The 56892-nt window shown below is 44.6% G+C and carries 67 protein-coding genes (2 of these 67 only partly in view); 3 read left to right on the top strand and 64 right to left on the bottom strand.

Going from position 1 to position 56892, the window contains the following annotated elements; genetic code table 11:
- The 13 genes from serC to H171_RS15835 all read right to left on the bottom strand — a co-directional run.
- Positions 1-120 carry the 5' portion of a 3-phosphoserine/phosphohydroxythreonine transaminase gene (gene serC, locus H171_RS15775; RefSeq protein WP_100306005.1) on the bottom strand. The gene continues 966 nt to the left of window position 1, outside the view, so only the first 120 of its 1086 coding nucleotides appear in the window; it begins with the start codon at positions 118-120; its stop codon lies off the left edge, out of view.
- 24 nt (positions 121-144) lie between these two features.
- The gene (ilvB, locus tag H171_RS15780) at positions 145-1824 is read right to left on the bottom strand and encodes a biosynthetic-type acetolactate synthase large subunit (protein WP_100306006.1); all 1680 of its coding nucleotides are present in this window, start codon (positions 1822-1824) and stop codon (positions 145-147) included.
- Positions 1825-1840: 16 nt separating this feature from the next.
- Positions 1841-3502 (bottom strand): dihydroxy-acid dehydratase, encoded by a 1662-nt coding sequence (gene ilvD, locus H171_RS15785; RefSeq protein ID WP_100306007.1) that lies wholly within the window; start codon positions 3500-3502, stop codon positions 1841-1843.
- Positions 3492-4607 carry a 3-isopropylmalate dehydrogenase gene (gene leuB / locus H171_RS15790; RefSeq protein ID WP_100306008.1) on the bottom strand — a complete coding sequence of 372 codons (1116 nt, stop codon included), beginning with the start codon at positions 4605-4607 and terminating at the stop codon, positions 3492-3494. Before leuB ends, ilvD begins: the two co-directional genes overlap by 11 nt.
- A gap of 167 nt (positions 4608-4774) precedes the next feature.
- Positions 4775-5674: a hypothetical protein gene (locus H171_RS15795; RefSeq protein ID WP_100306009.1), complete on the bottom strand. Its 900-nt coding sequence runs from the start codon at positions 5672-5674 to the stop codon at positions 4775-4777.
- Positions 5671-7155: a class I adenylate-forming enzyme family protein gene (locus H171_RS15800; RefSeq protein WP_100306010.1), complete on the bottom strand. Its 1485-nt coding sequence runs from the start codon at positions 7153-7155 to the stop codon at positions 5671-5673. Before H171_RS15800 ends, H171_RS15795 begins: the two co-directional genes overlap by 4 nt.
- Positions 7152-7391, bottom strand: coding sequence for an acyl carrier protein (locus tag H171_RS15805; protein WP_100306011.1), 240 nt, complete (start codon positions 7389-7391; stop codon positions 7152-7154). The genes H171_RS15800 and H171_RS15805 overlap by 4 nt, the downstream gene beginning before the upstream one ends.
- A 97-nt stretch (positions 7392-7488) precedes the next feature.
- Positions 7489-8796 carry a collagen-like domain-containing protein gene (locus H171_RS24815; protein WP_100306012.1) on the bottom strand — a complete coding sequence of 436 codons (1308 nt, stop codon included), beginning with the start codon at positions 8794-8796 and terminating at the stop codon, positions 7489-7491.
- Positions 8797-9068: 272 nt separating this feature from the next.
- On the bottom strand, positions 9069-9950 hold the full coding sequence (gene lsrF / locus H171_RS15815; protein WP_100306013.1) for a 3-hydroxy-5-phosphonooxypentane-2,4-dione thiolase: 882 nt from the start codon (positions 9948-9950) through the stop codon (positions 9069-9071).
- Between the two features lie 60 nt (positions 9951-10010).
- Positions 10011-11162: a substrate-binding domain-containing protein gene (locus H171_RS15820; RefSeq protein ID WP_100306014.1), complete on the bottom strand. Its 1152-nt coding sequence runs from the start codon at positions 11160-11162 to the stop codon at positions 10011-10013.
- Positions 11163-11227: 65 nt separating this feature from the next.
- On the bottom strand, positions 11228-12223 hold the full coding sequence (locus H171_RS15825; RefSeq protein WP_100306015.1) for an ABC transporter permease: 996 nt from the start codon (positions 12221-12223) through the stop codon (positions 11228-11230).
- Entirely contained in the window at positions 12220-13218 is a 999-nt protein-coding gene (locus H171_RS15830) for an ABC transporter permease (protein WP_100306016.1), read from the bottom strand. Before H171_RS15830 ends, H171_RS15825 begins: the two co-directional genes overlap by 4 nt.
- On the bottom strand, positions 13215-14750 hold the full coding sequence (locus H171_RS15835; protein ID WP_100306017.1) for a sugar ABC transporter ATP-binding protein: 1536 nt from the start codon (positions 14748-14750) through the stop codon (positions 13215-13217). Before H171_RS15835 ends, H171_RS15830 begins: the two co-directional genes overlap by 4 nt.
- Before the next feature lie 304 nt (positions 14751-15054).
- Here H171_RS15835 and H171_RS15840 point away from each other — a divergent pair, with 304 nt between their 5' ends.
- The 3 genes from H171_RS15840 to H171_RS15850 are packed head-to-tail and all read left to right on the top strand — an operon-like array spanning position 15055 to position 17944.
- Positions 15055-15984 carry a sugar-binding transcriptional regulator gene (locus H171_RS15840; RefSeq protein WP_100306018.1) on the top strand — a complete coding sequence of 310 codons (930 nt, stop codon included), beginning with the start codon at positions 15055-15057 and terminating at the stop codon, positions 15982-15984.
- A gap of 21 nt (positions 15985-16005) precedes the next feature.
- Positions 16006-17571, top strand: a complete 1566-nt coding sequence (gene lsrK, locus H171_RS15845) for an autoinducer-2 kinase (RefSeq protein ID WP_100306019.1) — start codon at positions 16006-16008, stop codon at positions 17569-17571.
- Positions 17572-17593: 22 nt separating this feature from the next.
- Positions 17594-17944 (top strand): cupin domain-containing protein, encoded by a 351-nt coding sequence (locus H171_RS15850; RefSeq protein ID WP_100306020.1) that lies wholly within the window; start codon positions 17594-17596, stop codon positions 17942-17944.
- Between the two features lie 92 nt (positions 17945-18036).
- Here the strand turns inward: H171_RS15850 and H171_RS15855 are convergent, their stop codons facing one another.
- From H171_RS15855 to rplV, 51 genes are all read right to left on the bottom strand, one after another.
- Entirely contained in the window at positions 18037-19017 is a 981-nt protein-coding gene (locus H171_RS15855; protein ID WP_100306021.1) for a DUF4340 domain-containing protein, read from the bottom strand.
- Between the two features lie 14 nt (positions 19018-19031).
- Positions 19032-20402, bottom strand: a complete 1371-nt coding sequence (locus H171_RS15860; RefSeq protein WP_100306022.1) for a GldG family protein — start codon at positions 20400-20402, stop codon at positions 19032-19034.
- Positions 20403-20412: 10 nt separating this feature from the next.
- The gene (locus H171_RS15865) at positions 20413-21279 is read right to left on the bottom strand and encodes an ABC transporter permease subunit (RefSeq protein ID WP_100306023.1); all 867 of its coding nucleotides are present in this window, start codon (positions 21277-21279) and stop codon (positions 20413-20415) included.
- Entirely contained in the window at positions 21279-22346 is a 1068-nt protein-coding gene (locus H171_RS15870; protein ID WP_100306024.1) for an ABC transporter ATP-binding protein, read from the bottom strand. The genes H171_RS15865 and H171_RS15870 overlap by 1 nt, the downstream gene beginning before the upstream one ends.
- Before the next feature lie 182 nt (positions 22347-22528).
- The gene (locus tag H171_RS15875) at positions 22529-23410 is read right to left on the bottom strand and encodes a DNA glycosylase (RefSeq protein WP_100306025.1); all 882 of its coding nucleotides are present in this window, start codon (positions 23408-23410) and stop codon (positions 22529-22531) included.
- A gap of 58 nt (positions 23411-23468) precedes the next feature.
- The gene (locus H171_RS15880; RefSeq protein ID WP_100306026.1) at positions 23469-24083 is read right to left on the bottom strand and encodes an HAD family hydrolase; all 615 of its coding nucleotides are present in this window, start codon (positions 24081-24083) and stop codon (positions 23469-23471) included.
- The gene (locus H171_RS15885; protein ID WP_100306027.1) at positions 24076-25425 is read right to left on the bottom strand and encodes an MATE family efflux transporter; all 1350 of its coding nucleotides are present in this window, start codon (positions 25423-25425) and stop codon (positions 24076-24078) included. Before H171_RS15885 ends, H171_RS15880 begins: the two co-directional genes overlap by 8 nt.
- A gap of 22 nt (positions 25426-25447) precedes the next feature.
- Complete coding sequence (gene greA / locus H171_RS15890) at positions 25448-25951, bottom strand: transcription elongation factor GreA (RefSeq protein WP_100307553.1); 504 nt, start codon at positions 25949-25951, stop codon at positions 25448-25450.
- Positions 25952-25991: 40 nt separating this feature from the next.
- Positions 25992-26975 carry a hypothetical protein gene (locus tag H171_RS15895; protein WP_100306028.1) on the bottom strand — a complete coding sequence of 328 codons (984 nt, stop codon included), beginning with the start codon at positions 26973-26975 and terminating at the stop codon, positions 25992-25994.
- A gap of 220 nt (positions 26976-27195) precedes the next feature.
- The gene (locus tag H171_RS15900) at positions 27196-28440 is read right to left on the bottom strand and encodes a [Fe-Fe] hydrogenase large subunit C-terminal domain-containing protein (RefSeq protein ID WP_100306029.1); all 1245 of its coding nucleotides are present in this window, start codon (positions 28438-28440) and stop codon (positions 27196-27198) included.
- 186 nt (positions 28441-28626) lie between these two features.
- Entirely contained in the window at positions 28627-29205 is a 579-nt protein-coding gene (locus H171_RS15910) for a histidine phosphatase family protein (RefSeq protein WP_100306031.1), read from the bottom strand.
- Positions 29206-29262: 57 nt separating this feature from the next.
- Positions 29263-30588 carry an aspartate--tRNA(Asn) ligase gene (aspS, locus tag H171_RS15915; protein ID WP_100306032.1) on the bottom strand — a complete coding sequence of 442 codons (1326 nt, stop codon included), beginning with the start codon at positions 30586-30588 and terminating at the stop codon, positions 29263-29265.
- Between the two features lie 331 nt (positions 30589-30919).
- Entirely contained in the window at positions 30920-31540 is a 621-nt protein-coding gene (locus H171_RS15920; RefSeq protein WP_100306033.1) for a peptidase C39, read from the bottom strand.
- Positions 31541-32098: 558 nt separating this feature from the next.
- Entirely contained in the window at positions 32099-32677 is a 579-nt protein-coding gene (locus H171_RS15925; RefSeq protein WP_100306034.1) for a cyclase family protein, read from the bottom strand.
- A complete protein-coding gene (locus tag H171_RS15930; RefSeq protein WP_100306035.1) occupies positions 32674-33126 on the bottom strand; it encodes a MarR family winged helix-turn-helix transcriptional regulator in 453 nt (150 codons plus the stop codon). Before H171_RS15930 ends, H171_RS15925 begins: the two co-directional genes overlap by 4 nt.
- 192 nt (positions 33127-33318) lie before the next feature.
- On the bottom strand, positions 33319-34500 hold the full coding sequence (locus H171_RS15935) for a glycine C-acetyltransferase (RefSeq protein ID WP_100306036.1): 1182 nt from the start codon (positions 34498-34500) through the stop codon (positions 33319-33321).
- Between the two features lie 81 nt (positions 34501-34581).
- On the bottom strand, positions 34582-35628 hold the full coding sequence (gene tdh / locus H171_RS15940; protein WP_207655199.1) for an L-threonine 3-dehydrogenase: 1047 nt from the start codon (positions 35626-35628) through the stop codon (positions 34582-34584).
- Positions 35629-36252: 624 nt separating this feature from the next.
- On the bottom strand, positions 36253-36645 hold the full coding sequence (rpsI, locus tag H171_RS15950) for a 30S ribosomal protein S9 (protein WP_054792117.1): 393 nt from the start codon (positions 36643-36645) through the stop codon (positions 36253-36255).
- Positions 36646-36673: 28 nt separating this feature from the next.
- Positions 36674-37108: a 50S ribosomal protein L13 gene (gene rplM / locus H171_RS15955; RefSeq protein ID WP_100043638.1), complete on the bottom strand. Its 435-nt coding sequence runs from the start codon at positions 37106-37108 to the stop codon at positions 36674-36676.
- 165 nt (positions 37109-37273) lie between these two features.
- Entirely contained in the window at positions 37274-38299 is a 1026-nt protein-coding gene (truA, locus tag H171_RS15960) for a tRNA pseudouridine(38-40) synthase TruA (RefSeq protein ID WP_100306038.1), read from the bottom strand.
- 24 nt (positions 38300-38323) lie between these two features.
- A complete protein-coding gene (locus tag H171_RS15965; RefSeq protein ID WP_100306039.1) occupies positions 38324-39124 on the bottom strand; it encodes an energy-coupling factor transporter transmembrane component T family protein in 801 nt (266 codons plus the stop codon).
- A gap of 13 nt (positions 39125-39137) precedes the next feature.
- Positions 39138-39986, bottom strand: a complete 849-nt coding sequence (locus tag H171_RS15970) for an energy-coupling factor transporter ATPase (RefSeq protein WP_100306040.1) — start codon at positions 39984-39986, stop codon at positions 39138-39140.
- The gene (locus tag H171_RS15975; protein WP_100307555.1) at positions 39976-40881 is read right to left on the bottom strand and encodes an energy-coupling factor transporter ATPase; all 906 of its coding nucleotides are present in this window, start codon (positions 40879-40881) and stop codon (positions 39976-39978) included. The genes H171_RS15970 and H171_RS15975 overlap by 11 nt, the downstream gene beginning before the upstream one ends.
- A 195-nt stretch (positions 40882-41076) precedes the next feature.
- Positions 41077-42102 carry an N-acetylmuramoyl-L-alanine amidase family protein gene (locus H171_RS15980; protein WP_100306041.1) on the bottom strand — a complete coding sequence of 342 codons (1026 nt, stop codon included), beginning with the start codon at positions 42100-42102 and terminating at the stop codon, positions 41077-41079.
- Positions 42103-42125: 23 nt separating this feature from the next.
- Positions 42126-43352, bottom strand: coding sequence for an N-acetylmuramoyl-L-alanine amidase family protein (locus H171_RS15985; RefSeq protein ID WP_100306042.1), 1227 nt, complete (start codon positions 43350-43352; stop codon positions 42126-42128).
- A gap of 366 nt (positions 43353-43718) precedes the next feature.
- Positions 43719-44255 (bottom strand): bL17 family ribosomal protein, encoded by a 537-nt coding sequence (locus H171_RS15990; RefSeq protein ID WP_025231348.1) that lies wholly within the window; start codon positions 44253-44255, stop codon positions 43719-43721.
- A 98-nt stretch (positions 44256-44353) separates the two neighbouring features.
- Positions 44354-45322 carry a DNA-directed RNA polymerase subunit alpha gene (locus H171_RS15995; protein WP_038281325.1) on the bottom strand — a complete coding sequence of 323 codons (969 nt, stop codon included), beginning with the start codon at positions 45320-45322 and terminating at the stop codon, positions 44354-44356.
- A gap of 105 nt (positions 45323-45427) precedes the next feature.
- Positions 45428-46021, bottom strand: a complete 594-nt coding sequence (rpsD, locus tag H171_RS16000; protein ID WP_025231346.1) for a 30S ribosomal protein S4 — start codon at positions 46019-46021, stop codon at positions 45428-45430.
- 16 nt (positions 46022-46037) lie between these two features.
- Positions 46038-46439 carry a 30S ribosomal protein S11 gene (rpsK, locus tag H171_RS16005; RefSeq protein ID WP_024834894.1) on the bottom strand — a complete coding sequence of 134 codons (402 nt, stop codon included), beginning with the start codon at positions 46437-46439 and terminating at the stop codon, positions 46038-46040.
- Between the two features lie 165 nt (positions 46440-46604).
- Positions 46605-46973 (bottom strand): 30S ribosomal protein S13, encoded by a 369-nt coding sequence (rpsM, locus tag H171_RS16010; protein ID WP_025231345.1) that lies wholly within the window; start codon positions 46971-46973, stop codon positions 46605-46607.
- A gap of 27 nt (positions 46974-47000) precedes the next feature.
- A complete protein-coding gene (rpmJ, locus tag H171_RS16015) occupies positions 47001-47114 on the bottom strand; it encodes a 50S ribosomal protein L36 (RefSeq protein WP_003497809.1) in 114 nt (37 codons plus the stop codon).
- A gap of 345 nt (positions 47115-47459) precedes the next feature.
- On the bottom strand, positions 47460-47678 hold the full coding sequence (infA, locus tag H171_RS16020; RefSeq protein ID WP_013274317.1) for a translation initiation factor IF-1: 219 nt from the start codon (positions 47676-47678) through the stop codon (positions 47460-47462).
- A gap of 5 nt (positions 47679-47683) precedes the next feature.
- Positions 47684-47965, bottom strand: a complete 282-nt coding sequence (locus tag H171_RS16025; protein WP_242976973.1) for a KOW domain-containing RNA-binding protein — start codon at positions 47963-47965, stop codon at positions 47684-47686.
- Between the two features lie 10 nt (positions 47966-47975).
- Positions 47976-48740, bottom strand: a complete 765-nt coding sequence (gene map, locus H171_RS16030) for a type I methionyl aminopeptidase (protein WP_100306044.1) — start codon at positions 48738-48740, stop codon at positions 47976-47978.
- 3 nt (positions 48741-48743) lie between these two features.
- Positions 48744-49388, bottom strand: a complete 645-nt coding sequence (locus tag H171_RS16035; protein WP_100306045.1) for an adenylate kinase — start codon at positions 49386-49388, stop codon at positions 48744-48746.
- An 85-nt stretch (positions 49389-49473) separates the two neighbouring features.
- A complete protein-coding gene (secY, locus tag H171_RS16040) occupies positions 49474-50796 on the bottom strand; it encodes a preprotein translocase subunit SecY (RefSeq protein WP_100306046.1) in 1323 nt (440 codons plus the stop codon).
- A gap of 1 nt (position 50797) precedes the next feature.
- Entirely contained in the window at positions 50798-51238 is a 441-nt protein-coding gene (gene rplO, locus H171_RS16045; RefSeq protein ID WP_025231340.1) for a 50S ribosomal protein L15, read from the bottom strand.
- A gap of 26 nt (positions 51239-51264) precedes the next feature.
- The gene (rpmD, locus tag H171_RS16050; RefSeq protein ID WP_100306047.1) at positions 51265-51447 is read right to left on the bottom strand and encodes a 50S ribosomal protein L30; all 183 of its coding nucleotides are present in this window, start codon (positions 51445-51447) and stop codon (positions 51265-51267) included.
- 13 nt (positions 51448-51460) lie between these two features.
- Positions 51461-51970 (bottom strand): 30S ribosomal protein S5, encoded by a 510-nt coding sequence (gene rpsE, locus H171_RS16055; protein ID WP_035286429.1) that lies wholly within the window; start codon positions 51968-51970, stop codon positions 51461-51463.
- A gap of 20 nt (positions 51971-51990) precedes the next feature.
- Entirely contained in the window at positions 51991-52359 is a 369-nt protein-coding gene (gene rplR, locus H171_RS16060) for a 50S ribosomal protein L18 (protein WP_025231338.1), read from the bottom strand.
- A 17-nt stretch (positions 52360-52376) separates the two neighbouring features.
- Positions 52377-52919 (bottom strand): 50S ribosomal protein L6, encoded by a 543-nt coding sequence (gene rplF / locus H171_RS16065; protein ID WP_100306048.1) that lies wholly within the window; start codon positions 52917-52919, stop codon positions 52377-52379.
- 67 nt (positions 52920-52986) lie between these two features.
- The gene (rpsH, locus tag H171_RS16070; protein ID WP_100306049.1) at positions 52987-53388 is read right to left on the bottom strand and encodes a 30S ribosomal protein S8; all 402 of its coding nucleotides are present in this window, start codon (positions 53386-53388) and stop codon (positions 52987-52989) included.
- A 24-nt stretch (positions 53389-53412) separates the two neighbouring features.
- Positions 53413-53598 (bottom strand): type Z 30S ribosomal protein S14, encoded by a 186-nt coding sequence (locus tag H171_RS16075; RefSeq protein ID WP_002604691.1) that lies wholly within the window; start codon positions 53596-53598, stop codon positions 53413-53415.
- Positions 53599-53613: 15 nt separating this feature from the next.
- A complete protein-coding gene (gene rplE / locus H171_RS16080; RefSeq protein WP_100306050.1) occupies positions 53614-54153 on the bottom strand; it encodes a 50S ribosomal protein L5 in 540 nt (179 codons plus the stop codon).
- A gap of 21 nt (positions 54154-54174) precedes the next feature.
- The gene (gene rplX, locus H171_RS16085; RefSeq protein WP_100306051.1) at positions 54175-54480 is read right to left on the bottom strand and encodes a 50S ribosomal protein L24; all 306 of its coding nucleotides are present in this window, start codon (positions 54478-54480) and stop codon (positions 54175-54177) included.
- Between the two features lie 14 nt (positions 54481-54494).
- Positions 54495-54863: a 50S ribosomal protein L14 gene (gene rplN / locus H171_RS16090; protein WP_013274330.1), complete on the bottom strand. Its 369-nt coding sequence runs from the start codon at positions 54861-54863 to the stop codon at positions 54495-54497.
- Between the two features lie 24 nt (positions 54864-54887).
- Entirely contained in the window at positions 54888-55142 is a 255-nt protein-coding gene (gene rpsQ, locus H171_RS16095; RefSeq protein ID WP_100306052.1) for a 30S ribosomal protein S17, read from the bottom strand.
- A gap of 93 nt (positions 55143-55235) precedes the next feature.
- Complete coding sequence (rpmC, locus tag H171_RS16100; protein WP_041709469.1) at positions 55236-55442, bottom strand: 50S ribosomal protein L29; 207 nt, start codon at positions 55440-55442, stop codon at positions 55236-55238.
- Between the two features lie 2 nt (positions 55443-55444).
- Positions 55445-55870: a 50S ribosomal protein L16 gene (gene rplP, locus H171_RS16105; protein ID WP_100043630.1), complete on the bottom strand. Its 426-nt coding sequence runs from the start codon at positions 55868-55870 to the stop codon at positions 55445-55447.
- Entirely contained in the window at positions 55870-56526 is a 657-nt protein-coding gene (gene rpsC / locus H171_RS16110) for a 30S ribosomal protein S3 (RefSeq protein WP_025231330.1), read from the bottom strand. The genes rplP and rpsC overlap by 1 nt, the downstream gene beginning before the upstream one ends.
- An 11-nt stretch (positions 56527-56537) precedes the next feature.
- Positions 56538-56892, bottom strand: partial view of a 50S ribosomal protein L22 gene (gene rplV / locus H171_RS16115; protein WP_029701447.1) — the 3' portion only. It continues 32 nt past the right edge of the window; the window shows 355 of its 387 coding nt (coding positions 33-387); its start codon lies beyond the right edge, outside the window; the stop codon is at positions 56538-56540.

Consider the following 56892-nt stretch of genomic DNA (forward strand, 5'->3'; position numbering starts at 1 on the left):
GCTCATCTCCATGACTGACATTCCACAACCTCTGTAATCCATCATCTCTTCTGCGGCTTCTCTCAGGACTTCTTCCGGCAGCACAGCAGGCCCTGCGGAAAAATTGTACACTCTGCTCATAATCTTCCTCCTCATACTTTTGTCTTAAATCTTTAAGTCTTCTGCGTCAAACGCATCCTGGATGGGCGCTCCCGGTGATACCATTGGGAATACCTTGTCATCACAATGAATCTGACAATCTATAACAACAGGAACGTTTAACTCTATAGCTTCTCTGAGGACAGGCTCAAAATCGTCCTTACTGGTCACACGGTAAGCCTTAGCTCCCAGCCCTTCCGCCACCTTTACAAAATCCACCTGATCATTAAGAACTGTATGTGAATACCTCTTACCATAGAACAGGGTCTGCCACTGACGGACCATGCCTAATACGTGGTTGTTTAAAACCACCTGAATGATGGGAATATTGTAGCGGGTAGCCGTGGCGATCTCATTCATATTCATACGGAAACATCCATCTCCTGCCACGTTAATGACTACCTTATCCTTGCAGCCCAGCTTTGCACCCAGGGAGGCCCCCAGGCCATAGCCCATGGTTCCAAGACCACCGGAGGAGAGGAAGCTTCTGGGATATTTATACTGGTAGAACTGGGCAGCCCACATCTGATGCTGGCCCACCTCTGTTGTAATGATGGCGTCTCCCTGTGTGATCTCATAAATCTTTTCAATGATATAGGGACCGGTCAGCGCGCTCTTATCGAAGCGCATGGGATACATATCCTTCAGCCGGTCAATGTGGCCCAGCCACTCTTCATGATTGATGGGATCTAAACGGGCATTCAGTTTTTTTAAGATTACTTTTACATCACCGACGACGCTGGCATATGTCTTAACGTTCTTATTGATCTCCGCCGGGTCTACATCAAACTGAAGGATCTTTGCCCTCTTGGCAAACTTAGCGGCATTGCCGGTCACCCGGTCACTGAACCGGGCACCTACTACAATCAATAAGTCACATTCTGTTATTCCAAAATTAGAGGTCTTGGTTCCGTGCATTCCGACCATTCCGGTATACAATTCATCGGTTCCGTCGAAAGCTCCTTTTCCCATAAGACTGTCTGCCACCGGGGCCTGAATCTTGTGGGCAAAGGAAGAAAGCTCCTCCGAGGCATTGGAAGCAACCGCGCCTCCTCCTACGAAGATATACGGTTTCTGGGATTTCCGGATCAGCTGCAGTGCTGTCTCTAAATCTTCCTCAGTTATGGTATCTTCCTGCCTTTTAACCGGCTCCGGCATCTGGGATTCATAATCAAAGGTGCCGGCGGTAACATCCTTTGTGATATCAACCAGCACAGGTCCCGGCCTTCCGGTCTGTGCGATCTGGAAAGCCCGGCGGATGGTGTCAGCCAGTTTTGTTATATCTTTAACGATAAAGTTGTATTTTGTGATAGGCATCGTCACACCGGTGATATCTATCTCCTGGAAGCTATCTCTTCCCAGAAGGTTTACTGCCACGTTGCATGTAATAGCAACCATTGGGATGGAATCCATAAATGCGGTGGCAATTCCGGTTACCAGGTTAGTGGCTCCAGGCCCTGAGGTGGCCAGACAAACTCCCACCTTACCGGTAGCTCTTGCATATCCGTCTGCCGCATGGGCCGCGCCCTGTTCATGGGAAGTCAGGATATGGGTGATCTCATCTTGATGTTTATAAAGGGCATCGTATATATTTAAGATCGTACCGCCCGGATATCCAAAAACAGTATCCACTCCCTGCTCTTTCAGGCATTCGATCACAATCTCTGCTCCTGTCAATGTCTTCATAGGCTGCTCCTTTTTTTTATATTTCGAGAATCGCTCCCCGACTTGCCGGGGCTGCCATTGCCGCATAGCGTGCCAGATATCCAGTGGTCACCTGAGGTTTCCTTGGCTGCCAGTTGGCCTTTCTTCTGGTCATTTCTTCATCAGATACCTTCACGTCTAACCGATGGTTATCAATATCAATGAAAATGATGTCTCCCTCTTCAACCAGGGCAATGGGACCTCCCACCGCTGCCTCCGGACATGCATGCCCGATGGAGGCACCTCTGGAAGCACCGCTGAAACGTCCGTCGGTAATAAGGGCCACTGTGGAACCTAACCCCATGCCTGCAATGGCTGAGGTGGGATTTAACATCTCCCTCATACCCGGACCTCCCTTGGGGCCTTCATATCGGATAACAACTACATCTCCTGCCACAATCTTACCGCCCTTGATGGCTGCTATGGCATCCTCCTCACAATCAAACACTCTTGCCGGGCCTTCATGCTTTAACATCTCAGGCGCTACGGCGGAGCGCTTAACCACTGCGGAATCAGGGGCCAGGTTTCCCTTTAAGATGGCGATTCCGCCAGTCTGGCTGTAGGGATCTTCCACCGGCCGGATCACTTCAGGATTCTTATTTATACAACTCCTAATATTCTCTCCAACCGTTTTACCTGTTACTGTCATACAGTCTAATTCCAGAAGCCCCAGCTTGCTGACCTCGTTCATAACAGCATATATGCCGCCTGCTTCATTTAAATCTTCCATATAAGTTGGTCCTGCCGGAGCCAGATGGCACAGGTTAGGAGTCTTTGCACTGATCTTATTTGCAATTTCCAGATTTAAATCCACTCCTGCCTCATGGGCAATGGCAGGAAGATGAAGCATGCTGTTGGTACTGCAACCCAGAGCCATATCCATAGTCAGGGCATTGCAAAAGGCTTTTTCTGTCATGATGTCACGTGGACAGATATTCTTCTTAAGCATCTCCATAACTGCCATTCCTGCATGCTTTGCCAGCTTAAGACGTTCCGAATAAACCGCCGGAATGGTTCCGTTTCCTTTCAGTCCCATTCCCAAAACCTCGGTCAGGCAGTTCATGCTGTTGGCCGTATACATGCCGGAACAGGAGCCGCAGGTAGGGCACGCCTTTTGCTCGTATTCCCTTACATCCTCTTCTGTCATGTTTCCTGCGGTATAAGCTCCTACCGCCTCAAACATGCTGGAAAGGCTGGTTTTATGGCCGTGCACACGCCCTGCTAACATTGGTCCGCCACTGACGAACACTGTGGGTATGTTAATGCGGGCTGCTGCCATTAAGAGTCCAGGAACATTCTTATCACAGTTGGGTACCATGACCAGAGCGTCAAAGGCATGGGCTCTGGCAAGGCATTCTGTGGAATCAGCAACCAGGTCCCTGGTGACCAGGGAGTATTTCATTCCAATGTGTCCCATGGCGATTCCATCACATACCGCTATGGCCGGAACCATCACAGGTGTACCGCCGGCCATGGCGACTCCCATTTTAACGGCATCCACTATTTTGTCCAGGTTCATATGGCCTGGTACGATTTCATTATAAGAACTGACAATACCGATCAGAGGTCTTTCCATCTCTTCCTCTGTCATTCCCAGTGCGTGAAACAGGGAACGGTGAGGCGCCTGCTGCATCCCTTTTTTTACTGAATCACTTTTCATGTGCTGCACACTCCTTTTCTTTTCCAATCTGTTCCGCAATTAAATCTCCCATCTCTGCGGTTGAGACCTTTTTACACGTTTCTGAATATATATCTGCCGTCCGGTATCCTTCCTTAAGCACTTGCTCCACGGCTGCCTCCACAGCTGCCGCTTCTGTATCCAGATCAAAGGAATAGCGAAGCATCATAGCGGCGGAAAGAACGGTTGCAATGGGATTTGCAATATTTTTACCCGCAATATCCGGGGCAGAGCCATGACTTGGTTCATACATTCCAAATTTGCTTTCATTCATGCTTGCCGAGGAAAGCATTCCAATGGAGCCTGTGATCATGCTGGCTTCATCGGATAAGATATCACCGAACATATTCTCAGTCAGGATCACATCAAACTGTCCCGGATTCATGACAAGCTGCATCGCACAGTTATCCACCAGCATATGGGATAAGGTCACTTCCGGATAATCCTTTGCCACCTCTTCCACCACGCTTCTCCATAGTCTGGAGGAATCCAGCACATTTGCCTTATCAACGCTTGTTACTTTTTTCCGGCGTTTCATGGCAATATCAAATGCCTTAACGGCAATTCTTCTTATTTCATTTTCATTATAGGTAAGGGTATCCACGGCAGTCAATACGCCATCCAGCTCTTTGGTATACCGCTCTCCGAAATACAGGCCCCCTGTCAGTTCTCTCATGATGACCATGTCAAACCCTTCTCCAATAATCTCATTCTTTAAAGGACAGGCATCCGATAGCTCTTTATACAGATAGGCTGGGCGGATATTGGCAAATAAATTAAGACCCTTACGGATGGCAAGTAGCCCCGCTTCAGGTCTCAGATTCGGTGCCACATCGTACCATCTTGAATTTCCTACATTTCCGCCAACTGCCCCAAGGAGAACGGAATCACTGTTTTTCGCTGTTTCAAGGGCTTCATCTGTTAAGGGAACTCCATATGTATCAATGGAAATGCCGCCCATCAATACTTCTGTATACTGGAACTCATGACCATATACACTTCCCACTTTATCAAGTACCTTTCTCGCTTCGCCAATGATTTCAGGCCCGATCCCGTCGCCGGGAATCACTGCAATGTTGTAATTCATCTCTTCCACTCCCTCTATGACACTGTACTATGCTAATATATTTCTTCTCATAATAGAACATTTATCGGGATTTTTCAACTAAAATAAAATAATTTTCGAGAAAAGAATATATGAGATTGGAATTGATACTATAAATTTAAGTTATAAGATAAAAAAATGGGAACCGGTCATCCGGTTCCCATTGGCTGTTTTTCTTCCTGAATCTCTTCTGGGCTCAATGCCTCAATTTTCCAGGCAATGTCCTTTTCTTCCTGGATCAGCTCCTGGAAATGCCCGCATACTTCCTGGATAATTTCCCGGTTGTTCTGCCTGAATGAAGCCTTATATAACCCATGCTTCACTGCCGTCCACTTTAAGAAGTATTCCTTATGGAAATACCTGTCATATGTTTCTTTAAACGATGGCATGTTTTGAAGATAATTAAGATAGAGATATCGGTTGTTAATCAAAGCATCTATGTACTTTGCAAGCAGTTCCCCATTCTTCTGTTTTCCATAAGCGCATTCTCTGATTTGTTCAAGGAGATTTTCCTGTGTTTTCTGATGAGTGTACAAAATTTCCTGTGCCTCCTGCCGGATTCCCTTACAAAACTGTTTTTCTCCAGTCTTTTGAATCTGGCAAATGTCAGAGACGTTGGAAATCAAATCTTCCTCTGTTAATTCCATATATTTTTTATCATACGTAGGGTCAAAACAGGAAAAAAAACCTTTTTCCTCCTTTCGGGCAATAAAATAATGGAAACTGTGTAATGTATGATAATAAGGAACCCATGGAATGAAAAATGCATCCATCTCAACTACATTCCATTGTCCTAAGGTAAGACTGGATATGTTTTTCTCCATTTCCTGTTTGGAACAGCAATTCAAAAATCTCATGCTGACACCCAAGGCTTCCAGATTCCCAGGCATTCTTCTGGATAAATATAAGTGATGGATCTGGTCATAGGTCAGGTCTGTTTCCGACCATAAATCTGCAAGCGCATTCCGGTAATCCACCCCTATGAGAACAGCAGCATTTATCATGCTGCTGGTATAGCAGTTTAAACCCTGAAAATAAATCAGATTCATAGTTGTTCCCCTTTTCTCCTTTCATTTTTTCCAGATGCAGTTTTTCTGATCGCATCGACTATTTGTATTTTCCGGGGCTGTTTAAAACCTGATAAATGCGCTTTGCAGTAAGCCCTGATTTCTTCCTCGATTTTTTCCTGCCTTGCCAGAGGATCGGCCGGAATGATATCTGCGCATACGGTTTCAACTCCTAAAGGATCCGTTTCTCCATAAACAACACAGTCATTTACAAGCAGACTGTTTAAGATACAGGCTTCCACTTCTTCCGGATATACGTTGAATCCTCTGACAATTATTACGTTTTTCTTCCGACCGCAGATATACAAATAGCCATCTTCATCCAGGTAACCAAGATCACCCGTATACAAATAGCCATGTTTCAGTACCTTCTTAGTTTCCTCTTCATTTTTGTAATATCCCGACATCACATTTGGTCCCTTTACAAGAATTTCCCCATTGGTATAAGGAATATCCGTAATCTCCCCGTCAGCTTCTATGGATATTTTAATTCCTTTTATCGCCTTTCCTACGGAATCCAGTTTCTCTAAACTGATTTTCGAGCATTTTGTAATTAACGGGGCTGCTTCTGTCATCCCGTAGCCTTGCCATAGCTGGATTCCCGGATATGCTGTTAAAAGTTTTTTCAATGTGGTACCGGAAACTTTGCTTCCTCCAAATCCAAAATATTTTAATAAATGAATATCATAAGGAACGGGCCTGCCCGCTGTCTGTTCCATCAAAAGGGGAACCATTGCCCCACCCTCATAGTGGGTTACTCTATTCTCCTGAACCGCTTTATAAAAGGAGTCCAAAGTAAAATCTTCCTTAAGAAGAACGATAGGGAACGCTTTCATGAGACATGCACACAGGATCATTATTCCGTAAGCAGAAGAAAACGGAGCTGCAAGGATGTATCTGATTTTCTTCTCATCCATCTCCTCAAAACACATTTTATCGATATAACCCAAAACGGAAGTTTCAACATTCCTTTCTGAAAGAGGTACAATTTTCACCCTGCCTGTAGAACCTGATGTTGTTAGCAGAATTATGGGTTCATCCGGACCCGGGCTATTTCCGGAAAGAACCGGCATGGATTCTCCCAGCAGGCATTCTTCAACGTAAACCACCCGTAAATCAGGTACATCCATGGATTTTATCTCATCAAAAAACGAACGGAATCTTATGGAAGTAATGATTATATCTGTGGAGGTCTGGTCCAGGAGAGGAGTCACTTCATGTTTTGTCAAGCGGGCACTTATAGGAAATGCTGTTTTACCCAACAGGAATATTCCAAAAAGAGCAGCGATATAATCGCTCCCATCCGGTAAAAATATTGCGGCGATTTTCCAATCATTCCTGGGCAGGCAGGCCTGTATTGCCGCGGCTTTTTGAACCAGGTCCTGCAACGTAATACTTGTATCTCCGTCAATAATCGCTTGTTTTTTCAGGTTTGTTTGATACATGAACAAATCTCTGATCATTTTATATTTTTCTCCTTTACTTTCTTCTCAGCCAGTTCAATCAACCGGCCGACTTCCAGACAAGATTCCATTTCCGTAATATCAAAGGTAATGGAATACGTATCTTCTATCTTAAGTAAAAGATGGATGAAAGAAAGGGAGTCAAGCCCCATATCCTTATACAGATTCGTCTTTCTGTCAGAAACCGGAAACTGGGCCGCTTCCTCTATCATATGGATAATTTCGTCATTGATCATAACTGCCGTTTTCCCTCCTTATTCTCTCAGATATTCCTATTTCCGAAGAAAGGCCTGTATCTTGCTGCAAGGCTGGATACAGGCCTGCTTCTATTGCTTAGTCAAGCAAAATTCCACCACTTACTGAGAACCTGACGAATAGTTCCGACGTAACACCTTCTGCTCTGCATCCGACAATAATTCCAACAAGGGAACCCGCCGGGATCAAGGCATTGATGTCTGTCAGGGAACCTCTTTCCAGTGTATATTTGGGAACCTGCCCTCCACCTACCGGCGCTATAAACGGATCAGAATAAGTCAGGGTATCCTGAAGTATGGTAAACACCATCCCGCCTGTCATCTGCCCAGGTGTATCTGAAGTTAAAACTGCAAGGGCAGCAAACGGAAACAGTGTAGATCCCTCCGGTAGGAACAGTGACATTTTGGCACCAAATAATACATAAATATTTTTTACGACTGCATCATAAGGCATAACAAAACAACTACGGTAAAATTGATCATAGTTAGCGAAGTCAAATGTAATCGTTCCAGCTGCCCAGTCACCCTCTTGAAGCTGTGTAGGCCTGCCTGAATTAATTGCATTTGCTTCAAATCCAGCAAAATGAATAATTGACGGATTGCCCAGGTCATCCGTGGAAACCTCGGCATATTCATCGTCAATGGCAAAGGGAATCACTCCCGACATATTGGTGCCCGTTCCTGCAGGTCCGGTAGGTCCAGTTGCCCCGGTGGGCCCAGTCGCACCGGTAAGTCCTATGGGGCCAGTGGATCCGGTCGGGCCAGTAGGTCCAGTGGATCCGGTAAGACCGGTGGGACCAGTAGGGCCGGTTGCTCCGGTGAGTCCGGTGGAACCAGTAGGACCGGTGGGGCCTGTGGGGCCGGTTGCTCCGGTTGGGCCGGTTGCTCCGGTAAGTCCGGTGGGACCAATAGGTCCGGTCGGGCCAGTAGGGCCAGTTGCTCCGGTAAGCCCAATGGGGCCGGTGGATCCGGTCGGGCCGGTTGCTCCGGCAGCTCCGGTCGGGCCAGTAGGGCCGGTTGCTCCGGTAAGCCCTATAGGGCCAGTAGGTCCGGTAGAGCCGGTTGGCCCAGTTGCTCCGGTAGCTCCCGCGGGGCCGGTAGGACCGGTTGCTCCGGCCGGGCCAACAGGACCAGTCGGTCCAGTAGATCCAGTCGGCCCAATAGGTCCCCGTGGTCCCATTGGTCCCATCGGTCCAACAGGTCCTTGTAGTCCCATCGGTCCTTGAGCTCCAGTCGGGCCGGTTGGCCCAGTCGGGCCAGTTGGCCCTGGTATGCCTTGTGGTCCTGTTGGTCCCACGCAGCATCTGCAACATTGCGATCCTGATGAGTTACAGCAGCGATTTTCATCAAGGCAGCAATTTTCATTACAATTTCTACATTTATTCATTATAATCCTCTCCTGTTAGAGCGTAAATTACAGTGTTTACTTGTAAGACTTTTGTACAAAACTGAAGTAATAACATAAAGTGGTTTTCTACCTCTTTATATATTAATATATGTATCTAATCTCTTACTGTCTAATTCACTTATGCGCCTCCTTTCATATAAGATTTACTGTCAGTCATCGTACACTTGGGATATCTCAAAAACGATTCTGCTGCATCAAAAAAGTACCTGCCAGAATTGGCAGGTACTTAACTTGTAAAGAAAACCGTTTGTTTACTGATGAATCATATCCAGATAGAACTCAAATGCCTCTTTCGCAGTAAATCCTTCGTGTACGATCTTACGGACAGCCGCACTCATCTCCACAGGGCTTTGGCTCTGGAAGATATTTCTTCCCATATCAACTCCTTTTGCCCCCTGGCTGATGGAGTTATATGCAAGCTCCAGAGCTTCTTTTTCCGGAAGTTTCTTGCCTCCTGCCACCACTATGGGAACAGGGCAGGCAGATACCACTTCTTCAAAGTTTTCACAGTAGTAGGTTTTTATGATATTGGCTCCTAACTCCGCCACAATGCGGGTAGCCAGCTTAAAGAACCGGTCTGATCGCTCCATCTGCTTTCCTACTGCCACAACTCCCATGGTAGGAATGCTGTAGCGCATACCCAAATTTACCGCTTTTGACAGATTATCAAGGCTTGAAAGCTGTCCATCCCCTCCGATAAACGTTTGAACCGCCATACAATCCGCATTCATACGAATCACATCCTCTATGTCAACGGCAAGAACTTCATGGGACAAGTCCTCGTCAAGCATAGAAGAACCGGAGGTGACACGCAGTGCAATGCCTTTCCTTCCTTCTGCCGGCACACAACTCCTGATCGCCCCTCTTGTCCCCATTAGAACATCGATATTAGGAAGCAGCTTAGGCACCACCAAATCAAGTCTCTCCAGGCCAGATACAGAACCCATAAAATATCCATGATCAAAGGCAAACATCACCGTATTTCCGCTGTTCTCATCAAAAATATTCGATAAGTGCTTCTTCATTCCCCAATCCAGATGACCCGCTCCCTTTACGTAAAAAGGCTTATTGTTTGCAAATGGTTCATCCAGGTGATAATCATGTTCTACTTTCATTCCATCCAAATCTGCCATATTCTTTCTCCTTTTGCTTCTATATTATTTTCTGTCATGATTCCCGGCATTTCAGCCGTATTAGAAATCATAGTTGTTCATGTTATCTTTATTAAATACCGTACGCTCTGGAAGGAGAACAACTCCATTGTTTACCTCAGCGGTGGTTGCCCCTTCTACCAAACAGTCATTTGGCATTACTTCCACCGTACCAATTTCCGGAATATCAATCTTATCTCCTACTTTCACCTGATTCCCTGCGGACAGATAGGCGGCTAGATAGCAGCCAATCGCACCCTGCACCTGGCAGTCCCAAAGCCCCCACTGCTCAATCACACCCGCATCGCAGTAATCCTTAATGGACATCGGGGAGGCAAAACCGGTAATGGTTACATCTTCTTTTGTAAGTCCCTTGTTCTGGGCTGCCTTACACTGGCCTGGAAGAGCCGTAGAATCATTGCAGATAATCAGGTCAATATCCGGGTTGGCTTCCAGTATAGAAGCACCGATCGAGACCGCTTTTTCCGCATCCTGTTCAGAATAATAATTATTCGGAGCCACATTCACCCAGTTAGGATAGTTCTCTTTGATGTAGGCCTCTCCCGCAACCTGCCAGGAATTCTGATCCGCTACCGTTGCCTGGGAATAGTGCCAACAGTATTTCACCGCGTCAGCTTTAACATCTTTCCCCCGTTTTGTTAAAGAATCCACTCCCATATCTACCAGCATCTTCCCAAGCATCTCAGGAGTTCCCTGTGAAACCATCAACGTACGTACCGTATCTGAAACATCAGAATCCCATGTGACCACAGTCAGACCTGCATCAGCAGCCTCTTTTAACGCGGAGTCAAGCCCCGTTGCATCTACGGAAGAAACACAAAGGGCATCCACGCCGCTTGCCACCGCATTGTTGATTACCTGAACCTGGTCAGCTACAGCCGCATTAGCACTTCCCTGATAGTCAACTGTAATATCCCATGTCTTTCCATACTTCTGTGCTCCCGCATTGGCGGATTCAAAAAATGCATTTCCTGTCAGCTTAGGAATAAATGCAACAGTTTTTCCAGAAATACCAGAAGAACCGGTATTATCTTTGCTTTCTTCTGCTTTTGATTCTGTTTTCGTTTCACCAGCTGGTGCATTAGATGCTGCCGCCGGTTTTCCAGAGCTGCCGCAAGCAGTCAGCGATGCCGCCATCAGTCCTGCCAATACAATTGCTATTGCTTTTCTCATAAATAAAATCCTCCTTATATGTTTTGATCGTTTTATATTAATGAGGTTACACCTCATGTTACCAATCAATTCCGTTCTCTTTTCAGAAAACGTGCTTTGAGTGCCGGATTATTCAGGACAGCTCTGCCCGTTACCACCGCCAGTAAAAGAAGCCCTGCCGGAATGTCCAAATACTGCTGGCTCACCTTGAAGCACAGAGGAAGTCCGAATCTCAAAGTACCGATAACTACTGCAGCAAGAGCCGTTCCAGGTACGCTTCCTTTTCCTCCTGTACTTAAAGTACCGCCTAAAACAACTGCAGTGATGATGGGAAGGGTCAGAGTAGAGCCAATATCGCTTTTTGCCGTACCAAGATAAGAGGTCAGGATGATTCCTGCCACCGCCGCACTGATTCCGGAAAGAATGTAAGTGCTCATAATAATGAATTTGGCATGAATACCTGAATATTCCGCTGCATCGGGATTTACCCCTACCAGAAATACCTGTCTGCCATATCTGGTTTTATGTAGAAGAAAATAAGCCAGCACTGCCAGGATAAGAAAAATGATCACCTGACTTGGAATCACACCAAACAGCTTTACTTTAGAAAGCCTTAAAAAACTATCCGGGAAACCGCTGATTCCTTTATAGCTCTCTGTTGCAGACAAATTGGACACCAGAAGAGCAATTCCCGAGTACAGAAAACTCCCTCCAAGAGTGACCACCATAGGCTGCACGCCGCAGTATGCGATGAAATAGCCGGATAAGGCGCCGCATAACCCGGCTGCAATCATAGCGATCAGGGAGGCAAACCAGATGTTTACTCCTCCATCCTGCCAGGCAACTCCCAAAATAATGGAAGAAAGCCCTACAATGGAACCAGCTTGGATATCGATCCCTCCAGTGATCATGACAAAGGTAACAAACAGTGAAATGATACAAATGGAAATGATGTCATTCATACTGCCAAACAGCACTCTCGGCATAAGGAACTTACTGTTCTTTGATGCAAAAACAACAATTTCCAGAATTAATATCAAAGAGAGTACAAATTCCCATTTTTTCCAGATATGAGATTTCATTTCTTCTCTCCTCCTTTTTCTGCAGTCCTTGCGGCAAGGATCCGGTGACGGTTTTTCTCTGCCGCCCGGTTCTGTGACACAGTATTAATTACAACAATGGTCAGCAGCATGATACCTGTGATCGTATTGTCATAATCGGAAGAAAATCCAAGAAAAACAAGAATTCTGCTGATGGAGGACATGATGACCGCACCGATAGAGGCGCCGGCCAGGCTTCCAATCCCGCCGCTTAAGCTTAAGCCTCCCAGAACGCAGGCAGCAATTGCCTTCATCTCATATCCATTTCCTGCCGTAGGCGTAATAAAGCCAATGCGTGACGCATAAATGATACCTGCGACGGAAGCAAACACTCCACACAGGACATAAGCTGCAATCTTCGTTTTATCTGCCGGTATTCCCACCAGGGTTGCACCCGCTGCATGATCTCCCACTGCGATAAAATACTTTCCCTTTTTCGTTTTCGTCAAAATAAGATGGACAACCAAGATAACAAGAACTGCCAGAGCATAAAAGACAGTTAAGTTTCCAATCAGGAGGCGGTTTGACATTCTGGTAAATTCAGCCGGAAGATTTTCAACCCAGGCACCCTTCGTGTATACATATATCAGCCCCCGCACAACACCGTTAACACCCAAAGTAAAAATCAGAGAGGGAATGTGAAGAACCGCCACGCCGACTCCATTGACCAGTCCGGTAAGAATACCAATGGCAAGAGCGGCTGCCGTAGCCGTCACCACCCCATACCCATCTCTTAAAAGAGCGGCTCCCACGGCTGCCGATAAGCCCAGCACTGCACCGATGGAAACATCGATTTCTCCCGTTAAGATAACAAATGCAATTCCTGCCGACAGAAGGGTAAATACAACGCTGTCATTAAAACAGTTCCATATGGCTGCCGGCTGCCAGAAACTCCTGTTTACCAAGCCCACCAAAAAAATCAGTCCTGCCAGAAAAAGAAAACTATTTAACTCACGGATTCTTCCAATCTTTTTCATGCTTCCACCTGCTTTCCTTCTGTCACGCCAAAAGATGCCGCCATAAGGCTTGCCTGGGAGATTTCATGTTTGCCTAATTCTCCTCTAAGCCGTCCCTGAAAGACCACAACTGCCCGGTCTGAAAGCTCCACAATCTCTTCCATATCAGAAGAAATCAGCATAACCGCTACTCCCTGCTTTTTCAGTTCGTGGATAATCGCATACACATCTCCCCGTGCTGCCGCATCAATACCACGTGTAGGCTCGTCCAGAATCACCAGCTTTGGATTGGTAGACAGAGACCGGCCGATTACGATCTTTTGCTGGTTGCCTCCGGAAAGGCTTCCCGCAATCTGATCCTGGCCCGTAATTTTGATGCGGAAATCCTCCACATATTTCCGGGTGATCAATTGCTCCGCCTTCCTATTTAAAAATATTCGTCCAAGGGATTTCCCCGGAACCAAAGCAGAGGTGATATTAGCCCCAACATCACTGATACCAAACAGGCCATTTAAGCAGCGGTCTTCCGGCACATAATTGATACCGGTTTTTAAAACCTCCCTGGTAGAAAGGCCTGTCACATCTTCTCCATCCAGAAAAGCCTTTCCTCCAAGAACCTTATCTTTTCCAAAAATCGTAACTGCAAGTTCGGTACGCCCGGCTCCCACAACTCCTGCGACCCCAAGAATCTCTCCCGGATAAATCTTAAGGTTTATGTCCCGGAATCCGTAACCGGAGTAGCCTTTCAGTTCAAATACCGGCTCCAGTGCAGAGTAATCCAGATGACTGGATTCTTTTCCCCCGGCTTTCTGCTGCCCTTCCATATTGGGAGGAAGCAGACCCTTAACCAGCATCTCCCTGGTAAAGTCCGGGGTCTTTCCCTTTAATGTAATCACACCGTCCCTCATAATTGCCACATGAGTAGCGATCTGGAATACCTCAGCCAGACGGTGAGTAATATAGATGATCCCAATGCCCTTCTTCTTTAAATCCTCCACAATCCGGAAAAGGCTCTCTACCTCATCAAAGGTCAGTGCACTGGTAGGTTCATCTAAAATCAGAAGCTTCGCCTGCCTTAAGAGTCCTCTTAAAAGCTCCACCAGCTGCTGTTCAGCTATAGAAAGGCTCATTGCCTTCCGGTCCGTATCCAGATGCCAGCCGATCTCATCCATGATGTGCCCCAGCCGCTTCCTAAGAACAGCCGTATTTTCACTAAAACCGATCAGGATATTCTCTTCAACAGTCATATTAGGAAACAGCATGGGCTCCTGGGGAACCATATAAATCCCTTTTGAAAGAGCAACAGACGGCTTGAATACCGAAAGCATGTCACCTGCAACTGTTACATTTCCGGCATCCGGCTGGTAGATACCCATTATGATTTTCATCAAGGTGCTTTTTCCCGCTCCGTTTCCGCCAATCAGGGCAAGTACTTCTCCCTCTCCTACGCTTAAATCGATACCTTTTAAAACAGCATTGGAGCCAAATGATTTGACAATACCGCTGACAGAAAACAGTGTCTGTTCCAAACGGGCTGCTTCTGATTGTTTCATATTTCCTCCCACCCATCATACTTGATATTTTTGTTCGTATCGCTAACTTTTGTTCATGCCCATATCATACATGACGCCAAACACGTTGTCAATAGTTTTTTCAGAAATATATGGTGTTTTTGAACTAATTTCAGCGTTATATTATATATTATTTATTATATTTTACTCATCAAATTCAGGTTTTTAATTTTTAAGCCGTCACTATTGACATATGAAATTCCATTTGTTATACTTAAGAAAATTCAAAACAATTTATTCAACTCAAAACATTTGTTTAGAATAACAAAGAACAGGAGACCTAAAAATGAACTATGAAGATTCCCTTATAATTAAAACAGCATGGTATTATTATATAGAAAATATGACCCAGCAAAAAATTTCTGAAAAACTCGGAATATCCCGTATGAAAGTGATTAAGCTTTTGGAGAAAGCCAGGCAGGATGGAGTGATCCAGTTTCAGATTTCCCAGGAACGAAGCCGTCACTTAAAGGTCGAACAGGAGTTAATCCGCAGATGGAATTTAAAGGATGCTTTTGTAGTTCCCTCTGCACCAGGCATTTCCTCTCTCAACGATACCATTGCCAAAGCCGCCGCCATGTACATCAGTGACCGGATTACAGAAAACACATACATCAATATAGGATACGGAGATACTCTTGGACGGGTTATCAATCATCTGGCTACCATAACAGAAGCACCGCTGTCAGCCGTATCTTTAACAGGAGGAGTCAGCTATTATCTTCCAAATACATTTTCTAGCAAATTTAATGCAAAACTATTTCTGTATCCTGCCCCCCTCGTTGTTTCAACCAAGGAGCTTTGCAGTGCAATGCAGAACGAGCCTTCCGTCCAGGAAATTTCCCGCATGGTGAATCTGGCTTCCATGACCGTCGTTGGCATAGGAGGGATCAGAGAAGATGCAACCATAATCAAGAATGGAATTTTCACAAAGAATGACTTTCTCTATTTGTCCATGCAGGGAGCCGTAGGAGATATCCTGAGCCATTTCATCGATCAGGATGGAAACCCCATTCATACCGATATTGAAGACCGGCTGTTAAGCACATCTCTTGCAACCCTGCGAACCCTGCCCAATGTCATTGGAGTTGCCGCAGGTGACAGCAAATTGAAAGCCATTCGTGCTTCTTTAAAGGGAGGCTATTTAAATGTGTTAATCACAGATGAACAAACGGCATTAAACCTGATGGAGGAAGATCCCGACTCACCGATATGAAAATAGAATGGAGGAATGGAGATGTCATCAAATTACCTTTTAGCCATTGATGCAGGCACCGGCAGCATCCGTGCCGTACTTTTTGACAGCAAGGGCAATCAGATCTCTTGTATTCAAGAGGAATGGGAACACAGGGAAGATCCCCGGTATCCGGGGAGTATGGATTTTGACTGGGTACATAACTGGGAGCTTGCCGCTTCCTGTATCCGAAGGGTCTTATGCACAAGCGCCGTCAATCCTTATGAGATAGCCGCAATCTCCACCACCTGCATGAGAGAAGGTATTGTTCTTTACGACAAGGAAGGAAAAGAAATCTGGGCCTGCGCCAATGTAGATGCCCGGAGCAATGAAGAAGTAGTACAATTGATCCGCAGTGATCCGGAGCTTGAACGCCTCCTCTATCAGGAAACAGGACAGTCTTATGCTCTGGATGCCCTTCCCAGGCTTCTCTGGGTAAAGAATAAAATGCCAGATATTTATAAACGGGCCGCATACATTGGAATGTTCAATGACTGGCTTATATTTAAGCTGACCGGCCTCCTGGCCGTAGAGCCAAGCAACGGATCAACTACAGGATTGTTTGATTTAAAAACCCGATGCTGGAATCCGGAGATTGCCGGACGGTGCGGACTCCGGACAGATATTTTTCCCCTTGTAAAGGAATGTGGGACTGTAATCGGAAAAACCGCTACCTGCTGCAAAGACCAGACTGGACTGCCGGAAGGAATTCCCGTTGTTGCTGGCGGAGGGGATGCCCAGCTGGGCTGTATTGGCGTAGGTGTGGTACATGCCGGGGAAGCCGCAGTATTCGGAGGCAGCTTCTGGCAGTACGAATACAACACTGACAAGCCGGACACAGATCCGGACTGCCGTGTCCGTGTAAACTGTCATGCCATACCAGGCATCTGGCAGTTTGAAGCCCTCGCCTTTCAACCGGGCCTTGTCATGCGATGGTATCGGGACAGCTTCTGCCATGCAGAAAAAAAGCTGGCAGAGGAAGCAGGTACGAGCATCTATCATTTGATGAATGAGGAAGCAGAGAAAATACCGGCAGGATGCTATGGAATGATGTGTACTTTTTCGGATGTAATGAACTTTATTAGCTGGAAGCACGCCGCACCGACCTTCTCCAACTTTGGCCTTGATCCCGGGAAATATAACCATTATACCTTCTACCGGGCAATTTTAGAGAATGCGGCTCTGGTTACAAAAGGACATCTTGATCTGGTCCAGGATGCCATCGGCCATCGGCCAAAAGAAATCACCTTTGCCGGCGGAGCCTCTAACAGTTCCCTCTGGGCCCAGATACTGTCTGATGTTCTGGGGCTTCCGGTAAAGGTTCCTAAAGTAAAGGAAGCCACTGCACTGGGCGCTGCGATCCTGGCCGGATATGGAATCGGCATGTATCAGGATATTGCTGAAACTGCAAAAGAGCTGGTAATTATAGAGCGGCAGTTTATGCCAAACATGGAGAATCATAAGATTTATGGTGAAATCTATGGGAAATGGAGAGAATTTTATCAGGCTCAGCTGGCTCTCTGCGACCGTAAGATCACTAAGAATATGTGGATAGCACCCGGTTTATAAGGGAAGAAAAAGGAGAAAAAATATGTTCATTACCAATGAATCAGAAAAAGAATTCCGTTTTGGGGACAGCGGCCCAAAATATTTAATGAAAGGACCGCGCATGAATTTTGCAGTCGTACAGTTCCAGCCAGGTGAGGATTTCACCGCTCACTATCATAACGTTATGGAAGAAGATTTCTTCATTCTGGAGGGAGAGATCAATATTGTTGTAGACGGAGTCGTCCACCATTTAAAGCAGGGAGATTTCATTCATATTGAACCTTCCGAAGTTCACTACTGCTTTAATCCATACAAGAACAAAGTTAAGATGATATCCACGCTGGCGCCTTATCAGCAGGTGGATAAGGTAGAAGTAGAAGACTATACGTTTTAGATTCCGAAAATGGTACCCTGATGGTCAGGCATAGAAAAAGAGGCCTTCCGCCTCTTTTCTACCTCATACCATCAGGGTACTGTTTATTATTTTTATGAAATGCCTTTATTTACTGTCAGACATTTATCAATAGAAGCCTTTTCAATTTCATTAATATTGGAAGAACCTACCGTACGGGTGTAGTAGCAGCTGGAATCACTGTTTAAGGAACCTACAGACAGGGTAAAGGATTCTTCCGAGCCATTCCTATCATAAGTATAAGTAATGACTGCAGCAGGCTGATCAAGGCCGTAGCCTGCCAGTTCATTGTCCTGCACCTTATAATTTGGGCAGCTCTTTACCTTCAGGCTGCTTAAGGAATCTGCCAGAACATTTAGGCCTGAATTATCGGAAAGCTTATTGTCCGGCGAATCCGCAGAGTCCCTGTACCATTCGATCGTCCCATCTTTCTCATCCAGCTTCTTTTTTACATAATGTTCACTGATGCCTGCCTTAGTTATTGTAATGCTCTTTATGTCGGCACCGGATACAGCCGGGAACTCCTCCAGGGCCATCAGATCATTTAGTCCCGAGCCCGTTTCATTGTACAGGGTGGAGCCTATGAGATATGGGGTATCCTGCCCCTCCAGTGCCGCATAATAATCCCCATCACCGGTGGCATTGCCAAGGAGGATCACGGATGTCGCCCCATCTTCTGCTGCTGCAGCGATCTTTCTTATGGGCTTATCCAGACCATAGGCGCTTAGGCTGTCTCCGCCTTCCAGCTTCCGCAGGGCTTCAAGCTTAGAAACCGTGGAAGCAAGGGAATCCATTTCCTCCTGTTTTACCGGAAAAAGGTCATCTCCGTCATAGCTCCATTTGCCATTCTTTTTTGTAAAGGACAGCTCCTGTCCGTCAATATCATAGGAAAGGCTGGAAACATTGGAAAGGTCGGTGAGATAGACTTTTTCTCCCTCCTCCTTCTCCTTCGTCTGTTCCTGGGAGCGGTTCATATACTGCCCCACGCCCACATAGATCACACACAGGGTCGCCAGGGCGGCCGTTCCATATAAAAGGCCTTTTTTCTTTTTCATGTTTCAGCCTCCTTTTACAAACGTCTGCGCTTAAGCCAGATCACAAGTCCTGCTGCCAGTGTCACCACCGGGATAACAAATATAAACAGGATTCCCCACATGCCTCCGTGGGTAACGGTGTTATAGGTTACATCAAGGCTCTTGGCAGGAATGGATACATTGGATACATCATCAAAATTAGCCGTAACTGCATTCATGAAAAGATTTAAATTAGTTAAATTGGTAAAGCTGGTGTTCAGCCCCTCATCGATAAGGGTTGGGGTACTGAATACGGTCAAACGTGCCGTTCCAGAACTTAAAGTCTTCTCTGATACGGCTCCCAGGATATAGGTTCCTTCTGTCTGCTTATCAGCCGTTACCAGCATACCTCCGTCACTGGTCTCCATAAACGGAGTTACTTCAACGCCTTCGGGCAGAACCTCTTTCTGGGTCATGGCTGCGGACTGGAGGACAAGGGCTGCGCTTTTTCCATCTATGCCATTTGTCACTTCGCTTCCTGCCTGAATGGTTGGAAAGATATAATAGGGATTGTTCTGATAAAATTTCTTGGTATCTGCTGCAAGTCCGTTTTCCAGATTCAGACCGTAATCGCTCATAAGGGCGCTTAAGTTCGGGCGGTCCTTTTCCGTATAACCGGCTAGGATCAGAACCCTTCCCCCTTTATCCAGGTAATCGGAAATCATCTTCCTTTCATCATTTGCCAGGTCTGATGCCGGAGCATTGATGAGCAAAAGTTCACAATCCTCAGGAATGCTTCCTCCTGTCAGAAGATTCAGGGAGCTCACGGTCAGATTGGACTTTTTTAACATATCGGAAGCCGTAGCTCCAAGGGCCGCCTCTCCATGGCCTTCTGTCACATAAACTGTTTTCTGCACGTTGTTGATCACATGGGAAATAGCCCCGGTAAGCTGACCTTCACCGTCAAATTCCGTTTCCTTGGACTGTCCATAATAATAGTAGGACATTTCATCCATTTTAATGATATCCGTCATGGCGATGGATTCTGTCCTGCCTGTGGAATCACAGCTTACCAAAAGCGTATTATCCTGTGCTTTCAGCTTATTAACCTGGTCCGGATGAAGAACGGAATCCACGGTCACTACCTTGATGCGGCTGGATAAATCCCCGTAGCGCTTAATAAAGCTTGTGATCCTCTTATCTACAGATTCCGGATCAGCAACCACATAAATCGTAACATCCTTATCAAGTGCCTTAACAAGATCCTTCGTGGTCCCGCCCAGGGTATAGATCTGGCTGCTGCTCATATCCCACTGCCGTACCTTCTCCGGAAGACGGCCTACGATCAAATTTAATATTACTACGGCTGCTATGACAATCAACGTTAGGATTGCCGTGTAGCCCCCTTTTTTTAATTTTCTGGTCATCTCCATCCTCCTAACTCCATCTGCGTTTCTCTATGGACTGCACGGTCAAGAATACCAGCAGGAAAATGATGCTGATATAGTAAACCAGGCCGCCTGCATCAAAGATGTAATGACTGGCAAAGTTCTGAAACACGTCGGTCACTGCAATTTTTTCCAAAACATTTGTCAGAGCACGTTCAAAAAGGTCCTTTTTTACAAGGTACAGCACTGCGATGCAGAGTACTCCTGCTGCTTCCAGAACGGCTGCAAGGGGACCATGGCTCGTTATTCGGGACACCGCAAATACAATCCCGGACCAAAGAATCAGAAACCCTGCTGCAGAGCCGATCGCCGATGTGGGTAAAAATTCTACAAGACTGGGCCATAAAAGCAAAAGAAGAATGATTCCAAAGGTTCCTACCGCAGCAATGATCTGGCTTTCTGTTAAGGAAGAAATAAACATTCCGATGGCAATATAGACACAGCCCAGTAGGAAAAAGGCCAGTAAAGAAGCATAATCCGATTTTAAATTTGCATTTCCGTTCAGCTTGATGATAAGAGGACAGATTCCGGAAATCAGTACCGGGATGGCGTAGACGGTTATCATGGAAAGATATTTTCCAAGAACCATTTTGGCAACGGTTACCGGAGAGGTGAGCAGAAGCTGGTCGGTCTTCGTCTTCCGGTCATCTGCAAAGCTTCTCATGGTAAGCACCGGAATGCCGATCATGATAATGGTCACCATTCCAGACAGAGTATATGAAAAGTAGGGATATCCGCTCATCATGTTATAAGCCATAAAGTAAATTCCTATAAACAGCACCATAAAGGCGATAAATACGTATCCGGTCATGGACTGAAAATAGGCTTTCAGTTCTCTTCTATAAATTGCAGCCATTATTCTTCATCCCCCTCTCCGTCTTCTGTTTCTTCCTTAAAGTCTGCCTTTAAAAGCTCCCCTTCAAAATCATCTGTTTCAAGGTTTTCATTTGTCTCCATCCCCTCTGCCGTTCCTTCCCCTGTCAGTTCAAGGAATACCTCTTCCAGGGACGCTTTTGTGGCCTGCATGGAAAGAATGGGAATCCTCTGGTCGGCAAATGCGAAGAATATGGTTTCCCGGATATCCTCTCCATCTTCTTTCTCTTCCGCATCTGTGCAGATGCGCAATACTGCCCTGTTTATTCCCTCTTCACCGCTCTCCCGTACCGACACATCGGCTGCCTGGGGAATGGCTTCCAGGATTTCAAGGATTTGTTCTTCAGTCCCTTTTACTAAAAGCTCCATTCCAGCAGTTCCGGCCATCTGGCGTTCCAGATTCTCCGGCGTATCGCTGGCAATCAGTCTTCCCTTGTCAATGATCATGATATGATCGCATACTGCGCTGACCTCGGAAAGGATATGGGAGCTTAAAATAACCGTATGTTTCTGTCCGAGCCTGCGGATGGTATCCCTGATTTCGATGATCTGTTTAGGATCCAGTCCTACGGTAGGTTCATCCAGAATAATGACCGGCGGAAACCCTAAAACTGCCTGGGCCAGGCCTACACGCTGCCGGTAGCCCTTTGATAGGTTGCGGATCAAACGGCCTTTTACCTCCACCAGCTTGGCGAGCTCCATGACCTCATAAACAGCCTCATTCCTTTCCTTTTTCGGTACTTTCTTCAATTCCGCAGCAAACTGCAGCTGCTCTTCCACAGTCATATCCACATAAAGCGGCGGAAGCTCCGGCAGATACCCGATACACTTCTTTGCTTCCTCCCCATCTTCCAGTATATTATGGCCGTTGATCAGCACATCACCCTCCGTAGCTCCGATGTACCCGGTCATAATGTTCATTGTGGTGGATTTTCCGGCCCCGTTTGGCCCTAGAAATCCATAGATCTGTCCATCGTTGATCGTAAAGCTTAAATGGTCCACAGCCAGATGACCGCTGTAATCCTTTACCAGATTTCTGACTTCAATCAACTCTCTCTCCTCCTGTCTTATATGCATTTTGCATCCTTACTAAGGGTAAAAGGGAATTGTGAAAATTGTGTGATATATATTTGTTGATTGTGTGATAAAAGTATGAAATATTTCGACAAACTCAAAAATAAAAAGGCCTGGGCAGCTATTGCTGCACAGGCAATCAAAATAAAGGGATCTGGTCAAGTCCCCCGCAGCTTGCTTCGTGGGATTTGATTTATCTTATAATAAAACATGTACTGCTGAAGGATCCCGGCATATCCGTGATACCGCTCCAGGGGAAAGCCCTGAGGATAGTGAAGCTCCAAGATCTGCTTTACATGGGTATCCACAGGAAAAGCCCCCACATGGTGAAGCCCGAACAGGCAGATGCAGTCTGCCACCTTCCTTCCGATCCCATACTGCTCCATCAGTATGCTGTGGGCGCTTTTATAATCTGCTTCCTTTAAGCGCAAAAGCCATTCCTTTCCTTCTGGACCGCTGCACATCTCTGCAATTGACAGGATGTATTTATCCCGGTAACCCAGACCCAGGCCGGTCAATCCCTTAAGGCCCGCCATAGAAAGGCTCTCCGGCTCCGGAAAGGCATCATAGCTTCTTACTGTTTCTTTCCAGCTACCGTCAGGGGACATGGTCAGACCCAGCCCCTTCTTTTTCTCTCCGAACCGTTTACACAGCTCTTTAACGCTGCCTGTGATACGGGTGATATTGTTATTCTGGGAGATTAAAAAGGTCACCAGCATTTCCCATAGATCCTGATGAAGGATCCGGACACCCCAGCCCCATTCCATGGCCTCCCTAAGATATGAATCTTCAGAGTCAACGTGCTTTTTATAGCCGCTGTAATCGGTCTGCAAGTCAAAATAGCCGGCCCATGATTCTTTAAACTCCCTCTCTCCGCAGGAAAATAAGAAGCTGTCTCCATCTTTGGCTGCTTCCACATATTCTCCCGAAGCTGCGATCGACCAGACTCCGTTTTCGCCCTCCCGGCCTTCCATGCGGAAACACTGGCCGGACCTGGCGATCTGTTTAAAATCCATATCTTTTATCTGAATCCGGTACATAATAAGCGTTTCTCCATTTCATTGCATAGCCACAAAACACTATGGTTCCAGGGCATTCTTAGTTATCATTCAAATGGGCCAGAAATTCTTTCAGCCGTTTCACATCTCCGTCCTCGAAGCAGTACCCATCCATACCGCAGGCCCTCGCTCCTTCAATATTCATGGGCATATCATCGATAAAAAAGCATTCCTCCGGCTTTAAGTGGAACCGATCAAATAAATGGCTGTACATTTCCTTTTGAGGCTTCAAACACTTTACCTCAGCGGAAAATAAGATCCCGTCAAAATGTTCAATTCCCGGAATGATTTTATAACACGTCAGCAGACGAAGGGAAGCATTGGAGCAAAGATAGATGCCATATCCCCTCTCCTTAAGATGTCCTACCAGTTCCCCCATCTCTTTATCAGGCCACATATTATATTCATGCCAGTGCTCAAGACAAAGAGCTGCCATTTCCTTGGCATGGGCAGTATCCAGACGAGCCTGCATCTTCTTTAAAGCATCTTCCTCTGAGATCAGCCCCATATCCAGAAACAGCCACTCCTGAGACTCGAATACAGCGATTCTTACTGCCTTCCGCTCTTCCTCATCCTCAATAAAATGCCTGCAGACAATATCTCCATCGTAATGTACCAGCACTCTGCCCATGTCAAATACTATATTTTTAATCATGATTTTTCTCCTGTAATAATTCATTTTTCTTTTTAAACCAGAAATAATAGGGAACCTCATAAAGCAGCATACAGGCCCAACCGGCCAGGCATGCATAGGGAACTCCATTCATTCCCATAGACGGAACCAGCAGGACGACCAATGCCACCCGGACGGAAATCTGGATCAGGGTAGAGATCAGGGTGATGGACATATTTCCCATTCCCCGGAAAAACCCCTGGATCCCATTGGTAAATGCCGGCAGCAGATAGAAAAAAGCCATAAGGTGTAAATATTCCGCCCCAATCCTTACCATGGCCCCATCCCCATTGGGCACAAATAATCTCATCACCGGTTCCTTCACCATCAGGATGACAATGCATATGATCACCCAGTAGCCTGCTTCTATAAAAAGTCCGGTCCGAAATCCCTTCTTCACCCGTTCCCCATTACCAGCTCCCCGGTTTTGCGCCACAAAGGTCATCATACCGCTGGATATGCTTTGTTCCGGAGTAAATGCAAAGTCATCCACCCGGTTCACTGCCTGAAACGCTGCTATGGTGCTGACGCCCAGTGGATTTATGACTCCCTGTATCAAAAGCTTGCCAATGGGCTGACAGGATTGCTGCAATGCCGTAACCGCTCCATTCTTGACCGTAAGGCTTAAAAGCTCCCGGTCCATACGGAATTCCTTTGGCTTAAGTTTAAGAAGGGGAACCTTCTTATATATGTAGAAGATACACAGAAGCGCAGAAGCCGCCTCCGCAATGACCGTAGAAAATGCAGCCCCGAAAACTCCCATGTGAAACCCTGCCACAAATACTAGATCCAATAATGCGTTTAAAACCGAGGCCATAGCCAGAAAGTGAACCGGAGTCTTTGAATCGCCCACACTCCGGAGGGCAGAAGCCACTCCGTTATAAAAAAAGGTAAAGGGCGTTCCGACCAATATGACCCTTAAGTAAACAGACGCATCTACTGAGATTTCCTCCGGCACACGGAGAAGCCTTATGATCCCTCCGGAAAAGAGCAGCCCAAGGCCCACAATGACCAGGGAAAAATAAAAGCCAAACAAAAGGGTGGTTGCTATCTCCTGCTTTAACCTTTCATGACTGCCTGCTCCAAAAAACTCACTCATCAGCACCGAAGCCCCGATGCAGATCCCCGTAATTCCCAGGATCACAATGTTCATGACCGGGCCTGCGGCACCAACTGCTGCCAGTGCCTCTTCACCCGCAAACCGTCCTACTACAATGGAATCCACCGCGTTATAGGTGAGCTGGAATAAATTTCCCAAAACAAGCGGGATGGAAAACCGTATCAGCCCGGAAGAAATATTTCCTCTTGTCATATCCTTCATCATATCATCCTGCCCCTTTGGCGGATCAATAGCTCCTTAGCTTGTCACTGCCATCATCCTTTGTATTTTCCAGGCGTTTTACCACTACGTAGTAGCCTGTTTTGTCATTGACCTTTACATAAACCCGGTCGCCTACCTTATGTCCCATAACAGCCCTTCCCAAAGGAGACTCAGAGCTGATAAGGCCTTTCATGGAATTTCCACGGACGGTTGTTACAAGCTTATAGGTCTCCTCCTCGTCATCATCCTCAAAATACAAGTCAACCGTATTATAGAGCCCGATCTCATCGTCTTTGGATTCATCGGATATGACCTGGGCCGTCTTTATCATCTTCTCCAGATAACGGATCCTGCTTTCATTCTGGTTCTTATCCTTTTTTGCGGCATGATATTCAAAGTTTTCACTTAAATCCCCATGAGCTCTTGCTTCTTTTACCGCTTCCAATGCTTCCTTCCGAACGACCAGCTTCCGGTGGTCGATTTCTTCCTGCATTTTCTTAATATCATTTTCCGTTAATTTGTCAAACACGCTGTTCCTTCCCTCTTTCTGCATTCTCCTATAGGATCCGTCATTTCTTCTTCTGGGCAATTACTTCAATACGCCCGGAAGCAGTCCCCACATGACGGTATGATTTTATGGAAAGTCCGCATTTTTCCGCCAGAGCCTCTATGCCACTGTCCGTGAGGCAAACCTCTGCCGCTTCTCCCTTCCACATGGAAGCTCCCCTTTTTTCCAGATTTTTAATAGATTTATCCAGATCCGGACCGTCAAACCAGAGAATTCCGTCCTCTGCCAGATACTCCGCTGCCTGGGTCAGGATCAGCTTCAAATCCTGAGTACGGGAGATCCGGTCAATGAGAACAATCCGGTACGCTTCCTTACCGCCTTCTATCCGTTCATCGGCTTCCTCTAAGGACATGGCCTGAGGATCATATCCGGCCTTTCTGGCCTCTTTATATAATGGGCTTTTCTCTTCTCCGATAAACAGCATGGTTCCTTCTGCTGCAACTTCACCGATGTCGGCTAAAAGACGCTCGCATCTTGCCTTTGTACGGTGAGAGCCCTTCTTTCTGTTTACAAACCGGTTTTCTTCTCTTGCAAGATAATAATTTCCGCAATCACTGCACTTCATAAAGACCCGGACAGGCTCCAGCACATATTCATCCGCCTCGCCGCCTTCCATATAGAACACTGCTCCATAATGGGGGACACCTTTTCCTGAGCAGACGGGACACCGCTCTACTTCTGCCGTCATTAAGTTCCGAAGCTCTTTTAACGCTGAAAAATACCAGCGGTACAGTCTGTTTTTAAATTCCTGGTCGAAAACAAACAGCCGGGTCTTTATAACTTCTGCCATCCATTTCGTTTCATGGATCACCGATTTATCTGCCATAAATCCCTTTAAACTCTCCTCCAGAGTGAGAAGCCCTGTGACAGTATCCTCTTTCAGCCGTTCATTTTCCTTATAGGCCATAAGGTGTTCAATTCCTTCCACAACACTGCTGCATAAATTGACCATTACCAACAGCTGATTCATTCTGCCTGTTGCCATACCATTTCCCTTCTTTCAGTTGCCTGTCTTGTCCATGCATACTCTTTTATATTATCATTTTTAAGGGGTGAAAAGCAAGATGCAAACAAGAAAACCGAAAATCAGTACCTGGGAACCGCCATCTATGGTTCCCAGGTACTGATTTCACTGAAATGATAGTCAATCGGATATTCGCAATCCGCTTTGCTTGATTAAGTTATACTTATGAAAACAATTCGCCTTACGTAATATTTCTGCTGAATAAATCGGTTTCTTCCAGCAGGCTTTCAATGCTGTCCAGGTTCAGGCGATGCAGCAGCTCGATCACATATGGATTCTCCGCTGGATGCACATAACTCGCCTTTTCTCCATAATCGTTAACAAGTTCTGTTCCCTGCTCCACTCCTAAAATCGACCTTGGTCCGCCCACACAGCCGCCCACACAGCCCATGCCTTCGTAAAAGTTTGCCTCTATCTTCCCATCCATAATATCCTGGATCATCTTCCGGCACGCAGGTACTCCATCCGCCTGTTTGGTACGGATTTCTGTTTTTTTATTGGGATTAATGGCTCTTACCGTACTCTCTACCGCTTCACTGACTCCGCCTTTTCTGGCATAGATCCTTCCGGCCCTTGAGGAATGGTCCTTTTCACTTTCTTCCATGACGGCCGGGTCGATTCCGAGGGCATCAAATATATTCTTTACCTCCTGGAATGTAAGAACAAAGTCAACTGCACCGGCCAGATCCTTTTCCCTGGCTTCTGCCTTTTTGGCAAGGCATGGTCCAATGAATACGGTCAGAGCATCGGGGTGGAGTTCTTTTACAACTCTTGCGCAGGCAACCATGGGCGATACAGAGCCAGGCACATGAGGAACCAGCTGGTGATAGACTTTACGGATCATACCGATCCACATGGGACAGCAGCAGCTTGTCAGCTGGAAATCATTGATATCATTAATATTTTTATCAAATTCAAGGGCTTCTTTTAATGTAAGGATGTCCGCAAACAGGGCAACCTCCAGCATTCCGTCAAACCCTACAGCTTTTAATGCCGACCTAAGCTTTCCGGGAGTAACCTCCTTTGAAAACTGGCCTAAAAATGCGGGAGCTATCATTGCATATACCAGTCCCTTGGAGCTTCTTATCGCTTTTAAAGCCGGAATAATGTCCGTACTGGCTGTCAGTTTTTCCGGTGCGCAGCCTTCAATGCAATTTTCACAGCCCAGGCATAGATCCGGATCAACAATGACCCCATCCTTTCCGATTCCTAATGCGCCGAAAGGACAGCGTTTTAAGCATTCCTCCCGTTCCTCTTTGGAGCAGGTGCAGGTTCCGGTGCGGATCACTACCGGGTGCTTCGTAGGATTCAAAAGACAGTCCAGATGATGAGGATCATATGAGGTTTCCAAATCCATCTCCGGATCCAAATTGTCATTTAGTACGGACTTCACCAAACTTTCATACAACTGTTTAAATGTCTGCATAAGATACCTCCCGCAAGTATGTTTTGATTTTCTTTGTAGTACTGATATTTTTATCAATTACGGTGATTATATGATAGTTATTATTATAATACTTTTTCTTCATCCTTACCATACCATTCATGGGGAAGATGATAATTCCAAAAAAAAATGGTTTGGTGGAAGGAATCATTATTTCATATTCATTTTTTATTTTCCCAAAAATTCCTTTTTTATATGCAAATGCTCGATTTTATCCGTAAATTCTCCGTCTGCAAAATCAAGCTCTATGATATACGGCATCCAATCCAGAATCCGCAGGAAGGAATCACAGTCATAGTCTGTATCATAATAATTTAAAATACTGCTAAGTGCTGTTCCGTGGGTTCCAATGACAATATTCCTGCCAGCATTGTTTCGAAGAATTTCCTTTAATGCCGACACATTCCTGTCCTGTACCATGGCGATTGATTCTCCGCCCTCCTCATGAAAGTCATGATCTTCCCAGCGCTTTCGAAACATTCCATGATGATTCCCATTTCTCCCACTCTCACGTTCACGGAGACGTTCATCGGCGATAATTTCCTTTTCATAATACGCTGCTGTTTCCATTATGGTGTCCAAACTCCGCTTATATGGGCTGCAATAAAACGAATCAATATTTTTATCCCGCAAATACTTAAGCACCTTCCTGGAGTCTTCTCTGCCCTCCATTGTCAAGGGCCTGGTCCTGTCATCCTCCCAGGCATGGTCCGGCTGTGCATGACGTACAAAATATACTCTTGTCATTATTCTTTATCCTCCCCCACTGTCTGTTATTTATCACATGAAATCCATTTCATGATGCTATGGAATCAGCCGGTTAATATCTCTTGGAAACAAGGTGGAAAACCTCACATTTTCCTGTTCAAGCAGCTTGCTTGTAAAACGTTCCAGGCCCAGCCCCAGTCCACCATGTGGCGGCATCCCATATTTATGCATCATAAGATAGCTTTCGAATAATTCTGTATTCATGCCTCTGCGTTCCATTTTCTCAATCTGTTCCTTATACCCATGGATTCTTTGACCGCCTGTTGTTATTTCCAGTCCCCGGAATAAAAGGTCAAAGCTTAATGTTTCCTCTACATTCTCCACGCAATCCATGGCATAAAATGGTCTCTTTTGGCTTGGATAATGAGTTACAAATACAAATTCACTTCCTGTTTTCTGCTTGATCAGCTCAAAAAGCAGTTTTTCTTCTTCCGGCTCAAAATCATCAAAATCTTTTATAGGTCTATGATACTCCATTGAAATCAATTCTTTTGCTTCTTTAAATTTAATCGCCGGAATATCTTTGATTACAGGCAGCTTCACTTTTAACAGCTTTATTTCATCTCCATATTGTTCATTTAAATATTCCATTACATGTTTTAGCATCTTTGTTTCCATCTGCATAATGTCTTCAAAACTGCAAATGTACCCCATTTCAAAGTCTACACTTGTATATTCATTCAGATGCCTGGAGGTGTCATGTTTTTCCGCCCGGAAAACCGGAGCAATTTCATACACTCTTTCAAAAACGCCAACCATCATCTGCTTGTAAAATTGCGGGCTTTGAGCCAAATATGCCTCTCTGCCAAAATAGTCTAAACGGAAAATATTTGCTCCGCCTTCAGCGCCGGCATAAACGATTTTAGGCGTTCGTATTTCCGTAAACTTTTCCTTTTTTAAGAACTCACGTATTCCATAAGTGATCCCTTCCTGCAGCTTAAAAATAGCACGTTCTTTTTCGTTACGAAGCGTAAGCGGCCTGAAATTAAGCAGAGTTTCCATAGAAGTTTCTACACATTTATTATTTATTACAACTGGGCTTTGCTCTTCCGGCTTTGATAATATCTCTATATCAATCATCTGAAGGTCATAGCCTGTTCTGGATCTTTCTTCCCCTTTGACACAGGCGGCAACGATTACGCTGCTTTCTTCCTTTATTTCATCAAGTGAAAATCGGGAAATTTCCTTTGAATATATGCACTGAACCACGTTCCGTTTCGTTCTTAATAGTACAAAGGCAAAATCGCTCATTTTCCTGATTTTATAGATGCTTCCATGAATCCTTACAATTTCACCGATATGGTTTATCAGTTCTTCCGCCTCAACGGTTATCTCTTTGATCTCTCCAATGATACTCTTCATTGTTTTTCCTCCTGGATTATGATTATATTAATTTATTGCTCTCTCATATATCCATGAGGACATCATCAATATGTCCCATACGATCACGACCTTTCCTTTGCTCGTATGGGTAAAAAAATAGAACCACACGAGCAAAATAAATTTACCAATGTGGTCCTAACTATTCTATCCACATAGGCGCAACGCTTTTAGCGCTTGCACCTGCGGTTCGTCACAGATACAAGCGCTGTCAATCGTCGTCCCAATTCAACTTTTTAAGTTGTTGATGTTGATTCATAATAGCTGCCTCCATTTATAGTTTGATACAGGTTATCATAAAGAGCTTATATTGTCAAATAAAATATTCAATGGTGTCTGCCGGTTTCTTCTGTGTCACTCTGTTAAAAATGATGACAGCCTCTCTTGTTTCCTTGGGTCCAAGGGCATAAGTACCCTTTCCCGTGTCATTAAACATTTCCCATGGCACACACCGGTTTCTATGGTAAGGCATATCTGTGATCAATTCCAATCCCTTTTGCTTAAAAGGCTTCTTTCTGTAATAAGGATCAAATAAATAAACATTTTCCCCATCGGCCCCTGTTACCAATACATAGTGCCAGCAGCCTAACATCACCCGTGCCACAACAACTCCGTCCTGCTGCAGGCCATACATGATCTTGCTGTTTTCTCCTATATACACTTCGTCCCCAGTCAGATATTCACTTTGAACGGGGAATTTTTTCATCTTTCCGAATTGATTGATCCAGTTGCTAAAAAACATCATAGCCATACGTGAGGTTCCATTTTTTCCGAACTCTCCCTTTGCATTATAGGAATCAAGACAAAAAAGCATAATATGTTTGATGATATCCGGCGGTATCTGATCCCGGGTGAAAAGGTAACTCATTGCATTCAATAATGTGGTCGGGCCGCAGTCATATTCCGTGACCTGATAATTTAGCGGATTTTTCATATTGGAGTTCACTTCCTTCAAAGATTTTCATACACGGTTACCAGTCATATGTTAAAAATACCGGGTATACCTATAATAGCATCTTACCACTACAGGAGACAAACGATATTCCTTAATAAACTTACATATCATATTTCTATCTTATAAGCATTATTTGTATCATTTTAGCACACTATTGTCAATATATTTTCAGCTCGTATGAATACCTTTTATATTATGCAGACACAATGCAAAGGCTCTGAGGACGCTGATAATTGTTCCTTTCATCAGTTCAGCAAAGGCTTGAATCTCACCTGGCTGATAATCTGGGTGGTTCACTATTACATTGTGCCACAAAACCTAACCGTTATTACATAAATTCAATTTATTCCGGTGTAATTCAGTATGTAAGAAAGACTCCTTGAGTGCCTCTCAGGAGTCTTTTTCTATCCTGCAGCTTGCAGGCAATCCTTGTATTTGGGAATATTGAGGCATTGTTATGCCAGTTTCCCATTTGCTGACCGATTGAAAAGTTACCTCCAGTTAAACCCGTAACGCAACAAGCGAATTCACTCGCATTTAAGTTGAGAAACCAGTATCCACCACCACTTTGCATTGTAATCCGGTAGCAACAGGATCATCAAACCAAAGTGTGTAGACTTTAAAGACATCAATATCTAACAATTGATTAAGATCACATAAGTTCTCAATAACATATATACCCTTCTTCTCCAACAACCTGTCCGCAGGTTCATGCTCTTTTCCACGGCGAATTCCTGAGCAGTCAATTCCCAAAAAGCGAAGTGGTTGATTCGTAAGCCACTGGATCAACTCATTGGATAACTGCGGATGATCACGAAAATAATCAGCAGTACCATACTTTTCTTTTTCACTTCGACCAGTGTATATGAAAAGAAAGGCATGTTCCGGTATGTTTAAATTCTCAATATCAGAGAGGGAGATTTCACGATCCTCTGCAATATCTGATACATCCCAAACAATACCCGGGCACGTAATGTAATCTAGCGGGATAACACTCTTCTCATAAGTATCTAAATGTGTTCCAACATGTCCTGCGGCTATATGGCGGTTTTCCTGTGTGGAAAGCCATTGCTCCATTAAGCACTGGTCCACTTGTGTTGTTAAATCATATTTCATTGCGTTTCCTCCTGTATTTTGTCTTTCAGATAGTTATTGAACTTTTGTAAAAAGTCAAGTATTACTTCTTGCTCCTTTATTGGAACAGAATATAAAAAGGTAATATCACGTTCTTCCCATTTCATATGAGCAACCTCATGTTCTTTATACAGAACCTCTCCTAGAGAGGTCAGGCGATAGTAAATTTCTTTTTTATTATCCGGAAGAACATAACGCTCGATAAGACCATCCCGCAGCAAGCGCTTAGCCAGCCTTGTAACTGCACCTCGAGTCATAGAGAGAAGAGCAGCGAGTTGCACTCCATTTGGGTGTTCAAGCGTTCCGATCGCTTCAATGCAATGCAATTCTGAATTGCTATATTGTGAATTTAAACCACTATTTATAAGATTGCTAAGTATGTCCTGATTATTATAAAGCTGCGTGAATTGTTGAAGTATTTCCCGCTCCATATTATATCTCCTTTTTGTTTCCTGGTAAGCAATCTTATGATAACATGTTAAATTATTGTTGTCAAGTCAACAATAATAAAATTCAAACAACAGTAAGCAGTTCACGTATGAAAGCGGGGAACCGGATAGAATATAATCCTGTTCCCCGCTTTCGTCCATTTCATTTTATAGCAAATCGACTCCGCTAATTTCTTAAATCCCCATCTCTTCCTTTACACGTTTAAAGCATTCTACTGCAAAATCCAAATCCTCCCTGGTATGGGCGGCAGATATCTGTGTTCGGATTCTTGCCTTTCCTTTTGGAACCACCGGATAGCAGAAACCGATGACGTATACGCCGCGCTCCAGCATCCTTGCCGCAAATTCTACAGCCGTCTTTGCATCATACAGCATAATTGCCACAATCGGATGATCACTTTCTATAATATCAAAACCTACCGCTTTTATCTTCTCCCTGAAATAACGGGTATTTTCATGAACACGGTCCCTGTACTCCGTGCTCCGCTCCAGAATTTCAAAGGTCTTTATGGCTCCGCCGGCGATTGCAGGAGCTACAGTATTGGAAAACAGATACGGCCTGCTCTTTTGACGGAGCAAATCCACGATTTCCTGTCTGGCACTGGTATATCCGCCGCTGGCTCCACCCAGAGCCTTGCCCAGTGTACCGGTGATGATATCCACCCGGCCCATGACGCCGCAGTGTTCCGGTGTACCTTTGCCAAGCCTTCCCATAAATCCTACTGCATGGCTGTCATCCACCATCACCAGTGCGTCGTATTTGTCAGCCAGATCACAGATTGCTTTTAAATCAGCCACAATGCCATCCATGGAAAATACACCGTCTGTGGCAATCAGACGAATCCTGGCATCCTGGGAATCCTTTAAGCACTGTTCTAACTCCTCCATATTATTATTGGCATAACGGAAGCGCTTTGCCCTGCATAAACGCACGCCATCTATGATGCTGGCATGATTTAATGCATCGCTGATCACCGCATCTTCCTCTGTCAGCAGTGTCTCAAACAGGCCTCCGTTAGCATCGAAACAGGAGGAGTACAAAATCGTATCATCCATACCCAGGAAGGAAGAGATTTTTGCTTCCAGTTCCTTGTGTATCCCCTGGGTTCCGCAAATGAAACGTACGGAAGACAAACCGTATCCCCATGTATCATAAGTGGCTTTGGCCGCCTCTATAATCTCCTGGTTGTCGGAAAGTCCAAGATAATTGTTGGCACACATATTGATAACATTTTCTGTCTTCGTAGTATTGATTCTGCTCCTTTGAGGTGTTGTGATAATGCGCTCTTCTTTATAAGTTCCGTCTTCTCTGGCCTGCTCCACCGCTTCTTTATAATAGTTTAATGCATTTTTCATAATATCACTTCTCTCCTATCGTTCATTTTCAATGTCTGGCCAAATAGCCTATCTATGTCAATTCCTTCGTCTCATCCACTATTAAATCTTCGTCCAGTCCAGAACTACCTTTCCGCACTGTCCGCTGTTCATTACATCAAAGCCCTTCTGGAACTCCCGGAAATCAAACTTATGGGTGATGATCTTCTCTATTTCAAGGCCACTGTTTAGCATAGCCATCATCTTGTACCATGTTTCAAATATTTCCCTGCCATAAATTCCCTTTAACTGCAGACAGTTAATCACGATCTTATTCCATGGCACCACAGTATCGCTTCCCTGAAGGCCCAGCACTGCAATCTTGCCGCCGTTGTACATATGGTCAATCATGGAAGTAAACGCCTGGCCGTTGCCGGACATCTCAAGTCCGACATCAAAGCCTTCCTCGATATGAAGTTCCCGCATCTTATCATCTAAGCTCTCCCGGGCTACATTGACAGTATGGGCACCGCAGATTTCCCGGGCCAGGTTCAGCCGGTAATCATTGACATCTGTGATCACCACATGTTTGGCTCCCACGTGACGGCAAATCGCTGCAGCCATAATACCGATAGGACCGGCTCCCGTGATCAGCACATCCTCACCCACCATATCAAAGGACAATGCTGTATGTACCGCATTGCCCAGAGGATCAAAGGAAGAACATAATTCCTCAGGGATCCCCGGCTCACAGATAATCACATTGGTCTGCGGAATCACCAGATACTGCGCAAATGCACCGTCACGGTTTACCCCTACACCGACGGTATTTTTGCAGAGATGGCGTTTTCCTGCTTTACAGTTACGGCAATGCCCACATACGATATGGCCCTCTCCCGATACGATATCGCCGATTTTATATTCCTTCACAAGGCTGCCCACTTCCACGATTTCACCTACAAATTCGTGTCCGATGGTCATCGGCGGTTTTATTGTCTCCTGAGACCACTTATCCCAGTTATGGATATGTAAATCCGTACCGCAGATTGATGTGAAGTGAATCTTGATCTTCACATCATTTTCCCCTATCTCTGGAATGGGGACCTCTCTAAGCGCCAACCCACGTGCCGCCTGTTCTTTTACAATTGCATACATCATTCTTTCTTTCATTGTAACCTCCACCTTTCTCATTGCTTTATATGTCTTTGTGAGACGAAAAATGTCTTTTATGCGCAGACATATTTCCTTTTAATGTCTCCCCCTCAGAGACATAATAACATGAATGACGGTAGATTGCAATCCCTTTTCTTATGATTTCCACTAGGAAATTCAGAGTGAAAAAAACGAAAAAAGATGGCTTCCAAAAAGGTAACCATCTCCTTATATATACAATATATTTGTTCTTATGGGGCATGATCCAGGACAGCTCATGTATATCCAAGTTCCCGATATACGATAGCTTTGAAACGTTCTCAGAACTCGAAAATTATCGTTTGGAGAACTTAAAAGGCTGATTTTAAGGCGTCTCATGCATGTTTACCACTACAAGGGGTTGACCGATTATATGAGAAGCAAAGCCACCCTTAACCGTCCAAAGTTTATAGGGTGGTTTTTGCTAAGTATAGCTATATATAGCTCAAAACGATTTTTCATAGGCATCACCCCCATTCTTTTAGAATGAGGTCAACACACCCTGCAGCACGATTGTACTTGCTCTTATTATTTCAGTAAATAAGAAAACCCCGAAAACATAATGTTTTTCGGGGTTCTGCTGTAATTCGATTTTCTGTCTGCTTATCTCTTTGAGAACTGTGGAGCACGACGAGCTGACTTTAAGCCGTACTTCTTTCTTTCTTTCATTCTTGGATCTCTTGTTAAGAAGCCTGCCTTCTTAAGAATCGGGCGATACTCTCCATCTGCCTGAAGCAGAGCTCTTGAAATACCGTGTCTGATTGCACCGGCCTGTCCTGTGAATCCACCGCCGTGAACGTTAACCATAATGTCAAACTTATCAACTGTCTCTGTAGCAACTAACGGCTGACGAACAACAAGCTTTAATGTTTCAAGACCTAAATACTGGTCAATATCTCTCTTATTGATAGTGATCTTACCTGTACCTGGTACTAAATATACTCTAGCGATAGATTTTTTTCTTCTACCTGTTCCGTAAAATTTTGCATTAGCCATGATAACTTCCTCCTTTCAGCACCTCTGATTAAAATTTGAACTCTAAAACTTCTGGTTTCTGAGCTGCATGACCATGCTCTGCACCTGCATATGCGTGAAGTTTTGTTATCATGCTTCTTCCTAAAGGTCCCTTGGGAAGCATACCCTTAACTGCCAGTTCAATAACCTTTTCAGGCTTTTTAGCCATCATTTCTCTTAAAGTTGTTTCTCTCATACCACCTACATACTCAGAGTGGTTGTAGTAGATCTTCTGATCTAATTTCTTACCAGTTACGGCAATCTTATCTGCATTTACAACGATCACATAATCGCCGCAATCCATATGCGGTGTGTAGATCGGTTTATTCTTACCTCTTAATACTTTAGCTACTTCTGAAGCCAAGCGTCCTAATGTATATCCTGTAGCATCAACTACGTACCATTTTCTTTCAATTGTTGCTGGACTAGCCATAAAAGTCTTCATTGGACAACCTCCTGTAAATTATGGTTTTTTTAAGCATAACTATATTACAAAATGCTCACTCCGGGGCTTTGGCTGAACATTTTCGTCTAACGTCACAGTTATACATTATATTACATTCAGCCGGATGTGTCAACCTCTTTTCCCATAAAATCAAGGTTTTTCGGCCTATTTTTGTGTCACGTACCACCCCTGGCTCTCAGGATCAGCCTGAAAAATATAAAATCCGTAGGGCTTTCCCAAAATGATCCTTCCATCTAACTCCTCGTCCCGGACAAAAATGGTTTTTGCACCGTTTTGAACCGCCTGATGAACCACACGGACCAGAAGTCTCTCAAAATCCTCTTCCCTGCACCGGTGAATATGAAGCCAGGCTTTTCCTTCCGAAACAATCTTATCCTGGGAAAGAGTATAGCTCCATTCCTTATTCTCTCCCCGGATTTGTTTTTTAAGTTCTGTTTCATAATCAAGGCTTATCAGGGAAAGTCCCTTTGCCGCAGCCTTTGGCCCTGCCACATTCCGGTCCCTGGCATCAAGAATCTCTTCCACATGAGCCGGCGGATACACCCCCATGCCGACCTTCATTAACGTCCCTGCAATGATCCGCACCATGTTATACAGAAAACCGCTGCCCTTAATACGGATTGTAATGAGATCCCCGCTCTTTTCAATATCCAGGCTATAAATGGTACGTACGGTCTCTTCCGCCTGCCCACGGGCCGTACAGAAGCTTTTAAAATCATGTTCTCCCACCAGATAGGCACCACCTTCCCGCATCCGCTCCACATCCAGTGGAAAATAACAGAAATAGCTGTAAAGTCGCATGGTTGGTACTTCGATTTTCCGGTTCATGATTTTATATTCATAAGTTTTAACACAGTTTTGCTTTCTCGGATGATAATCCGGCGCTACCTCCTCAGACTGTAAGATCCGGATATCATCCGGCAGCCTCTGGTTTAAGGCAAAGCATATTTTATCGGCAGGCATCCGGTTCTCCGTATCAAAGACCGCCACATTCCCTTCCGAGTGAACCCCGGAATCGGTTCTGCTGGCCCCGATTACGGCTACAGGCTCCTTTAGAAGTTTAGTCAGTTCCCTGTTAAGAACCTCCTCTATGGTGATCCCGTTTCTCTGGATCTGCCATCCGCAGTAATTGGTGCCGTCATAGGCCACAATCATTTTAACCCGTTTCATACATCCTCCTATTTTATGGGAGCCTTAACCCATGATTCGAAACCCAGTGATAGCGGCCAGATACACCAGACACACCAGATAAGCGATCCCGTCCAGTTTTCCATACCGAAGAGGCTTCATTTTAGTCCTTCCTTCCCCGCCCCGGTAGCATCTGGCCTCCATGGCCATTGCCAGGTCCGTAGCACGGCGGAATGCGGAAATAAATAAGGGTACAAGAAGAGGAATCATATTTTTTGCCTTCTGAATCAGATTTCCTGTTTCAAAATCAGCACCCCTGGCCATCTGAGCCTTCATGATCTTATCGGTTTCTTCCACAAGGATCGGAATGAATCTTAAAGCAATGGACATCATCATGGATACCTCATGGACCGGAACTCCCGCCTTCTTTAAAAACCCAAGGCTCTTTTCCAGGCCATCGGTCAGCTGGTTAGGCGTGGTGGTAAGGGTCATGATGGAAGATCCAACCACCAGGTAGATGAGCCGGACTCCCATAAAGGAAGCTGTTTTCACCCCTTCCCTTGTCAATTTTAAAAATCCCAGCTGGAAGATAGGTTCTCCCGGAGTCAGGAATAAATTAAAGCTGACGCTGATGAGCAGAAGGAACACAATCGCCTTTAACCCCCGTACCATGAATTTAAACGGAACCTGACTTAAACGGACCGATGTGATCAGAAAAAAAGTGGCGATTAAATACGCCCATATGTCATTTGCAATAAAAAGGGATATAATAAAAACCATAGTCCCAAACAGCTTTGTCCGGGGATCCAGCCTATGAAGCTTTGAATCCACCGGATAATACTGCCCTAAAGTAATATCTTTCAGCATAATATCTCCCGGTCTATTTTTCAAGAAGCCGTAAAATCTCGTCTCTGGCTTCTTCTACGGTTGTAACGTTATCATCAACAGGAACTCCATGATCCTGCAGCGAATGGACCACATAGGTGATCTGAGGTGCCGCAAGGCCGATCGATTCCAGCTCCTTGTAATGCTTAAATACTTCCTTCGGAGTATCATCAAACACCTTTTCCCCTTGATTCATAACAAGAATCCGGTCCACATACCGGGCAATGTCCTCCATGCTGTGGGAAACCAGTATAATGGTCATATTCCTTTCCTTATGAAGCCGCGCTATCTGGTCCAGGATCTCGTCTCTTCCTCTTGGATCCAGGCCTGCAGTGGGTTCATCCAGTATGAGTACCTCCGGCTCCATGGCCAAAACTCCTGCTATGGCCACCCGTCTCTTCTGCCCTCCGGAAAGCTCAAAAGGCGAACGGGCATAAAAGCTTTCATCAAGCCCTACCATAGTGAGTGCTTCCCTTGCCCTTTTCTCGGCCTCCTCCTTGGAAAGCCCCTGATTCTTTGGCCCAAAGCAAACGTCTGTAAACACATTGATCTCAAAAAGCTGATGCTCCGGATACTGGAATACAAGTCCGACCTTGCTTCTTAAGGCCCGCAAATTGTATCCTTCCTCATAAATGTTTCTTCCATTATAATAGATGGCCCCATCAGTGGCTTTTATCAGTCCGTTTAAATGCTGGATCAGGGTCGACTTCCCGGAACCTGTATGCCCGATAAGGCCGACAAATTCCCCATCGTTTATTTCCAGATTCACATCCTTTAGCGCACACTGCTCAAAGGCTGTTCCAAGCCCATAAACATAATTCAAATGCTCTGCTCTAATTGCCATCCTTTACTCCATTCCCCAGAGTCACCTTTCCAGGAAAACGCTCTGCGAACTTCGGCAGAAGATTTTCCATCAGTTCTTCCAGTGTCAGTATCCCATCCGGTAAGTCTACGCCATTCTTTTGCAGTTCATAGGCCAGCTCTGTTACCTGGGGAACATCCAGGCGGTAGGATTTAAGTTCCTTGACCCTTGAAAATATTTCCTTCGGAGCTCCGTCCATGACTACCTTACCGTTGTCCATGACAATGACCCGGTCTGCATCTATGACTTCTTCCATATAGTGAGTAATCAGAAGGACCGTGATTCCTTCCTTCCTGTTTAATTCCCTGACCGTTTTCACAACTTCCTTCCGGCCGTTAGGATCCAACATGGCCGTAGGCTCGTCCAAAACAATGCACTGAGGCCGCATTGCCATAACGCCGGCAATGGCAACCCTTTGCTTCTGTCCACCGGAAAGCCGGTTAGGGGATTTTAAGCGATATGCAGCCATTCCAACACTCTCCAGGCTCTCATTTACCCGCTTCCATATCTCCTCCGTAGGAACTCCCAGGTTTTCAGGACCAAACCCTACATCTTCCTCCACGATATTTCCGATGATCTGATTATCCGGGTTCTGGAATACCATACCGGTCTTTTTCCGAACTTCCCATAAATTCTCTTCCACAGAGGTATCCATTCCCTGAATCCACACGGTTCCCTCCGTAGGAAGAAGGATCGCATCTAACTGTTTTGCAAAGGTTGACTTGCCAGAACCGTTGTGTCCAAGAATGGCTACAAACTGCCCCGCCTTAATATCCAAACTGACGCCGTCAATGGCACGTTTAATCTCTTCAATATTTTCTTCCTCATCTCTTCTGATATAATCAAATATCAGTTTCGAAGTTTTTATTATTCCCATAGCAGACCTTTCTCTGATACACTCAAACATACATATGCCACATAATTTTAGATGAATATTTCATAACAGTCAAGCATAGACGTGAATCTTTTGTAAATTCAGGGGTGAAATAGACAGTAAAACGAAGTGTTTGAAACCTTTTCTCTATATCCAGGGATAAAAAAATGGCACAGATGCAATCTGTGCCATTTTTTATTACGGAACCCAAAGTCCGGAAGCGTCAATATGGTAAATGCCGTCAACCTTCGTATTCACCGCCAAGCTGCCGTCGCTATAGAGGTAATACCACTTTCCAGGCTGCGGCTGGATCCAGCCGATAGCCATATCACCGTCGGAGTTTAAGTAATACCACTTTCCGTTTATCTGCTGCCAGCCGGTCATCATCTGGGCGTTAGCTCCCATATAATACCATTTTTCGCCAATTAACTGCCAGCCAGCTACTGCGAAGCCATCCTTGTTAAAATAGTACCATTTTCCGCTGATCATTTTCCATTGACCGACAACGTAATTTCCGTCCTCGCCCCGATATTTTTTTCCGTTCTGATACTCTGCCCAGGTTCCTGAAGTATCGCCCAGCTCCTGTACCACGGAATCATCAGAGGTGGTAACTTCTCCTTCTTTTAAATAATCTTCTTCCGAAGAATCCTTTAGAATCGCCTTTACGGTATAGTAATATTTATAACCGCCATCCATATACTGCAGAAGGTCCACAGAAGTAGATGAGGTAGTCAGGCTCTTGACCCAGATACCGCCTTCCCGGTACAGGACCACCTGGTACCTGGATGCGAAAGGAACCTTTTTCCAGGAAGCCTTCGTCTTAGCGTTGTCGCTCCAACCTGCCTCTTTTGGGCTTTCCAGCATTGCTACCGGAACGTAGGAAACCTTTATTTCAGTTTCACCATCTTCTGCCTTTACAGAAACCAGGCTTCCACCAAAAATCGTGCAATCAGATCTGGTAAACGTGCCGTCTACACTTATGGTAGCGGTGATCTTCTTACCCGGAATCCAATCGTCTACATCCTCCTTGCTCCATTTCGGATTTACCTCAGAATAGTTGACGGTTACATCCGGAACCTGAATCCCTTCCGTCCAGCTGCTTTTACTTCCATGATCCAGGCGGATCTTCAAGCTTCCGGAAGCCGGTGCTGTCATCCCTGTTCCCAGAACCATAAAAGCGCATAAAAGTACCAGCCACTTCCCTTTCCCCTGCATCCATTTCATTGTATCTACTTCCTTTCCTGATATTACTTACGCCAGATACCGTTGCCGTCAACCGGAAAACCACTGATGGTAGTATTAACAGCCTTTGAGCCTTCACCTGGATAGAAGTAGTACCAATTTCCTTCTACCTGCCTCCAGCCTTCCTGCATGGCTCCGGTGGAATCCGTATAATACCATTTATTATTGTAATTAACCCAGCCAGTAATCATGGCTCCTTCTACACCGCTTGTCGCAGATGGATTTAAATAATACCATTTGTTATTGGATACAACCCAGCCCGTTGTCATCGCCCCATCGCTGTTTAAGAAATACCATAAATTATTCCTCTGCTGCCAGCCAGTGACCATACCTCCGTTTGAATCAAATAAATACCACTTATTATTGATTTTAGCCCAATTGTTCTTCTGGTAGGTTCCATCCGGATATCGGTAATACCAGATATTTCCGGTCTTGATCCAGCCGACCTGGCCGTTCGCTACAGCGCTGTTATCCTGGCCGCTTCCATCTGATACCTTTTCCTGCGGCAGGTATACTTCGCCAGATTCCGTCCATTCGCTGTTCTTTCCATATTTCTGCTCGCTCTCCGTATAAGGTACGGTACGAACCTTAAAGCTATAGGTGCCTGCCTTTGTCATATAAGGAAAGAAGTTATAAGTGGTAGCCTTAAGCTTCTCCACCTTTTTTATAATACTGTTTCCCCGGTACAGATAAACATCATAGGCGCCTGAACTATTATCAACAGAGCTCCACTTGGCAGTGCCGTATCCAGAATCTCTCCAATCAGCATCCTCCGGTGATTCATAAGTTCCTTTTACAGGCTTAAAGGTAAATGTGACATACAGCGTATCTGACCCTGAGCGGCTGGAAGAAACATAGGTTCCTCCTTTAATGGATACATTACTGGACTGATAACCACCCTTAAAAGCATACTCATCGGAGTTTGTCGCCCTTAAAGTTACCTTCATCTTTGGTTCGGAACCAACCTTCATTTCCTTCGTATCAGATGTGATCCAGTCCAAATCCGTTACTTCGTATCTATCGTTGTTGGAATAAACGTAATTCCCTGTTCCTTCGTTAGTCTTAAAACTACTCTCTGATGGCAGTGTGTCCCCTGAGGCAAGCTCCTCTAATCCTGCGTAAATGGTCACCGATGTTATGGTCTTTACAGCAGCCAGAGATTCAAATGGGATGGTGAGTCCCAGCAGGCTTACCATAGAAGCCAATGCAGCTAACCGTTTAAAAAGTCTCATAAAAAAACCTCCCACTATAAATTAACGTAATTTGACAAAACAGTCATCTACTTCTACTACTGACATTATATCCCTAAAAGCAATTATCCGTCAACTTACGATATTCTTTCTTTATTCTTGCATTTCTGTATGGATTAGAAGAAAAACAAAAAAATCCCGATATTGGGGGTGCTCCAACACTGGGATGAGGGGGTGCAGTGCAAGTTGGCGGGGTGTTGAGTCCGCAGTGCAAGCTGACAAATCCGTCGGATTTGCAGCTCACGTGCATTCGCCCTATGAAGAAAGGTTCGATAAAATTTTCTTATGTGCAAGCACAACGAAAATTTTATCGAACCTTTCTTCAGCACTGCTCATTGCTTTCGTGGATTATACCAGTTCAAGCACGACTGCCATAGCTCCGTCACCCTTACGCTGGCCGATCTTAACGATACGTGTATAACCACCGTTGCGGGATACGTACTTTGGTGCAACTTCTTCAAACAGTTTCTTTGGCAGATCAACAGATTTTGTATTTTTCTTTCTTCCTGCAGCCTGTGCGGGAACTTCTGTTACATCATAAAGAACTTTTAACATCTGTCTTCTTGCGTGAAGTCTGGAAGGAAGATCTTTCTTGATCTCTTTCTCTACTTCATCGTATACGGTAACTTTCTTACCGTTAACAACTTCTTTTACTCTCTTGCCGTCTTTATCTTTACGTGCAACCTTTGCGGTAACCTTAACAGTCTCAAAGTTGTCTTTCTCTTTTACCGCTAAAGCGATGAGGCCTTCAGCCACCTTGCGGATTTCTTTTGCTCTTGCCTCTGTTGTCACGATTTTGCCATTATATAATAATGCAGTTACCTGGCTTCTGATTAATGCTTTTCTCTGGCTGGAAGTTTTTCCCAGCTTTCTATATCCTGCCATTTTAATATTCCTCCATTTGTGGAACACAGGTACACGCTTCTTCGGACTTACTGTACCGGTGCTTAATCTCCATAAATTACCTGCTTCAAGCGGTCCGGTTATACACCGGCATCATCGCTTGGGTTAAGCTGCAAGCCTAACTCTTTTAATTTAGCCAGCACTTCTTCTAAAGACTTGCGGCCCAGGTTACGAACCTTCATCATGTCCTCAGAGGTACGGTTGCACAGTTCTTCCACTGTATTGATACCGGCTCTCTTCAGACAGTTGTATGAACGGACGGAAAGCTCCAGTTCATCAATGTTCATTTCCAGAACCTTTTCCTTTTCATTATCCTCTTTTTCCACCATGACTTCTGCAGTCTTGGCGTTCTCAGATAAATCAATGAACAGATTCAAGTGCTCGCTGAGCACCTTAGCGGCAAGGCTGACCGCTTCATCCGGTGCCGAAGTACCGTTTGTAAAAACATCTAATGTCAGTTTATCATAATCGGTAACCTGACCTACTCGGGTGTTTTCTACCGTCATGTTGACGCGCTCGACTGGTGTATAGATAGAATCAACGGCAATCACGCCAATCGGTAAATCTTCACTCTTATTCTTGTCTGCGCTTACATAGCCACGGCCCTTGGTGATAGTAAGTTCCATATAGAACTTGCTGTCCGTGCCGCCGCTGAGAGTTGCAATGATCTGTTCCGGATTCATGATCTCAATATCCGGATCCGCCTGAATGTCCGCGGCCGTAATAACGCCTTCGCCTTCAAACTCAATGTATGCAACCTTAGCTTCGTTAGTATCGCTATTATTCTTAATAGATAAGCTCTTGATGTTCATGATGATTTCAGTCACATCTTCCTTAACTCCTGGAATAGAACTGAATTCATGCAAAACGCCGTCGATTTTTACCTGGCTGACTGCAGCGCCCGGTAAGGAAGAAAGCATGATTCTTCTCAAGGAATTTCCTAAAGTCGTGCCATAACCTCTTTCAAGCGGTTCAACTACAAATTTGCCATATTTCTTGTCTTCTGAGATTTCAGCAATCTCAATGTTTGGTTTTTCAAAATCGAACACTAATAGCCCCTCCTTTTGGGTATTTTGTATCGAGGGTCTTATACTCAAACCTTGCCCAGGGGGTATCCCCTGGGCGAAAGCCGGCTTCAATCAACAGACTTTCAATTATTTGGAGTACAACTCGACGATAAGCATTTCATTCACCGGAACATCAATCTCATCTCTTGTTGGTAACTCTTTTACAGTACCACGTAAATTCTCATGGTCAACATCAAGCCATGCCGGAACCATACGTCCTGCGGTTGATTCCTGAACACTTTTGAATCTTGAATTGGCTTTGCACTTCTCTTTAACTTCGATCACATCTCCAGCCTTAATTAAATAGGAAGGAATGTTTACGCATTTGCCGTTTACAAGAATGCTCTTATGGTCAACCATCTGTCTGGTCTCTCTTCTTGTTCTTCCGAATCCCATACGGAATACTACATTGTCAAGTCTTCTCTCAAGAAGGATCATCAGGTTTTCACCCACAAGACCATTCATTCTGGAAGCCTTAGCATAGTAGTTACGGAAAGGTTTCTCAAGAACTCCGTAGATGAATTTGGCTTTCTGCTTTTCTCTAAGCTGAATGCCGTACTCACTCATCTTTCTGTTAGCTCTTTTTAATTCTCTGTTTGATTTTTTATCTATTCCTAAATAGATTGGATCAAGACCAAGGGATCTACATCTTTTAAGAACAGGAACTCTATCAACTGCCACTGTAATTACCTCCTAATTAGACTCTTCTACGTTTTGGTGGACGACAACCGTTATGTGGAACTGGGGTTACATCCTTAATGCTGGTTACCTCTAATCCGCATGCCTGAAGTGCGCGAATAGCTGCTTCACGGCCTGAACCAGGACCTTTAACCATAACGTCTACTGATTTTAAACCATGTATAAGAGCTGCCTTAGTAGCAGTTTCTGCCGCCATCTGAGCTGCATATGGAGTAGATTTCCTTGAACCTCTGAAGCCAAGACCACCAGCACTTGCCCAGGATAATGCGTTACCCTGTGTATCTGTTAATGTCACGATCGTGTTATTAAAAGATGACTGGATATGTGCTTGTCCGCGTTCAACGTTTTTCTTTACGCGCTTTTTTGTCACTTTTTTAGTAGTGGACACTTTTTTAGCCATTTTAAACTAACCTACTTTCTTTTTACTTGCATCTGAATCCTGTTATTCCTGTTTTTAAAACATGTAACGTGATTCGCTGTTGTTGGATAATGAAGTTCTTTGCCCGATAAAGCGGGGCACGCCGTCACACTGAGTTCGTGAGATAACTCACTAAATGTTCAATGCTTATTTCTTCTTGTTTGCTACAGTCTTTCTAGGACCCTTACGAGTTCTTGCGTTGGTCTTTGTCTTCTGACCACGAACTGGCAGGCTCTTTCTATGACGGATTCCACGGTAGCAACCGATTTCCTGAAGTCTCTTGATGTTCATAGCGATCTCTCTGCGTAAATCACCTTCAACAATCTGAGAATCAGTAATTACTGATGAAATTCTCTTTACTTCGTCGTCTGTTAAGTCCTTAACACGAGTATCAGGACTAACGCCAGCCTCTGTCAGGATGCGGTTTGAACTTGTTCTGCCGATACCGTAGATATAGGTCAAGCCGATCTCAACACGTTTTTCTCTTGGTAAATCAACACCTGAAATACGAGCCATTTGTGTATTACACCTCCATTAATTTTTTTAACCTTGTCTCTGCTTATGCTTAGGATTTTCACAGATTACTCTGATACTGCCTTTTCTCTTAATGATTTTGCATTTTTCGCAAATCGGTTTGACTGATGATCTAACCTTCACAGCAATTCTCCTTTCCGTTATGCGCCCTTTCACATGAAGCACTTGCCGTCTTTTAAAAGACGTTTCCGCGCAAAAGCGCTCCCCCGCACCCGACCGGCTCTTTTACGAGCCTGGTGGCGATGGAGCTCTTTTTGGAAAGAGCCTTCTGAGTATACCCGCAGTGTGTTTTATCGTAAAACCAGTGCTGCCCATAAGGGCATAATACACCCAGTATTTCAACAAAGTCGCTATAGCATTATAACACTGTTTATTTTAAAATGCAAGCACTTTTTCCTATATATTTATTAACCCTTTACCCTGGTGTGTCGCACTAGGGAAACAGGCAGTGTTTTATAAAACAGCGCCTTATTTGTCTCTCCAGATGATCCTTCCTTTGCTTAAATCATAAGGGGACATCTCAATGGTCACTTTATCTCCCGGTAAAATACGAATGTAGTTCATGCGAAGTTTTCCGCTGATGTGAGCTAATACCTGATGGCCATTCTCCAGTTCTACCTGGAACATGGCGTTGGGAAGCTTCTCCACAACGGTTCCTTCAATTTCAATAACATCTGCTTTTGACATAAAGCTTACCTCCTAACAACCTGTTCTTCTCTTTTGAAACATCTGATGAAATGTTTGATTTCTTCATCGGTGACTAATTTATTTTCCCGGATCTTTACTCCGGGCGAATGTTTCTCCCATAAAAGGGCTTTCACATGCTTTTTCTTTTTCTTCTTCGGGCAGTTCAAACGTCTGCTTTTTCCGTCCACCAGATATATATATTCGCCTTCCTCCCGCAATATGAAGAAATAACCGTCTTTATCGTGACCCGCCGCAGACTTTACGAATGCTCCGGTAGTTAATTCCATGGGCATTTCCTCAGCGGTCAAAGGAAACCAGACTAAGAATCTCCGGTTCACCCTCTGTAATCAGCACGGTATTTTCATAATGAGCGGAAAGGCTGCCATCCTCTGTAACTACGGTCCAGTCATCGTCAAGCCATACGACCTCAGGGGTTCCCCCATTGATCATGGGTTCGATGGCCAAGGTCATTCCCGGCTTTAATTTGATTCCCCGTCTTTTCTGTGCAAAGTTCGGCACCTCCGGCTCCTCATGGAGATGAGTACCGATTCCATGGCCTACCAGATCCCGTACAACTCCAAATCCAAATTTTTCTGCATGGATCTGGATTGCAGCAGATATATCATTCAGATGATTGCCAGATTTTGCAAATTTAATCCCTTCAAAGAAACATTGTCTTGTCACTTCTATGAGCTGCCCTGCGAAAGGAGTGATCTCCCCGATTCCGTAAGTCCTAGCCGCATCGGAATGATATCCTTTGTAAATAACCCCGGCATCCAGGCTTACGATATCGCCCTCCATTAAAATCCGTTTCTTGCTTGGAATCCCATGAACCACTTCATCGTTTACAGAAACGCAGATGGAGGCAGGATATCCGTTATAGTTCAGGAAAGAGGGCTGACAGCCGTAGCTCCTTATGATTTCTTCTCCCAGATGATCAATATCCCAGGTTGTCATTCCCGGCTTCAAGGCTTTTGAAAGCTCTTCGTGAGTTTTACAAAGAATCTTTCCTGCCTCTCTCATAAGTTCTATCTCTCTTGCAGATTTAATCGTAACTGACATAAACTATGCTCCTAATAGGTCAGCGATGTCCGAGAACACCTTGTTTAATTCCTGTGTTCCATCAATATTCACCAGCACACCAGCTTCCTTATAATATTCGATCAGAGGCTTTGTCTGATCATGGTAGACCGACAAACGCTTTTTAACGGTTTCCGGCTTATCGTCATCCCGCAAAACAAGCCCTGCTCCACACACGTCGCATACATCGGGAACCCTGCTTGGATTATACACAATATGATATGTAGCTCCGCAGGCAATGCAAGCACGACGGCCTGCCATTCTGTCTATAATTATCTCATCCGGTACATCCACATTAATCGCAAAGTCAATCTTCTGTCCCATATCAGAAAGGGCCTTTTTAAGACTTTCCGCCTGGGGAATGGTTCTTGGAAAACCATCCAGCACGTATCCATTTTCACAGTCATCACTCTGAATACGGTCCATCAGCATACCAATGGTCAGTTCATCCGGCACAAGAGCGCCCTGATCCATGTATTCCTTTGCCTTCCTGCCTAACTCTGTTCCCTCTTTAATATTGGTTCGGAAAATATCTCCAGTAGAAATATGGGGAATCTGATACTTTTCAGCAATTTTTTTTGCCTGGGTACCTTTGCCGGCACCAGGAGCACCTAACATGATAATTCTCATAAACAGTCCCTCCCTTGCTTCCTTAAGGTTAAATAACACAAATTCCAAGAAAAACACGCCGTGCGTGTTTCTCTTGGTTTGTCCTCTAATCGTTTAAAAATCCTTTATAATAGCGCACAAGCATCTGAGATTCAATCGCCTTCAACGTCTCTAAGACTACACTGACGATGATGATTAAAGATGTACCTCCAAAGGATAAACGGCTTACATTAAATAAACCGGAAACCATGATCGGAATAATACAAATGATCGTCAAGCCGCATGCGCCTATAAATACGATATAGTTCAAAATGGAATTGAGATAATCACTGGTTGGTTTCCCTGGACGGATGCCCGGGATAAAGCCACCGGACTTTTTCATGTTATTCGCAACTTCAAGCGGGTTAAACGTAATTGATGTATAAAAATAAGCGAACACGATGATAAGAGCCACGTAGACGAGCATACCGATGGTATATAACGGTCTTTCCGGTTTAAACCAGCTTGAAGAATTGAGTGCCGATAAAATGTGGCCTCCAATGCTGTTGTAGTTAATATTGGCCCCAAAGAACTGGGAAATCACTACCGGGAACGACATAATGGAGGAAGCGAAGATAACCGGGATAACGCCGGCTGTATTCACCTTTAACGGAATGTTGGTGGCTTGACCGCCGACCATCTTCCGTCCCTGCATCTTTTTCGAATACTGTACAGGAATTCTTCTCTCACCATTCTGAAGGATAACAACAAATATTACAATCGCTGCGATAACAGCAGCGATAATAATGGCTGCAACTGCAGCTACTGCAACCGATTTTCCAGACATGAATCTGGTATATAAGGTTGACATATCCGAAGGAAAGCTGGAAATGATGTTAAAGGTCAAAACAATGGAAATACCATTTCCCACACCCTTTTCCGTAATTCGCTCACCGATCCACATCAGAAGAGCACTTCCAGCGGTCATCGTTGCAACAGCAATAATAATACTTAATACATTAAATTCTCTTAACAGCCCCTGGCCGCCGAATCCAATCGCCATAGCGACGGACTCGATTAAAGCCAGACCAACTGTTACGTAACGGGTGTATTCTGCAATCTTCTTTCTGCCATCTTCCCCATCCCGCTGCATTTCTTCAAGCTTAGGAATCGCTATGGTCAAAAGCTGCATGATGATGGAAGATGTGATGTAAGGGGTAATGCTCAAGGCAAATACGGACATATTGGTAAAAGAGCTGCCTGTCATTGCGTTGAAAAATCCAAACGCATCGTTATTCTGCCTGGCAAAAAAATCTTTAAAAAAGCTTGTTTCAACTCCTGGAATCGGCAATTGAGAACCGATTCTAGTAACCACCAGCATCATGAATGTAAAGATAAGTTTCTTTCTTACATCCTTGATCTTGAATGCATTACGGAGTGTTTTTAACATATTAGATCACCTCGCAGGTTCCACCTAAAGCCTCGATTTTGGTTTTTGCGCCTTCGCTGAAAGCATCTACCTTTACTGTAAGCTTTTTGGTTAATTCTCCATTTCCAAGGATCTTAACACCGTCACGCGGATTCTTAACGATACCGCTCTCTAACAAAGTTTCAACAGTAACAACTGTACCATTGTCAAAACACTCTAAAGCGCCTACATTGATACCGATAATAATTTTAGTATTTCTATTGGTAAAGCCTCTCTTAGGAATACGTCTGTATAAAGGCATCTGACCACCTTCAAAACCTGGTCTAGTTGCACCGGAACGTGCTTTCTGTCCTTTATGACCCTTACCTGCTGTCTTGCCGTTTCCTGAACCATGTCCGCGGCCTCTTCTGAAGTTGTCGCTGTGTTTGGAACCTAACGCAGGCTGTAAATTTGATAAATCCATCGCTTGCACCTCCTTACTGTATTCTCTTAAATCTCTTCAACTTTTACTAAATGACGCACGTTTGCGATCATACCTCTAACCGCGTTATTATCCGGCATCTCAACTGTTTTATGAAGCTTCTTTAAGCCTAATGCTTCAACGGTTGCTTTATGCTTCGGAACTGCGCCGATCGGGGATTTCACCAATGTGACTTTTAATTTATCTGCCATTTTCATATCCTCCTTAGCCTAAAATCTCTTCTACAGATTTACCGCGAAGCTTTGCAACTTCCTCAGGAGTTTTTAAACGGGTTAATCCCTCTATTGTAGCTAAAACTACATTGGTCTTATTATTAGAACCTAAGGACTTAGAATGGATATTCTTAATACCTGCAAGCTCTAAAACCGCACGTGCAGGACCTCCTGCAATAACTCCTGTACCTTCATTAGCTCTCTTAAGAAGTACAGATGCACTTCCGAATTTTCCGATCAGGTCATGAGGAATACTGTTGTTCTCATCGATGGGAATAGCAACCATATTCTTAACAGCAGCCTCTTTTCCTTTACGGATTGCTTCTGGAACTTCACCGGCTTTGCCAAGACCCGCACCTACGTGGCCATTGCCATCACCTACGACTACTAAAGCAGAGAATCTCATGGTACGTCCACCCTTAACGGTTTTAGATACGCGCTTGATAGCAACTACTCTGTCGTTTAATTCTAACTGATTTGCATCAAAAATTGTACGTTTCACGCTGTCATTCTCCTCTCTACTTAGAATTCCAGACCAGCTTCTCTGGCTGCGTCTGCTAATGCCTGAATCTTACCATGATATATAAAACCGCCTCTGTCAAAGACAACTCCCTTAATTCCTTTTTCAAGGGCTCTCTTTGCTACTACGGTACCTACATATGCTGCAGCATCAACGTTGTTAGTTTTCTCTAATTCTGCCTTTACTTCTTTTTCTACTGTAGAAGCAGCGACTAAAGTCTTACCAACTGTATCGTCAATAATTTGAGCATACACATGATTATTGCTTCTAAACACAGCTAAACGTGGTCTTTCTGCAGTGCCTGCAAAACGGTTACGTATTCTGTTGTGCTTTTTAACGCGAACTTCGCTTCTTGACTGTTTGCTAACCATCTTTACACTCTCCTTAATTATTTCTTACCAGTCTTACCAACTTTACGTCTGATAACTTCGTCAGCATACTTGATACCCTTGCCCTTATACGGTTCAGGTCTTCTCTTATCTCTGATTTCAGCAGCGTACTGGCCAACTTTTTCTTTATCGATACCTTTAATAATGATGACGTTCTGACCTTCCATGGTAGCTTCGATTCCATCAGGATCTTCCATCTCTACCGGGTGGGAATAGCCAAGAGAAAGAACCAGCTTCTTGCCCTGCTTCTGTGCTCTGTAACCAACACCATTGATTTCCAGCTTCTTCTCATAACCGTTAGTAACACCAACGACCATGTTGTTTACTAATGTTCTTGTCAGACCGTGTAAAGATTTCATCTTCTTTAAATCATTCGGTCTTGTAACAACGATATGACCATCTTCTTCTTTGATTGTCATCTCAGATGGTAACACTCTTTCAAGAGTTCCCTTAGGACCTGTTATAGTCACTTTATTATTTTCTGCGATTGCAACAGTTACGCCTGCCGGAATCGCGATAGGCATTCTTCCTATACGTGACATGCCGTTTACCTCCTTAAATTTTCGGAAAGAACTTTGCGCTCCTTCTGTTTTCAGATGCTTCTCTTAATTACCAAACAAACGCCAGTACTTCTCCGCCGATACCTGCAGTGCGTGCTTCCTTATCGGTAATAACGCCCTGGTTTGTGGAGATGATAGCAGTTCCTAAACCGCCAAGTACTCTTGGTAACTCCTCTTTGTTTGCGTATACACGTAAACCAGGCTTGGAGATTCTCTTAATACCTGTAATGATTTTCTCATTTTTATCTTTACCGTATTTTAAGGTGATCCGGATTGTCTGGAATGCACCGTCTTCTACGAGATCGTATTTCTTAATGTAGCCCTCTTTTACAAGGATATCAGCAATAGCTAATTTCATCTTAGATGAAGGTACATCTACTGTATCATGTTTTGCAGTATTTGCATTACGGATTCTTGTAAGCATATCTGCGATTGGATCGCTCATAGTCATTTTGAAATTGCCTCCTTCCTTATTTTACCAGCTTGCTTTTTTAACGCCTGGGATCTGGCCCTTGTATGCTAATTCACGGAAGCAGATTCTGCAGATTCCGTATTTTCTCAAATAAGCATGTGGACGACCACAGATTCTGCAACGATTGTATTCTCTTGAGGAGAACTTTGCAGGTCTCTGCTGTTTGATCTTCATTGAAGTCTTAGCCATGGATTATTCCTCCTACTATTTTGCAAATGGCATATTGAATAATGTCAAAAGTTCACGGGCTTCTTCGTCTGTCTTAGCGGTAGTGACGAAAATAACGTCCATACCTCTTACCTTGTCAACTTTATCGTACTCAATTTCAGGGAAAATAAGCTGTTCCTTGATGCCAAGAGCATAATTCCCTCTGCCGTCAAATGCATTAGGATTTACTCCTCTGAAGTCACGTACACGAGGAAGTGCAAGGTTGATCAGGCGGTCAGCAAATTCATACATTCTCTCACCGCGTAAAGTTACTTTACATCCGATCGGCATACCTTCTCTGATCTTGAAGTTAGCAACTGATTTTTTAGCTTTTGTTAAAACTGCCTTCTGACCGGAGATGATTTCTAAATCTCTTACTGCAGAGTCTAAAATCTTGGCATTTTCCTTTGCTTCACCAATACCCATATTGATGACAATCTTATTTAACTTTGGCACTTCCATGATGTTCTTATATCCAAATTTCTTGACCATACCTTCTACGATCTCTGTCTGGTACATCTCTTTTAATCTAGCCAATTTTTATTCCTCCTCTCCGAATTAGTCAATTACTTTACCGGTTGCTTTTGCAACACGGACTTTTTTGCCGTCTTTTACTTCAAAACCAACTCTGGTTGCTTTTCCGTCAACAACAAGCATTACGTTGGAGATATCAAGTGCAGCTTCTTTCTGTACGATACCACCCTGTGGGCTGCCTGGGCCTGGTTTCACATGCTTTGTAATCATGTTAACACCTTCCACTACCACTTTGCTATTCTTCGTATCTACGTGAAGAACTTTGCCCTGTTTGTCTTTATCTTTTCCTGCGATAACCTTTACCAGGTCGTCTCTTTTAATTTTATGCACAGTCCGACACCTCCTTATAATACTTCGGGAGCTAAGGAAACAATTTTCATGAACTGCTTCTCTCTTAACTCTCTGGCAACCGGTCCAAAGATACGAGTTCCTTTTGGAGTCTTGTCATCTTTGATAATTACGGCAGCATTCTCATCGAACTTGATATAAGAACCGTCTTTACGGCGTGCGCCCTTAACGGAACGTACGACAACGGCCTTAACAACGTCGCCCTTCTTCACAACACCGCCAGGTGTTGCATCTTTTACGCTGGCAACGATAACATCACCAATATTAGCATATCTTCTTGTAGATCCGCCCATAACACGGATACAAAGAAGCTCTTTTGCACCAGTATTATCGGCAACCTTTAATCTGGTTTCCTGCTGAATCATGCCTGTTACTCCTTCCTGGATATATTATTTCGCTCTCTCGATAATCTCAACAAGTCTCCATCTCTTGTCTTTGGACAGCGGTCTTGTTTCCATTACTCTAACTGTATCGCCCATGTTGCAGTCGTTGTTCTCGTCATGAGCTTTTAATTTATACGTTCTTTTTACGATCTTGCCGTATAAAGGATGTTCTACATGGTCTTCAATAGCCACAACGATGGTCTTATCCATCTTGCTGCTTACAACCTTACCAGTACGGGTTTTTCTTAAATTTCTCTCCACGTTCGGTATTCTCCTTTCGAGTTTTGGCCCTGGCGGCCCAATCTATAAGTTTACACACACTCGTGTGTGTCATGCTTTTTAAAGAACTGCAACTTAAGCTAATTTAGCCTTCTCAGTTATAACAGTCTGAATTCTGGCAATGTTCTTACGAACCTCTTTGATCCTGCTTGTGTTATCAAGCTGGTTGGTCGCGTTCTGGAATCTTAAGTTGAAAAGTTCTTTCTTTGCAGCTACTAATTCTTCATTCAGTTCTGCAGCTGATTTTCCTTTTAATTCTTCCACATACTTATTAATTTTCACTGTCATTCACCGCCTTCTAAATCTGCTTTAGCAGCAATCTTACACTTGCACGGTAACTTATGCATAGCAAGACGTAAAGCTTCACGTGCTGTTTCTTCAGGTACTCCAGCGATTTCGAATAATACACGGCCTGGTTTTACTACTGCTACCCAGTATTCCAGAGCGCCCTTACCGGAACCCATTCGGGTTTCTGCTGGCTTTGCTGTTACAGGTTTATCCGGGAAAATCTTGATCCAGACTTTACCGCCACGCTTGATATAACGAGTCATGGCAACACGGGCTGCCTCGATCTGGTTGGATTTGATCCAGCATGGTTCTGCAGCGACTAAACCGAATTCACCGTTGCTGATAGTATTGCCTCTTAACGCTTTACCAGCCATGGATCCACGGAACTGTTTACGACGTTTAACTCTTTTAGGCATTAACATTATTTTCCGCTCCCTTCCTTGTTTCCTTTAGTTGGAAGTATTTCGCCATTGTAGATCCATACCTTAACACCGATCTTACCGAAGGTTGTATCTGCTTCAGCGAAACCATAGTCAATATCTGCTCTGAGTGTCTGTAACGGAATGGTTCCTTCGCTGTAGAACTCGGTACGAGCCATATCAGCGCCGCCAAGACGTCCTGCAACTGCAGTCTTGATACCCTTTACTCCAGCCTTCATGGAACGACCCATGGTGGACTTCATAGCCCGGCGGAAGGATACACGGTTCTCTAACTGCTGCGCAATAGATTCAGCTACTAACTGAGCATCTTTGTCAGGTCTTTTGATTTCCTTGATGTCAACAAATAACTTTTTATCTGTAAGCTTCTGAGCTTCAGCTTTTAATTTCTCGATCTCAGATCCGCCTTTACCGATAACAACACCTGGCTTCGCTGTATGAATCGTAATTTTCACGCGGTCAGATGCTCTCTCAATTTCTATATCAGAAATGCCGGCGCTGTATAATCTTTTCTTAAGGAACTTTCTGATCGCATAATCTTCTACCAGGTTATCTGCGAAATCAGCTTCAGCATACCATTTTGAGTTCCAGTCTTTAATAACACCGACTCTTAAGCCGTGTGGATTAACTTTCTGTCCCATTATTTGCCTCCTTATCTTTCATTAAGCACAACGGTGATGTGGCTCATTCTCTTCTCGATCCTGTAAGCGCGGCCCTGTGCTCTCGGTTTTACTCTTTTCATTGTCGGTCCCTTGTTTGCAAAACATTCCTCTACATAAAGCTTTGCAGGGTCCATACCGTTGTTATTCTCAGCGTTAGCAATTGCTGATTTTAATAACTTCTCTATTAAAGAAGAAGCATATCTGGGATTGTAAGTCACAATACCAAGTGCTGTCATAACATCTTTGCCTCTGATGGCATCTAATACGAAGCATGCTTTCTGAACAGAAACCCTAGCATAGGATAACTTTGCTGATGGTCTGGTGTCCTTCACGGCATTTCTTTCT

The sequence above is a fragment of the [Clostridium] celerecrescens 18A genome (genome assembly GCF_002797975.1).
GTDB classification, from domain to species: Bacteria; Bacillota; Clostridia; order Lachnospirales; family Lachnospiraceae; genus Lacrimispora; species Lacrimispora celerecrescens.

What these genes read in the sequence shown, in the direction of transcription:
- H171_RS15880 (WP_100306026.1), bottom strand. Translation starts at nt 24,083, where the DNA reads ATGATTAAAAATATAGTATTTGACATGGGCAGAGTGCTGGTACATTAC.
- rplN (WP_013274330.1), bottom strand. Translation starts at nt 54,863, where the DNA reads ATGATTCAGCAGGAAACCAGATTAAAGGTTGCCGATAATACTGGTGCA.
- H171_RS15895 (WP_100306028.1), bottom strand. Translation starts at nt 26,975, where the DNA reads ATGGCAACAGGCAGAATGAATCAGCTGTTGGTAATGGTCAATTTATGC.
- truA (WP_100306038.1), bottom strand. Translation starts at nt 38,299, where the DNA reads ATGAAACGGGTTAAAATGATTGTGGCCTATGACGGCACCAATTACTGC.
- H171_RS15865 (WP_100306023.1), bottom strand. Translation starts at nt 21,279, where the DNA reads ATGGCTGCAATTTATAGAAGAGAACTGAAAGCCTATTTTCAGTCCATG.
- ilvD (WP_100306007.1), bottom strand. Translation starts at nt 3,502, where the DNA reads ATGAAAAGTGATTCAGTAAAAAAAGGGATGCAGCAGGCGCCTCACCGT.
- H171_RS15835 (WP_100306017.1), bottom strand. Translation starts at nt 14,750, where the DNA reads ATGAAACAATCAGAAGCAGCCCGTTTGGAACAGACACTGTTTTCTGTC.
- H171_RS15855 (WP_100306021.1), bottom strand. Translation starts at nt 19,017, where the DNA reads ATGAAAAAGAAAAAAGGCCTTTTATATGGAACGGCCGCCCTGGCGACC.
- rpsH (WP_100306049.1), bottom strand. Translation starts at nt 53,388, where the DNA reads ATGACTATGAGCGATCCAATCGCAGATATGCTTACAAGAATCCGTAAT.
- H171_RS15840 (WP_100306018.1), top strand. Translation starts at nt 15,055, where the DNA reads ATGAACTATGAAGATTCCCTTATAATTAAAACAGCATGGTATTATTAT.
- rpsK (WP_024834894.1), bottom strand. Translation starts at nt 46,439, where the DNA reads ATGGCTAAAAAAGTGTCCACTACTAAAAAAGTGACAAAAAAGCGCGTA.
- H171_RS15820 (WP_100306014.1), bottom strand. Translation starts at nt 11,162, where the DNA reads ATGAGAAAAGCAATAGCAATTGTATTGGCAGGACTGATGGCGGCATCG.
- leuB (WP_100306008.1), bottom strand. Translation starts at nt 4,607, where the DNA reads ATGAATTACAACATTGCAGTGATTCCCGGCGACGGGATCGGGCCTGAA.
- H171_RS16025 (WP_242976973.1), bottom strand. Translation starts at nt 47,965, where the DNA reads ATGGAATTAACTACCGGAGCATTCGTAAAGTCTGCGGCGGGTCACGAT.
- lsrF (WP_100306013.1), bottom strand. Translation starts at nt 9,950, where the DNA reads ATGGCAGATTTGGATGGAATGAAAGTAGAACATGATTATCACCTGGAT.
- rpsM (WP_025231345.1), bottom strand. Translation starts at nt 46,973, where the DNA reads ATGGCTCGTATTTCAGGTGTTGATTTACCAAGAGAAAAACGTGTTGAG.
- aspS (WP_100306032.1), bottom strand. Translation starts at nt 30,588, where the DNA reads ATGAAGAGTATCATTGGAGAGATCAAAGAGATAACCGTTGAGGCGGAA.
- rplP (WP_100043630.1), bottom strand. Translation starts at nt 55,870, where the DNA reads ATGTTAATGCCTAAAAGAGTTAAACGTCGTAAACAGTTCCGTGGATCC.
- rplO (WP_025231340.1), bottom strand. Translation starts at nt 51,238, where the DNA reads ATGGATTTATCAAATTTACAGCCTGCGTTAGGTTCCAAACACAGCGAC.
- H171_RS15990 (WP_025231348.1), bottom strand. Translation starts at nt 44,255, where the DNA reads ATGGCAGGATATAGAAAGCTGGGAAAAACTTCCAGCCAGAGAAAAGCA.
- H171_RS15930 (WP_100306035.1), bottom strand. Translation starts at nt 33,126, where the DNA reads ATGGAGCGGGAAATACTTCAACAATTCACGCAGCTTTATAATAATCAG.
- H171_RS15795 (WP_100306009.1), bottom strand. Translation starts at nt 5,674, where the DNA reads ATGAATCTGATTTATTTTCAGGGTTTAAACTGCTATACCAGCAGCATG.
- rpsC (WP_025231330.1), bottom strand. Translation starts at nt 56,526, where the DNA reads ATGGGACAGAAAGTTAATCCACACGGCTTAAGAGTCGGTGTTATTAAA.
- H171_RS15910 (WP_100306031.1), bottom strand. Translation starts at nt 29,205, where the DNA reads ATGACAAGAGTATATTTTGTACGTCATGCACAGCCGGACCATGCCTGG.
- H171_RS15800 (WP_100306010.1), bottom strand. Translation starts at nt 7,155, where the DNA reads ATGATCAGAGATTTGTTCATGTATCAAACAAACCTGAAAAAACAAGCG.
- H171_RS15885 (WP_100306027.1), bottom strand. Translation starts at nt 25,425, where the DNA reads ATGATGAAGGATATGACAAGAGGAAATATTTCTTCCGGGCTGATACGG.
- H171_RS15975 (WP_100307555.1), bottom strand. Translation starts at nt 40,881, where the DNA reads ATGGGAATAATAAAAACTTCGAAACTGATATTTGATTATATCAGAAGA.
- H171_RS15850 (WP_100306020.1), top strand. Translation starts at nt 17,594, where the DNA reads ATGTTCATTACCAATGAATCAGAAAAAGAATTCCGTTTTGGGGACAGC.
- H171_RS15970 (WP_100306040.1), bottom strand. Translation starts at nt 39,986, where the DNA reads ATGGCAATTAGAGCAGAGCATTTGAATTATGTTTATGGGCTTGGAACA.
- lsrK (WP_100306019.1), top strand. Translation starts at nt 16,006, where the DNA reads ATGTCATCAAATTACCTTTTAGCCATTGATGCAGGCACCGGCAGCATC.
- H171_RS15980 (WP_100306041.1), bottom strand. Translation starts at nt 42,102, where the DNA reads ATGAAATGGATGCAGGGGAAAGGGAAGTGGCTGGTACTTTTATGCGCT.
- H171_RS15825 (WP_100306015.1), bottom strand. Translation starts at nt 12,223, where the DNA reads ATGAAATCTCATATCTGGAAAAAATGGGAATTTGTACTCTCTTTGATA.
- infA (WP_013274317.1), bottom strand. Translation starts at nt 47,678, where the DNA reads ATGTCAAAAGCAGATGTTATTGAAATTGAAGGAACCGTTGTGGAGAAG.
- H171_RS15965 (WP_100306039.1), bottom strand. Translation starts at nt 39,124, where the DNA reads ATGCTGAAAGATATTACTTTAGGGCAGTATTATCCGGTGGATTCAAAG.
- H171_RS16075 (WP_002604691.1), bottom strand. Translation starts at nt 53,598, where the DNA reads ATGGCTAAGACTTCAATGAAGATCAAACAGCAGAGACCTGCAAAGTTC.
- H171_RS15935 (WP_100306036.1), bottom strand. Translation starts at nt 34,500, where the DNA reads ATGAAAAATGCATTAAACTATTATAAAGAAGCGGTGGAGCAGGCCAGA.
- ilvB (WP_100306006.1), bottom strand. Translation starts at nt 1,824, where the DNA reads ATGAAGACATTGACAGGAGCAGAGATTGTGATCGAATGCCTGAAAGAG.
- H171_RS15875 (WP_100306025.1), bottom strand. Translation starts at nt 23,410, where the DNA reads ATGTACCGGATTCAGATAAAAGATATGGATTTTAAACAGATCGCCAGG.
- rplM (WP_100043638.1), bottom strand. Translation starts at nt 37,108, where the DNA reads ATGAAGACTTTTATGGCTAGTCCAGCAACAATTGAAAGAAAATGGTAC.
- H171_RS15830 (WP_100306016.1), bottom strand. Translation starts at nt 13,218, where the DNA reads ATGAAAAAGATTGGAAGAATCCGTGAGTTAAATAGTTTTCTTTTTCTG.
- rplF (WP_100306048.1), bottom strand. Translation starts at nt 52,919, where the DNA reads ATGTCACGTATAGGAAGAATGCCTATCGCGATTCCGGCAGGCGTAACT.
- map (WP_100306044.1), bottom strand. Translation starts at nt 48,740, where the DNA reads ATGTCAGTTACGATTAAATCTGCAAGAGAGATAGAACTTATGAGAGAG.
- H171_RS16035 (WP_100306045.1), bottom strand. Translation starts at nt 49,388, where the DNA reads ATGAGAATTATCATGTTAGGTGCTCCTGGTGCCGGCAAAGGTACCCAG.
- rpsI (WP_054792117.1), bottom strand. Translation starts at nt 36,645, where the DNA reads ATGGCTAATGCAAAATTTTACGGAACAGGTAGAAGAAAAAAATCTATC.
- H171_RS15900 (WP_100306029.1), bottom strand. Translation starts at nt 28,440, where the DNA reads ATGCAGACATTTAAACAGTTGTATGAAAGTTTGGTGAAGTCCGTACTA.
- rpmD (WP_100306047.1), bottom strand. Translation starts at nt 51,447, where the DNA reads ATGGCAGATAAATTAAAAGTCACATTGGTGAAATCCCCGATCGGCGCA.
- H171_RS15985 (WP_100306042.1), bottom strand. Translation starts at nt 43,352, where the DNA reads ATGAGACTTTTTAAACGGTTAGCTGCATTGGCTTCTATGGTAAGCCTG.
- H171_RS15805 (WP_100306011.1), bottom strand. Translation starts at nt 7,391, where the DNA reads ATGATCAATGACGAAATTATCCATATGATAGAGGAAGCGGCCCAGTTT.
- tdh (WP_207655199.1), bottom strand. Translation starts at nt 35,628, where the DNA reads ATGAAAGAAAGAATGATGTATGCAATTGTAAAAGAACAGGCGGCACGT.
- H171_RS24815 (WP_100306012.1), bottom strand. Translation starts at nt 8,796, where the DNA reads ATGAATAAATGTAGAAATTGTAATGAAAATTGCTGCCTTGATGAAAAT.
- rplR (WP_025231338.1), bottom strand. Translation starts at nt 52,359, where the DNA reads ATGGTTAGCAAACAGTCAAGAAGCGAAGTTCGCGTTAAAAAGCACAAC.
- secY (WP_100306046.1), bottom strand. Translation starts at nt 50,796, where the DNA reads ATGTTAAAAACACTCCGTAATGCATTCAAGATCAAGGATGTAAGAAAG.
- H171_RS15925 (WP_100306034.1), bottom strand. Translation starts at nt 32,677, where the DNA reads ATGAAATATGATTTAACAACACAAGTGGACCAGTGCTTAATGGAGCAA.
- H171_RS15860 (WP_100306022.1), bottom strand. Translation starts at nt 20,402, where the DNA reads ATGACCAGAAAATTAAAAAAAGGGGGCTACACGGCAATCCTAACGTTG.
- H171_RS15920 (WP_100306033.1), bottom strand. Translation starts at nt 31,540, where the DNA reads ATGAAAAATCCGCTAAATTATCAGGTCACGGAATATGACTGCGGCCCG.